We start from the raw sequence: 57671 nt of genomic DNA, 5'->3' as shown, positions 1-57671 counted from the left end.
ACAATTTATCCCAATAGATAGGAGCAAACCCCTTCTGCTTCTCGTCATAGAAAGCAAAGGTTTGGTTATCTACTAAAGGTTTGAATGGGATAATATTGAGTTGAATCTGCTGCATAAGTTTTACATTGTCGTTCTTAAATCAGGTGTCTTACTTTGATTTTCTTGTATTTTTTGCCCATTCCCAAAGCAATTGCTGTAGGATTTTTTATGATGAGCTCACCTTTTTGCAAACCTGCAATAGCTTGTTTGATTTCCTGAAATTCGTTGCCTGAAACGCCAAACAAATCTTTTATTACTCCATCATTAATAGACTGCTGTTTCATGATTAGGGGATATTGAGCATTCGCATAGAAATCAAAATACTCACTCTTGTAACTATCCATGTTTTGCGTTGCCAGAATAATGCTCAAACCTTTGTTTCTGCCTACTGCAATTAGATCACGAAGTGGTTTGTTGTCAAAACCAAGCATGTAGTGCGCTTCATCAATAATGGTAAAATGTCTCAATTCAACACAGTCTTCATCAACAGCCTGCTTTGCCAGCTTTTCATAAATTGTATTGAGTTTAGATACAATGAAGTACACGATTGCCTTTGCAATGGGACCGTCTTTTGGAAAAGAATCCATCTTTACGATATAGCTATCTTTAATCAGGTCTATCCTGTCTTCTGTGGCAAACAAGTTGTTACGTATCAACTGTTTTAGCACCGACTTTACACTATCATCTTTTTGCCTGTCCTTCTCAACCTGTAGTGCCGTGTATTCCTTTAAAATAATTTCAAATGTTACGGGCAAGTTAGAAGTACGCTTATATGAATTAATGATGGCTTCAGAAAGCCGGTTACTCATATTGGCACTAATGGATGCTCTGTCAATTGCACAAAGTGCATTTGCCAATTCAGTTGAGTAAAGGTTAATTTCATTCTGTGCTTTACTCGTGAAGTCTTTAAAGGGGGTAAATGGCAAAGGCGATAGAATAGGATCGAGTATGGCAGTTCTATCAGCTTCAAAAAGGGAAAGCCATGAGTTGTTTGCCGGGTCTGAAAATTCGCCTTTATAATCAAACAACAGGAAATTTACAGGATACGCACTTTCAATGGAAAGTGTCCTAATCTCGTTTAGAAGCACGGCCAATAAATTGGACTTTCCGGAACCTGTTGTACCTGCAACCAATATTTGCGTATTCGGAATATCTCTGCCATTCAGATTTATGGTTGCCGGAATGTCATCTTCGTAAGTGCCAATATTCAAATTGAGGAAAGGAATGGCACCTGCCTTGCCGCCTCTTGCTGATGTTGTGGCGTTTAGTAACCAATCTTCCAAAACATCATCTTTCAGTAAAACATCTTTTCCTCTCTGTATCTCAGCATTAATGATTTTACTCTTCAGAACTACATTTTCCCAATCAACCGGCAATCCATGATATCGCATTTTCAATAAGGCTGAATAAGCATTCCCAAGGTTATGTAGTGTAAAAAGGGTTTCAAAAATCCTATTGCTTGTCTTTGAGAGCTGAATTTGTTCAATCGAATTTAATTCCCGTTGCTCTTTATTGGAAAGACCAGCTAATAAGCAAATACGCATAATCTTATTTCCGTTCAGAGAAACCGGCTTTTGAGTTTTGGAGTATTTTTCAAGGTTTATCCGCTGTTCAATTTTGTTACGGATTTCGTGGAGTTCCTCCAATAAACCCTCTGCCTGTCTTATATTCTGTAAGTTTATTACACTCATTTCTTAATCTTTTAATGTTATACCAAAATAACCATCTGTAACATCTGTCAACTGCCTTTCTCTATCACGTTGTAAAGTGAACGACTTGGAAATGAAGGGTTCTATTTTTTCAAGGTCTTTGCCAATGCGTATCTCACTGTCAGAACTCAACAGTATGGTTTGCTGCGATAAATCAGGGAAATAATTTTCCAGGACAATAGCACGACTTGTTTCGTCCAATACACCCATTACAGTATCAATCATTACTGGTGGGTCGTAATCGCCAAACTCATGCAGAGATTTCAGGAGAACTTGAATAACCACTTGCTTTGATGCTGTATTTAATTGGCTTAGATAAATTTCATTACCTGCTTTATGAAATATTTTGAATGTTAAATCTTTCAGATTTTCTGATAGTTCAACTCTATCAATGACATCCCTGTAGGCTGCCAGGTTGATATTCAAATCTTGCTTCATCTTTAGCTCTATCTGCTGCTTTTTCACCTTCAGCAAACGGTTGGCTACATCTTCAAAAAACAATTTCAGCTTACCGAGTGCTTCATATTTGGGGTCAGGTTCCTGACTTGTTTGAATATCGAATTGATGTAACCTTTTTTCTATTTTAACTATTTCTGCTTTTGTATCAGCAATAGCTATTTCCAGTTTCTTGATGTTGTTTTCATTATCCTCGTATGCCTTCAGTAACACATAATCTCTGCCCGTAATTTGAGCCTTCATGTTCTCAATTTGTGTTTCGAGCATAGGAATTTGATTCAGGGAAACATTCAATTCAACCTGCTGCTGATTTAATGATGGGAACACATTACTGGTCTTGGTATTCAATAAGCCTTCTAAAGCCTTTACTTCCGAAAATTCCAAAAACGCATATTGGTCATTGGTTTGCACTTTGGTTGAGGAGGCCATTACATAATCCACCAATTCAGGTACTGTTATTTCCTTGAGTAATAAATTGTTTTCCTTCAAATACTGAACAATAGTTTTACTGATGGCTTCAATTTGCTCTGGCAGAATATTGCTGTTCTGCTTTTGTTCCTGTTCACTTTTAACTTTAAGGATGAGGTTAATTTCTGATTTGACTGCCTCAATCAATTTTGGAAGGCAAACATTTAACTCCATCTCTTTCACAAACTCATCTAACTCATCCCGGTAAATACCCTCTTTTTTATGGATGTTTTCAATCTGTAACTTGGTTTGCTCAATTTTATTCTTAATGGTGATTTCCTGGTTTAAGCCACTTTTAAGATTATCGTATAGTTCTTTGTTTGATACAGCGTATTGCAAGGCATCCTGCAATTGCGTTTCATAATTTGCCAGAGTTTCCTGATGCTTTTTCTTTTCGTCCACCAACTGCAAATATTCCAGCTTCTCCTTTTCGACATTTAACCGCTGAGCAGTATATGCCTGAAAAAGCGACTCGGCACTTTTACTCATTTGCATATACTTATTGAATCCCATAACATTCTCAATGTTCTCTTTAATAACCCTGTTCAACTGGTCTTCCTTCAACAGGTTTCCTGCCTCCATTGCATCAAAAAGAAAATAGCGACTTAGCTCCTGAGGGAGATTGGCCTTGATTATTTTGTTTACCTGTGCTTCCTGCTCTGCACGCTGGGCAGGTGGGGTGGCAGTGCCATATACAAAGATGGTTCCGTTCATGTTGAGCTTTACACTTTCAACCGGATTACCTGAAGGATTCAACATGTAAGTTCGGGTCAATACATATTGCTGTTCCTCATTCAATACTTTACCTGTAAAATGAAGCTCTAATAAAATCTTTTCTTCTTCCTTTCCTAAGGCACCTGCATTCAACAATTCATTGAATTGTTTTGCTGTATTGATGTGTAAGCCATACAAAGCACCATAAATAGCTTCAAACAAAGTGGTTTTGCCGCCACCATTTGCACCGCCAATTAAAATGATAGGCCTATCCTGCTCAACCGATATATCTAAATCGAGGTTAAGATAGGTTTTGAAATTTTTTGCTTTTATCCGTTTTATCAGCATAGCAGTTATTTTATTTTAAGCAGTGCTTTATCAATTATCTTTTCAATGGCTTTCTCATCCATTTCCTGGTTGCGGATTTTCTTTTCGTGAAACTCCTTTAGCAGGTCTTCTTTTACCCAATCAAAGTCGAGTTTGTGTTCGGTACAAAGCACTTCAATTAAGTCCATGTCTTCCTTACGGATGCCATAGTGAACGAATGTGGTGTCTAATCCTTTTTTTGCCATGATTTATACAGTTTTATTTACCAATGCAGGATCGAAGGAAATCCATCCTGTTGTATCCCTTGCACTGGTTATTTTGTTATCGCAGTACTTCCAAACGCCTTCACCCTTTGGCACAATGATACCCCCCAATAAATTTTTGCCTATTGTGCTTTGTGTTGAAATGTATTGGTGCAATGCATTGTGCTTATTACAAAACTCAGGATCTGAATCCAGTGTCTTGGTATCAAATAATGCAACGGGGCCATTCTTTAGTTTAATAACAAAATCAACATAAAAGCCCCGGGTAACCATTTCTCTGTCTTCATAAGTAACAGCAAAATCCTCTTTATTCTTATCTCCGTTTTTATACCACCATTCAATGTGCTGTTTATGATTTTCAAGAAATGCCACAAATTGTTTTTCAGGAGTACTTGCTGATTTGTATTCGTAAAAAGGCTCTAAAGCATGTGTTGCGGCAGCCTTTTCAGTATAGTTATCATTGTAAATCTTTTCTGGCGGCACATCCCATTCATTTTCTTCAATTTGCTTGGTTGCTTGGGCTGCCTTTTGCTGTAACAGTGCTTCGTGTTTTTCCAATGCCCGGTCTATCACCTCAATGAAACGTGGTTTGTTTTGCTCAAACAAATTTATTTTAACTGCGGCAAATTCGTTCATGGATAAGTATTCTTCAAAGAACATCTTCAGGGCTAATTCCAAAACAGGAGTAGAGTCAATCTTTGCATAACTGCCCGTATTGTTACGGCAGAACTGCCGGAACAGAATGTCCAATTCTGACTGTGTTTTGGCAAACTTTTCCATGTCGTGAACCTGAGTAGCTCCCACCTCCACAACCAATTGCACATCTTTAGGTATTTTGATTTCGATATTGTTTACATCCAATTCAATAAACATCGATTTCAGCTTATTTGCATTGTAGTGATATAAACCTTCTGCACCTGATTTTTCAATATCAAGGGTTACCCCAAAAAACTCTTCAGCAGCCTCGTACAAACATTTGCGGAACTTAGACCCTAAACGATTACGGGTAAGACGGGTGTTGATGTAGTAGGATTTTAAAGCTACTGGATTGTAATGCTGAATACGAATGGCTTTGTTCTGCACAATGTAATCCATATCGTCCTGCACAATAATGATCTGGTCTTTACTCAAATCTGTGTACACATATCCGTAATTGAGTGCAGCATCAGGATAATGCTTTTGCTCTGGCATACGCAGAATGCGACCTACGGTTTGAATAGTGAAGGTTTCCTGCTGTATTTCACGGAATATTAACAGCACTGCTGCACGGGGACAATCCCACCCTAATGAAATGGCTTGCTTAAACAACAGCACATCTACCATGCTATCGGGCTTTTCAATGTCCTCCAGATTGGTTTTTTCATTGCTAAGCCAAACTGCCAATCGGTTATTCTTGGTTGTAATGCCTTTTACATCAAGCCAGGTGGTTACTTCTTCTTTGATTTGAATATCTCGTACACTTTCTGTTTTGGAGTCATTGGGCAATTGAATCAGCAAAAGAGGCTTGATATTTAACCCCAGCTTTTTATAAGCTGCTGCAAGCTCCTCTTTCTTTTTCAGCGCCAATTCCATGAGCACTTGTTCCAAAGAACGGCCTTGCTGGTTATGAGCATCCAGTTTGGGATTCAGAACAACACCTTGCTTAATCATTTCTGCTTCCACCACATCGCCACGCTTAATGGTGTAGCCATAATCGGAAGTGTAAAGTGGTGTGGCAGAAACATCAATTTCTATTTTAGCATAAATCTTTTGCAGTAATTCCTGAGCAGACTTGCCTTTTGAAGCAAATAAATGTGCCTCATCCAAAATCACAATGACTTCTGTATCGTGCAGCCTTGCCTGGTTAATATAGCTTACCAGCGTTTTATCACTTTCATTTTCCTTGATGTATAAATTGCCTTCCTTGTTAACTGACTGCCAGTTGAGAAACAATACTTCATTGGGCTTGATGCGGCCATCGGTAATATCTTCAAATTGGATAGGCTTAATGCTTCTCAATTCTGCAAAGTAGTTTTTCAACGCATTAAAACTTTGCAGATGCAATTGGTTCGGTGCAATCCAAATAAAAGCTACCTGCCGTTGCGGTATATCCAACTTGTCGGGCAATTCTTCGCATAGGCGATTAAGGTAAGCAGCCATTGATACCGTTTTACCGGCACCTGTTGGTGCTTTGAAAACCATTTTCTGCCGGGCACCCGGTGCTTTCAGTAATTTGAAGGTATCTTTAACCAAACCCTCAACGGCTTCCTGTTGGTATGGCTTTAATGTAATCATGCTATTTATCGGACTTGGTTGAATAAATTAGGGTTAGGAGCATACTGTAAGCTGGTTTCAACATCCTCAGCTGTTGGTTCTTCCAGTTCGGGCACTTGCTGGCGCTGCCGTTTGGGCAGTACATTCTGGTATGCCTTGTATATGGCATCAGGCAAGGCACAAAGTGTTATGTAAGGCAACACTTCTTCAAACTCCTCGGTGTAGGGATACTGGCCATTGCTGAATACATATACTTTAAAATGAATGTTGCGGTCGGTATCGGCAGTAACCACACTTTGTATTACTTCTACCATTTGCTCTATTAAATCCTCATCGTAAATAACCAGCAGGTATAATTGACCTTGCTGAAAACAGCGAACGTAAGTGGCGTTTAACTGGTAACCACCTATTTGCTTTTGCTCACTATAAATATCCTCTTTAATGCAGAGTAGTTCGGTAGCCAGGCGGGTAATTTCTTTCTTGTTCTTGAGGGAGGGCTCCCTATTTAAAAAAGAACAATTAAAATATCGGAAATTTGCCTTTTGCAGCCCCTCTATTACATCGCCATTTGATGAAGTGTAACCACTTATTAATTTTGAAATTCTCGGATATGTAACTTTTCGACATATCCCTTCTATTTCATATTCTGGCGTCCCTTTCACAATACCTCGCTTAGCCAATTTTTTTTCTGATTTTTCATCAACCTCGTTATTCGTGACAATTATCCCTTGCCGATATTTTCCATCCCTATTCAGCTCAAGAATAGCATGTAATGTTGTTCCTGAACCAGCAAAAAAGTCTAATATGACTTTAGGACTTGGATGAATTGATGAAATCAGATACTTTGCAACTTCTACAGGCTTTGCATATGGAAATTCTAATCCGATAGAGGTAAAAAAGGAATCATCACTTGCACCATAATTAAATATTGACGGGGTATTTTCCAACATGTTATTTCTTAACAAGTATTTTCTTCTCGGTTGATTATTTTCCCCTTTCTTATTTATAGTAAAGGTTATTTCTCCTTTTATAACCATACCACCAGGTAGGATGACTGCTTCTTTATCGCCTAAAAGGTTTTTCATAGTAGCGGAAGGATTTCTCCAACCTCTTTCTGGTATAGGACAAGGCAGGTTATTAATTGGATGGATAAGAGGAATGAAATAATCAGCAGGAGCTTCTTCCTTATTAGGCCACGCCATTGATACGGTTTGAAACACTTCACCGTTTTCATCAATGAATTTATATGCTTTTTCACCTTCTGAGAAGTCCGCCTGTCTATCAATCCAAGACTGGAACTCTTTATTTATAAGTTGAAGATCATATTCTACCTCAAAGTCTTTTAAGATTTCATTTGAATAATTAAATGGCTTGATGACCTCTTTAACTTCATCTGGAATAGACTTCTTTCCTAGTTTGTTAAAAAGTGTTTTTGCCTTTTTTAATATCTCAAGTGCATTTGGCTTTTGTCTTTTTAACGTGTTCTCAAGAGTTAAAAATTCCGTTTTATTCTTCGCAAAACAAAAAATGTATTCATGCATTGTGGCTATTTCCTTTGCATCACCTTTTGGATTCTTTTTATTCCAGACTATATAACCTAAACAGTCTCTCTCAGTAAATATCTCGGTTTCCAGAAGTAGCGACAAAACATCAAATTCATTTTCATCAATATGAATAATTGCAACTCCTTTATCTGATAACAGTCGCTTCATTATTTGAAGTCTTTTACTCATAAATGATAGCCACTTACTATGTCTGAAACTATCCTCTTTATCAACGTAACTGTCATTGTATTTAAAATCATTTTCCCCTGTGTTGTAAGGCGGATCTATATATATCACATCAACCTTACCTTCATGTGTAAACGTAAGTGCGGTTAGGGCATGCAGGTTATCTCCTTCTATCAAAATATGGTTGGGGTGTTCTTCTCCATTAATGATAGCCCGTTCCTTCACCTCTTTTAACACGGGCAGGTTTTCACGCAGTTGTTCTTCCATATCCTCGGGTTTATCTTCCCAAACAAGGCCGTATTTCTTTTTGGTGTTTACCAAATTAATGAGGTAGGCCCTTTCTTCATCAGAAATGCCTTGTAGCTGTTTAAGTTTATGTATGAGATCAGTTTTTTTCATTTCATGCAATTTGTTTAGGGAGTACTTTTTTATAACTCCAAACTTTAAAATCGTTTACCAATCCTTTCGGTGTTTTAGGCAATTCATCTTTCGACTTTTCGGCCTTTTTCTTTTTCTTCAAATTCCAGCGTAGTTGAAAAAATGGAAGGTGCTCCTTTTGCTCACTTTTGATAAAAGCAAAAAAATCAGGATGCAAACCAAGTGTTGCTTCATTATTCACATTAAACCAGGAAGTATTGGAGCTGCCCGATGGCGAAGGCAAATTGGTAATTAGCTTAGCTTTTACTTTAGTAATAGTTGTACCCATAATTATTTTAAAGGTTTCAAAGGCAGAGTTACAACCCGCACTACTAGTAAAGAGAATGAATTCTATCTTATCATTATTTGCCAGAATGTACTCTTTAAGCTTATGGTAGTAATCTTCATGTTCTAAAATTAAATCCGCATCATCTGCTGATTTTATATCTTTCCTTGAAACTGAAATTAATGTATCTGTTATACCTACATTATATTTCAATTGCCAAGCTTTCATTTGCACGATTAATTGCTTCCTAGTTCCGCTTTCAAAATCAAATTCAGAATAAATCTTGCCCAATATTTTCCATAAAGAACCTTTGTTTCCATAGAAGTAATCCGTCAATGATTTTTTGCCTTCCCTTACTTCTTTGTTAGGTGGAAATGTACCAATGATTAAATACTGCCAGGGCCTGGAAGTATCAAAGTGCTTTTCTATGTATGGATGTGGCTCTTTGGGCATATTTAGTTTTCAGTTTCATCGTCCATTAAATCGGCATCTGTAATTTCCGATAATATCAATTTTGCATCCGCTTCATTCAACGATTCCACACTGCGTAGTTTTCGTTGTATGGCTTTGGTTCGTTTACCCATCACATCGTCTAATTGATCGAGACCGGTTTGTATATTCTTTTGGGCTTTTTGCATTAAGCCGCCAAAATTTTCAAATTCCTTCTTCACCGCACCTAAAACCTGCCACACTTCGCTGCTTCGTTTTTGTATCGCCAATGTTTTAAAGCCCATTTGCAGGCTGTTGAGTATAGCGGCTAAAGTGGTAGGTCCGGTAACAATTATTTTATAGTTGCGTTGTAAATCTTCGAGTAAACTTGCTTTACGCACTACTTCTGCATAGATGCCTTCAAAGGGAAGGAACATGATACCAAAGTCGGTGGTATGAGGCGGGTCTAAATATTTATCACTAATGTCTTTTGCCATCTTTTTGATGGTGTTCTCCAGATTTTTTTGAGCCAGTTCAATTTGCGTTATATCGGCATTGTCGTAAGCTGTTTGCAGCTGCTCATAAACATCTTTAGGGAACTTGGCATCTACCGGTAACCAAACCTGCTTATCGTTATTATCTCTGCCAGGCAGCTTAATGGCAAACTCTACCAAATCGCTGCTGCTTGCTTTTGTTTTTACGTTTGCCTCATACTGGTCAGGTGCCAGTATTTGCTCCAGCAACATGGCCAGTTGCACTTCACCAATGCCACCACGCATTTTTACATTACTCAATACTTTTTTCAAACCACCCACATCCTGAGCAAGGGTTTGCATTTCACCAAGGCCCTTTTGTACTTCAATCAATTGCTTGCCTACTGTTTCAAAACTTTGACCCAGTCTTTCACTGAGGGTTTTCTCCAGTTTTTCTTCTACAGTTGCCCTGATAATATCCAGTTTTGTTTCAGTTCCTTTTACTAAATCATTCTGTTTTGTTTCCATCAATTGAAACTTCTCCTTTTGCAGGTCGTTGAATGATTTTACGTTTTTATCGAAGGTTTCCTGAAATCCTTTGAAGGCATTGACCAATGCTTCCCTCATTAAGTTATTATCGGTTTTGGCTTGTTCGTTCAGGGCTTTTAAGTTTTCCTCTACCTTCCTTTCAATTTTTTCAAGCTGAGTAGTATTACCATCTGTAAACGCTTTGAAACTTTTCTCATTCTTTTCAATGAGAGCCGATACTTTCTGCTCCAGAGTTTGATTCAGTTTCTCCAATGCCGTATTGTTTTGATCCGTCATGGTTTTCACGGCAGTCATAATCTCCGTTCTGAAATCGCCTATGGCTTTGTTCAATTCTTCCCGGTTTATTTTTGCGTTAGCTGTGTTTTCTTCCCTGTTTATTCTGAAATCTTCTTTGAGATTGGTTTCAATCTTGGAGAGACTGCTTTGCAATTCACCAACTTTGGCTTGCAGTTGTGGTAACTCGTTATTGCCTTTGTTACGGAATACAATGATTAATATTATTGCTATCAGAAGCAATACAGCAATGATTATGAGTAAGGTGGTTTCCATTATTTCCGTTTGCTCTTTTTAAATTTGATTTTTTCTTCTGTTACCTGAATGGCTTCATTGGCCAGTTTCTCATCCTTCACCACGGCATAAATTTGGTCGGAGAGCCAAAGTGTCAACAATTCATCTACATCGGCTTTGAGAATATGGGCAATGGCGGGTATCTGTTCCCGCTTCAGTTGCCGCAATCCTTTTTCGATTTTACTCAACTGAGCCGTATCCATTTCAAGCAATGGGGCTACCTGCCGCAAATACAAATGTTGCTGCTCTCTGAGTGCTCGTATTTTATCACCAAACTGGCTTTCCATTGTCTTAATGTTGACTTGTCAAATATTGGCTAATATAAACAAATAAGAGAAAGAGTGTACCAACTTATTTTGCAGGATTGCAAAGAATACAACAGCCCCCTCTAACTCCCCCAAAGGGGAGGATAGGAAAAACAAAAAAGCCCTTGTTGGAGGCTAAGGAGATGCAATGAAAAAAGGTATCAGGAACGGGCAAAGGCAAGGAGCATAGATATTTCAAGAAATAGTTTACCATTTATTTCAGTGGGAATTATACCAGGAATTCACTCGATACTATACCACTTCGTCGCAAAGTTTACTGGGAAGCATACATCAGGAGTCAGTTTTGTTATTAAAAGAGTCATCATGGATTGATGTTAAATTTCTTTCCAATACATCAAATAATTTAGCTTCAAGCCCAGGAAAGTCAGTCAGCGAAGAAAAGGGAATTTCAATTGCTCTTATTATTATAGTATCAGCTCCACTGAAACCTGAAATGATTTCAAATTTGTCTGGAGGATTTATATTTGCGGAAATATTGGGGTAAACCAAGAGTATGTCCGTGCAACCTCTTTTTAAAGCATAACTCACCATTTGATAAAGGTCAGTTTGTGAAACCCCTTTCTTGGGATCGGTTTTGAAATTAGCTTGACGAAGTTTGTATTTCGTATCAACGATAATTTTTCTTTTTTCTCCATGTCGTGAAGTGAGAAAAATGTCATGTTGCATGTTAAATACTTTCGGAACATTTGATAAATACTCGTCAGACTTTTGATACTCAACATTCCAGTCCTTAGAAAATTTATTTTCCAAAAAACCTGCAAGGAAATCTTCAAAAATATACTCCATAGGGAAAAGCAGGCACCATTGAGAAAGTTCGTATGGGTTATTAGAATATAGTTGCTGACTTAGAATAAGTTTGCAACTATGAAGTAATTTAGAATAATTATCAAAGAATGTATTAAGAGAGATTTTGTCTATGTCAGTATTAGTGCAATATAAGTCTTCAACTTCGTCTAAAATGAAAACCACTTCTTGTAGCATTCGCAAATTTTCCGAAAACTTTGTTTGCTTCATCAACAATCTTGTACAATATTTAATTACTCTGTTTACTGTATTGTCGAAAAGAAATTGCTCGTAATTACATTCTATAGCTTGATAATTACCGTATGATAAACTTTTAGCGATATATCTCTTAAAATTTATTGAACCTCTTGGTGTAACTAATGCTTCTTCCTGCTGCTGGTACATAGTCAATGGTTGTTTAGAAACAATTTCTAAAAATTGATTGGCTATTAAGTTTATGATTAGTTCTGGAAAATCTTCAATATCAAATGTATCAAGTGATGCTTGGCTAAAAGGGAAATTCCATTTTCGGCAGTAGCTAAACCAATAAAAAATATGGCGAAGCATTAACATCTTTTCACTTTCGGAAGGATTCTGAAAATGTTCTCGAAATACTTTTGGATATATCTCAATTATTTCATCACCATTTTGTATAAATCCTACAAAATTGTTTGCCCTTATTTGATAGTCATCAAATTGCAAGAATGGTTGATAATGATTATCTATTTGATCTTCTGTTAATTCAGAATCTATGGCAACAAAAAGGCGCTGCATCCAAATGTCTTTCAACATTTGATTTAATGCACTTTTGTTTTTAGTGCTTTCCCATTTGCCATATTCAAAGAGTAACGCCATTTTATATATTTAAAATATCCCAAGTGAAATTAGTTGTATTATAATTTACATGCAAAGTAGAGCCAGCAAATATTTTTTCAACAATGTCTGTCTTGCCTGAAAAATATTCCATCAATAGAGGAATGATTTTGTTTTGCAAAACTGTTGTAATCGTTTGACCGTTCATGAAGTAAGCATGCCCAATCAGATAATCAGCGGATTTTTTCTCCCTATATATTGCCTCATTAATTTTTCCAAGCAAATCAATTGCATCTGAATCATAGCCAGCATATTTCGGATAATAGGCTATAAATTCAAACCTTCTTCGCAAAGCAATATCAATCAATGCAATTGACTTGTCAGCTGTATTCATTGTGCCAATAATGTAAAGATTTGGCGGAACGCCAAATTCTTTCTCGCCATTTGGCAAAGTGATTTTTAATTCGTTTTCTTCACCCAACCTTTTATCATCCTCCAGTAAAGTAATTAACTCGCCAAATACTTTTGAAATATTTGCACGGTTGATTTCGTCAATTACTAAAACAAAATATTTTAATTGATTGTCTGCAGATTTTGGAAGTTCAAGTTTTTTTCCAAATTCTTTTAGATGTTCTACAAGTGGATTGTAATACACTCCTAAACCTTCTACACCATAATCTAATGTACCTTCATAAATTCCTTTTAGATTTTTTAAAAGCAGATCATGTCCAGTTCCCCCACTTTGCTTAGTAAATTTTATTCTCCCATCGTCAATGTCTATTGATGTTATTTTAAACTTATATCCCTTGCTCTTCATTGGTATTTCAACCTCTTTTACTTCTTCTTCAATTAATTTTGAAAAAAAAGTATTGAAAACATAGTTGAAGTCAATTGTTACTTCTATTTTATTAGTAGATGTAAGCCAATTTTGCTTTGCTCTTTCCGCTAACTGTTTGAATATCCCTTCTCGCTTATCAAAGCGCAACGTTCCTGATGTTACATCGGGAGAAATTCCCACAACAAAATCTTCATAGGAATAATTTTGATGGAAAGTAACAAATTCGATTAATCCAGATTTTCTGAGTTCGTCAAAAATGATTTTGTTGGCCACATGATTGTTGGGAATATATCTGTCAGGCGAAGCAATCTGAACTGCCTTATCAATGCTGTTATATGTTTTACCTGTACCAGGTGGTCCATACAAAATAATATTTTTCGATGTACTCATTATATTGGATTGATTATTAGATGTTAGTTCAGGATAATACTTTTTAATTAGGTTTAAAGCTTCCAAGTATTTACCGGTTGCGTTATATATTTCAGAGTCTAAGGAGTTTTTTGATAGAATTCCCTTTTTTTCATCTTTAATTTCAAAGTCATGAAGAATAGTCATTGCTAAAAAGCCGCCACCCCTTGCCGGAGTTTCTTTTTCAAGTATTTCTTCTTGAATTTTTCTGTGGCTCATTGATTTGACTAAATAAGCATGAGCCACTTTTACTTCGGTCGGTATATTTTTATTTAATGCTAATTCCAAAAGAGTTTTGTATTCATTTTTTGTTGCTTTAAAATTTGTTCCTTGATTGCCGATTTTTAAATCGGCTAAATCTTTATTACTTCTGATTTCTTCTAAAAGAATTGGATTGTCAATTAGGTTATGTGTAATTCTAATACCTGCTTTCAATAGATTCTTATCTTCTGTTTTCCATAAATGAGAATCTTTCGAATTGGAAATGATGTGTGGTTCACTTGTTATTTCTGCAAGAGAATAACAGCCAGGCTTTTTACCTGAAATCCATAAAATTATTTTATCCCCAATTTTAATTTTGTCTTTGTGGGCAGTAACAGTCCAGTCTTCCAGTATATTGTTTTTTATTGCTGTTTCAAAATCAAAATTATTCGGATTACCTTGAAAAATCCAATAATTTGCTTTTCTACTATTCCATAAATCAATTACCTTCTTACGAATTTCATTATTTTGAACTTTGCAAATACCTTGTTGTAATTGATTATAAAATGTTTCATCATGTTCAAGTTCATACCATTCTGCATATGCAAAATTTACCCAAGTATCATATTCAATTTGGTATTTTTCAAAAGATGCTTCTAGTCTTGTTTCAACAGTTACTGAATTTGGGCTCTCATTTATTCTAGCAATAGCTTTTACAAGGTGACCTTCAGTTACTACAATTAAATCTCCGACACTATATTTCTTGTCATCTACTCCAATTATAATTTCTTCATTTTTTATATAATTATAAAAACTAGGTTTGCCAGTACCCCAGTTACAACCAAGCTTCCAAATTGTTCCAGTTAGCTTCGTATCTTGAATTTTTTCGACTCTTTCTTTATTATCTAAAATTCTATATTTCTTTTCAAGTTGAAGTTTGGCAATTGTTCTTATACGTAACCATTTAAAGAGGCTTTTGGTTATTGATTCAAAGTCTGGATTGTTAAACTCCCCTTGTAGAATTGTTTTATCCTGATTAAACCCTAAATCAAACATTAATTTTTCAGAGTCTTGTTTTAACCCATCTTTTTTTGTACCTATAGTAATAAGCTTATTTTGCTTTAATTTAAAATTGCTATTGTCAATGATAAAATTACTTTTATCGATTGTGTATTGTATTAAAGAATTTGTTCCCTTTGGTCTGTTTAAATCCCTTAGATTTAAAAAAGATGCGTTTTCGTTATTGTAGTGAGAATCGTATAATCGAAAAATATAGTCTTTGCCTGAGAAACTAATTTTAAATCCATTCTTGGGTTCATCATCATCAATGCCTTGTAAAGTAATTCCTTCATAAGTAGGCTTAGAGTCAACTTTACTATTTAGAAATTTTAATAACGCCCTAATAAAGCTTTTGCTATTTCTTTGCATGAATGGCCTTTATTGTATTTTAATATGTTCTTATTAAGTTTAATCGCAAGCAATACAGTCTGTGACTCATCGATTATTATTGTTGATTGGGCTCATATTGGTAGGTCTGCAAATAAATAACTTCTCCATCCTCATTTTCTTTAATCACTACCCAGAAATCGTAGAGCCTAAATAAATCCATTCCCTTGTCTAATCCTTGAAGTGGATTTCCCTCGAGGCAAATTAGCTCTATTTGCTCCCGTTTAGATAGCGTATTGAATTCAGACAGATTCATTTATTAAATATGATTACAAATTTATTGGTCCAAAATTATGATTGTTGGTCGCCAGAAGTAAGTAAACTTTTTGTTAGTGAGTATATATCTTATTTAAGTTAGCGGATTTTTTAGTTTTTTAAATTAGAAATAAATATTTTTTAGTTTTTCAGTAATATGCAAGGCTAGTGGCATCGTAATATTCTGGGGCTTTTTCCTAGCACACCGCCGCAAGATTATAGACTTTCCCCTAAAATAGAGACACTATGTAATAGGATTAAAGTATTCCCATTAACCAGCTAATTGATCCAGTAATCATCAACCATTACCAACCGGCTTTTTGCCCTGGTAATCGCTGTATACCACCACCTGATCAATGACTCCTGCTCCATAGAGTACATGCTTTTATTGAGGTATAGAAACACAGTATCCCATTCCCCACCCTGAGCTTTGTGACAAGTAACCGCATAGCCAAAACTTGCTCTCAGGCTATTGAGGTAAGGATCCTTTAGCAGGTCGTTGTAATAGGCCGGGGATTTTGGCCGGATATCCCTTGACCGCATTCTCCTGCTGTAATCAATCAACAACAGCCGTTGCTGTTCTGAATTCAAATTAGGCCCGTTTCCATATAATACATCGAGGCTGATCAGCGTATCGTATTCCTTCTCATTGTGTAAGGCTTTTACGCTGCATTGCTGAAAATGCAGACCAGCCCTTGTCATTATGGGACCAATAGTTAACACTTCAACCATATCGCCATTGACTATTGGCACAAGGTGATTGTTCTGGTTAACCATTAAAATATCACCTATCTGAAGCTTGGAATTTGCTAAACCAAATCGCTTTTCCCGGATAAACCCGTTGATAACATGACAATTCTTATTGCTATTAGTGACCGCTATCGAACTGCCGAATCCGTTTTTTATCAAAAACTGAAGATGTTCCCTTTTCATAGTTTCAAGCGGCAGACAATGGACTCCACGAAGATTACTCGCTGGAATTTTGATCCAACGGTTCCGGAAGGTTTGTCCGATCATATTCCGGACTTGCGTAGCAAGTTGTATAATATCATTACCACCTGATTGCCGGAGAATTGTTGTTAAAGAGTAGGTCTCGACAGGTAATCCATATTGGCGGAACCAGTTTTCATTGAGGGCTGGACTTTCTATTTGGGATACCGGTGGTAATTGCGCAGGATCACCGCAAAAAATGACTTTATTATGTCCTATGACGGAGAAAAAGTCATTTAATATATATCCAGTGCCAAAATTGGCATAATCCCCATCCCCGGATGGCACATTACTTATCATGGATGCCTCGTCTACAATATAAAGCAGATGGGATTTTTCATCAGGAATGCGCAGGGAAAACGAAAGTTTCATCTGGCCAAACTGGTCAACTGCTGCATCATCCGGCAACTCTTCATGGTCTCCTTCAATATGCGAGAACTTATAAAGAGCTGCATGCACAGTATTGGCAGTAAATTCTGTCTTCGCCCGTAAAATAGAGGCTGCTCGACCCGTGCTGGCCAATAAAGAAAACACCCTTTTTTCTTGTGCTAATTCTTTACCAACCATTTGGAGCAGAAAGGTCTTTCCTGTGCCGGCATAACCTTTTAAAATGAAAACACCCTTGCCAGGCTTGCGGACAAACGCCAGGATACGGTTTTTGGCTTCTTCTTGTTCAGGGGTTAACCGGATATTCACTTGGCTATTCTTTTATATTCCAACTGTATTCTATCTTTCATAGGGAGAGTTTACATATGCATAAACCAATTGAATGAAACACTTAAATATTTGCGTAAATATTCAGTTGTCAAATGTTCAACCCTGCCAAAATCATTGACCCGCCTTTCAGGACTACCTGGAGATGGCAATGCAATAATTTCAACAGATTTACCATTCTTTACCAAAACATTTGCGATAAGATTAATATTGCGATTACTACCAGGTATTTCTTGTAGAATCTGATTGTGAAGTTCTTTAGAACGATCATATTCAAAAGAAAAACCATTCGGCATCAAAATCCTCTTCCTTAACCACCCCATCGCCCCTTGATCTGATTTACCGGTACATAGAATCCGCTCAATACCTCTTTCAATTCTTTTGGATAAGTTTGTATTCCAGGTTATATCCCTTAGGCGGTTATCCATAAAAGACTCGTCAATCCTTTTACATGAACTGATTACATCTGAAATTGCAATGCCATTCCTCTTCAAACTTGAAAGCAAAGATTCCGCCATCCGCGTTTCAACTCCAGAATCAATATACTCTTTATACCAGTCCCACCAATTATTTGAGCGGCTTCCATAAAAAAATGGCATATCACCCCTTGATTTTACCAATGCTTGTTTATGGTTTGTTTCGGGTAATGTTATTGAATAAACAGGAAAGGTTCCAACAATCATTCGGTGCCCGGTAATACTTTCCCCGCTATCCAAAAAGGGGTGTAATTCTAATTCATCAACAGGCATATCTAATCTATTTTTTGAATGTTTTATAGCAGTATCAAGTCCTCCAGCAAAGCATTTATTTGGTCGAATGGGTTCGCTTCTTCATTCATAAACAATTTAAAACTTTCATCAACCAAGGGGAAATAAGCCTGGAATTCAGCCGGGGTAACCCCTTCGCCATCATGGGCAATAGCATTCCGGATTGTATCAAGAAATCTAAAAGACTTATACATTTTACCCCTGAAAATAGATTGCGTTTCCTGTATGGCAATTAAAAAATGCGGCATATTCCCATTTTTTCTTTCACTTATTTTTTGGGCATAGAAAACCAGCAGCGGAAAACTGATTCCACCGGGCACTCTCCCAAAGCGTTCAAGCAATGAATCATTCTCATTTTCAATTAACCAGTCTTTCAGTTTTTCACTATAATTCCTATAATCGTCATAAATTTTAAATTCACTATTATTTTGAATATACCCATATACGAAACCTTCAATAAACTGATGAAAAGATAATATTGAACCTGAGTAATCGCCAATTTCGGCTTGTGCAGAACTTTTTGCAATCAGGTTACGGCAATGCCGAAAGGCCGTTGGTCCAAGTCCAACTTTTTTTAAACTCTCGTCATCAAAACTCTTTTTATGGTCTTTACTAATGGTATTAAAAACCGGGTGTTGCTTTATTGCTTTAGAAAAATTATTAAGGGAATATTTCCGTTCTATTTCCTGCCACATATTATGCCATCGTAATGCTGCGTAAGATAACGTCATGCTTAATGACGGATTGGTGGTATTACCCAGGAGATCAGATGCTGCAGCATAATTATAATGGTCAGCCAGAAACATTACGTTTGTTAACTGCTGTAATTGTTCTGAAGCCGTTTTCTTAATCAACTGAATCATTGTTCCGCCTGACTGGTCATCAATACCCTGGTATAAATACAAGCCTGTATGCCGAACTGAACTATGGCTATTGAAAGCTGGCTTAAAATAAAACTCGAGAACAGCTTTTAAAGCAGCTTTTTGCTGATAAGTACCTCCTGTATCATACATAATAAAGGCAGCCGTTTCATGTTCTTTCCTGATTTGTTTGATGGTATCTTTATACCATGGTATCAATTTCTCTTCACTGGTTGGTTGAATTCCCCGCATAGTGATTGCTTTTACATTACCCACGGAATTATTTTCCTTTAGCATTCTTTCTATAACCAAACCTTCGAAATGAGTATCCTGTTCAAAGACGGGCTCCTGCAAGGTGCAAAACATGTATAAGTAAGCAGCGGGATATTTCCCAAGAATAGCCGGCAGGATGCTTAAAGACAAATTCTTTTGTTCGCCCTCATTTTCCCATAAATATTTTGTCACTTCTAGAAATCGACTCTTTGGAATCTCATCATTTTCGAAACCTTGTCCGTGGTACTTAATGTTACGGTTGCCAATATTGACCAGGATTACATAATTATCCATACAAATAATATTAGGGTAAATGTGAAATGCAAGATATAAAAACAGCTTTGTCAATTTCAGCCAGCATTTTTTTCTTGTACAAGCTTGAAATAAACGCCACCTCAATACTATTACGAATCAATTGCAGTATTTCCATACGTGTAATTCCCGGGCAGAGGCTGGAGAGGAATAAAAAATTATCAGTAATGTTTGCAGCAGAAATACCAATGTTATCAGTGTTAACAGTAACAAGAACGCCTTGTTGCAGGTATTCGCGCAATGGATAAAAAACTTTCTCTTTGCCTGCCATCGGATAAAACCCCCTGATCTGGTAATTGGCATAAGGGCACATTTCAACGCCAATACCACGATTAGCAACACTTTTCAGAAGTTCAGGAGCTTCCAGAAGCCTAAGTCCATGGCCCAATCGCCTGACATTCAAATTGAATACAGCCTGCCAGATTCCTTCGGAATCGTCATTCTCACCTGCATGCGCAGTTACAGCTAATCCGCATCGGTGGACACCGACAAAATCAGTAACAAAATAACCGGCCCTGGTTTCCTCGCTTTCAAATCCGGCCAGATCTACCCCAACGACCTTACAATGGCCATCGTCAGTAAGTTTTTCCTGGTGTTGTGTAGCAGTAATTGCCAAAGCCAGGTGGCGACTGATACTGCTCCTGTCTCCGCCTTTTTTCCGGGTAGCAATCAGTAATAGATTAACATGACAGAAGCGTTCGCTGTCTTTATAGCGAGCCATGCAAGCCTGAAAAGAAATGATGATGTCCTGCAGCACCTGCCAACTGCTTTTTTCTGCAGTCTTATAGTTATCAGGACTGCAGCGCACTTCCGCATAACGTATTCCCTGACTGATGAAATGATCATATAATAATTCCACTTGAGCATCCAGGCAACCGGAATCCTTTAACAGTGCAGAGCCAGTAGCATTTCCGAGTTGCATATATACATCGAGCGGGAGGGGAATATTGGGGTATGGCCACCCTTTAGGTATTAGCGGCTCAGGTAAATCAATTTTGGGAAGTGGATCCCGGGCCCGGCTTCGAACAGCTTTCAAAAGTTCGCCGGAACTGGCAAATCCACCAAGGTGACAATGAAGGTCAAGTTTGGGCAATGAACAGATCCACGCTCGGTCTGTATAAATCTGTAATTCCTCTTGTAACCATTGCATACGATCACCCGGCAATAGATTTAAACTCGAGAAAGGCAAATCAACCGAAGCATCCAGGTGAACAAGTTTTTGTATTCTTTTAATTGCAGACTGAATCGCCTGAAGAAAATCCTGATGTACAGGTTGCCATAGGTAATACATTGAATTGCTGCCATCAATTGATATAAGCTTTGCGGGGTAGGACTTACCAACAGAACGAAAGGCCGGCCATCCAGGCTCTGATCCCATATCAAGGGTAATTATCTTATTTTCTGCAATCGCGTTTTCAATCTCTATTATGCTTGCCGGTTGGCCTTCTGCGATTGTATGAAACACCTTTTCAGCGCCCAGCCATTGAGCAACTTTTTGGAAAGCTGCTGACATACTCTTGATCCCCCCTGATATACAAACTAAAGGAAGGTCATTAGCTGCATAGTGAAGATACCACCTAAGAAGACACTCTTCAAAAACCAAGTGGTCGTATACGCTTTTAAGTTCTCCATAGTCTTTAATGATCGTGATTGTATAATCAATTGAATGCTTGCTAAAAAATTCATCGAGTGCCTGGTAATTTGTACGTGGGTTATCGGTACCAAGTATATGAATACTACTGATTTGAGAGTGGAACAAATAGTAGGCCTGGATAGCTACTGCATGATTGGCACCTAAGGAAAGGAGCAGGGGAGGCTTGTTCATTATGAAAGGTTTCGAATAAGAATATCAGAGAAGTGAAATACAATGCATTATTTACTGGTGGCAAATATCTAATTAATATGAAAATAGCAGAAAATATAACGCGAAGCAAATATTACCAATTGCAATTAATGAATTCAATTGTTATGTTTTCGTTTTCGCTTTATTATTTAGTATAAATACCCCATAATAGTTGGGATATACTGATGCTCATGTATAAGTGCAATTGCATAAAACATTTAGTGTGTCAAGCCTTGTTTTAGTGGATCATAAATTCTGGGGCTGTACTCGATTAAGCACTCCCAGAGTAAGAGTATTCTCAATCCTTGTTTTACTGGATCATAAATTCTGGGCAAGTACATCTACAACCTGAAGGCCAACTCACAGGAGGTCTCAATCCTTGTTTTACTGGATCATAAATTCTGGGGCGGTTCGCGACGTAACAAAGTACGCAAAGCAGGATGTGTCTCAATCCTTGTTTTATTGGATCATAAATTCTGGGATGTTTGACTTTAAAGGTACAGTAAGACAGCAAGGCGTCTCAATCCTTGTTTTACTGGATCATAAATTCTGGGAAGCCATCCCCGCTGTTATCAATAAGCAGATTGAGATGTCTCAATCCTTGTTTTACTGGATCATAAATTCTGGGTGCCTCCTAATAGGGATGTGAGTAGGTTAGACTAAAAAGTCTCAATCCTTGTTTTACTGGATCATAAATTCTGGGACTAATTTATGAAAGCGATAGAATTCATAAACGAAGGTCTCAATCCTTGTTTTACTGGATCATAAATTCTGGGCTATCATCGCTTCCGTTTGGAATACCAAACAGGAGTCTCAATCCTTGTTTTACTGGATCATAAATTCTGGGTCCGTTAACGTTGATGTTATCGCTGGTTACTCTCGTAGTCTCAATCCTTGTTTTACTGGATCATAAATTCTGGGTCCGCAGCGAGCCTTTTGACCAGCAGGAGCTAAGCTCAGTCTCAATCCTTGTTTTATTGGATCATAAATTCTGGGGATGTACCAGAACTCTCAATGAATGCCATGGTTGCTACGTCTCAATCCTTGTTTTACTGGATCATAAATTCTGGGGGCGAGGCGATATACGAAACCGCCGGAGTGCTTGGGTCTCAATCCTTGTTTTACTGGATCATAAATTCTGGGAAGCTGATCTATAACCTCAAGGCGAACAGCCAGGAGTCTCAATCCTTGTTTTACTGGATCATAAATTCTGGGCCGAAAGTAAAAAGGGTAAGAAATTTTGCTATGAGTCTCAATCCTTGTTTTACTGGATCATAAATTCTGGGGGATTTCAGGAAATCTCCTCTATACTGTTATCTGGTAGTCTCAATCCTTGTTTTACTGGATCATAAATTCTGGGGTACGTTAAAAAGTACCAAATGACCGTGGTTAACAAGTCTCAATCCTTGTTTTACTGGATCATAAATTCTGGGAGTCACAGTCAACGGGGTTGAGTTGTCCGAAAATCAGTCTCAATCCTTGTTTTACTGGATCATAAATTCTGGGTTGTTGCACAGGAAACTGCAGCACTGGCTAAGACCTATGTCTCAATCCTTGTTTTACTGGATCATAAATTCTGGGCTAACTTCTCTTCACCTCATGAATTTACCTTTTCTGAGTCTCAATCCTTGTTTTACTGGATCATAAATTCTGGGTTCGGTATAAATCCAGTTATAAGTGATTCCTTCCTTTGTCTCAATCCTTGTTTTACTGGATCATAAATTCTGGGACTAATTTATGAAAGCGATAGAATTCATAAACGAAGGTCTCAATCCTTGTTTTACTGGATCATAAATTCTGGGCTATCATCGCTTCCGTTTGGAATACCAAACAGGAGTCTCAATCCTTGTTTTACTGGATCATAAATTCTGGGATGGCACCTTGATCACTGTCGATCCGGCCAGCATCAGTCTCAATCCTTGTTTTACTGGATCATAAATTCTGGGGCCGCAGCAGCTCGTCGCAAGTAACGCAGAGGATCGGTCTCAATCCTTGTTTTACTGGATCATAAATTCTGGGCTGTCAGCTTCCTGTCTATCGGTGCCCGCGAGATCGGTCTCAATCCTTGTTTTACTGGATCATAAATTCTGGGGATAGTGAATGACACTACCCGGAATTGCCAGCGTGTCTCAATCCTTGTTTTACTGGATCATAAATTCTGGGGAATTAAAGGAGAAGATACATACTTGGACTATTTTGTCTCAATCCTTGTTTTACTGGATCATAAATTCTGGGGGAAACAATTCAGGGGAAAGCAAAGAAAAGCATTGGTCTCAATCCTTGTTTTACTGGATCATAAATTCTGGGGCGTTGCAGCTTTCGATAGCTCAGACGCGATGTTTCAGTCTCAATCCTTGTTTTACTGGATCATAAATTCTGGGAGGTTCTTCGTTCCCGAAGACCTTAGAAAGGAGATGTCTCAATCCTTGTTTTACTGGATCATAAATTCTGGGGTCTTTGTGATCTCTGAACTCAGGGAAAAGATTAAGGTCTCAATCCTTGTTTTACTGGATCATAAATTCTGGGAGAAGTAGACAACATTGAGCTAACCGCTGAAGGGGACAGTCTCAATCCTTGTTTTACTGGATCATAAATTCTGGGTGAAATCAGCGACGTTACCGGGAGTCATAACTTTTGTCTCAATCCTTGTTTTACTGGATCATAAATTCTGGGTCTCGTAGACGGTACTGCGTACGAGCAGCGCGAGGAGTCTCAATCCTTGTTTTACTGGATCATAAATTCTGGGAAGAGCTCGTAGGCTCAACCATCACTTTGAAAGACCAGTCTCAATCCTTGTTTTACTGGATCATAAATTCTGGGGATAACAACGGGATATTTAAAGGAACAAAGAAGTTGTCTCAATCCTTGTTTTACTGGATCATAAATTCTGGGCGGGCCAGAAAGCTTATTTCGACAAGCTGATCTAGTCTCAATCCTTGTTTTACTGGATCATAAATTCTGGGAAGTTAACAGTGTACGATACCGTCGAAGTGTGGGTGTCTCAATCCTTGTTTTACTGGATCATAAATTCTGGGAAGCAGCAGCAGCTTTACTCAATGCTGCACAGCCCGGTCTCAATCCTTGTTTTACTGGATCATAAATTCTGGGGGTGCTGGGAGTGGAGTATAGTGAGAAAGGTGTGCAGTCTCAATCCTTGTTTTACTGGATCATAAATTCTGGGTTATGAAAATCGTTATGATTGCGACACTTGCAGTGTGTCTCAATCCTTGTTTTACTGGATCATAAATTCTGGGGATCACTGATCCTGATGAAACCTGGACAAGGCACACGTCTCAATCCTTGTTTTACTGGATCATAAATTCTGGGCTAACTTCTCTTCCCCTCATGAATTTGTATTCAGGTCTCAATCCTTGTTTTACTGGATCATAAATTCTGGGTGAGCGTATTTAAAGAAGCAATGCATTTAGTAGGTAGTCTCAATCCTTGTTTTACTGGATCATAAATTCTGGGGCCTTCCCTTTACAAATACTTTGACAGCCAATAATATAATAAGGCATATGTACCGTATTTATGCTAAACTTAACCAAATGAATTCAATTTTTATCGCAAAATTCGGATTGCAAAATTAATACTATTCAGATAAATAATACATTCTTTGATCCCATCATCACCTGAAACTCAATATTCTTACCTATTAACCTTAACTTACTAATATCATCGCTACTTACGGGCAAAAATACTATACTATCCTTGTTCTCGTACAAATCATTAATCTCTTTCAAGGCCTGGTGAACATCTTCATGGATCTTACGATTGGTATTTCCGAAAAATATGCTCTTCTGAATCCGCACATAACCTAAACGCTCCAGGTATTTAGCAATATGATTCCTTACTTTATTGTCTTCAATATCATACATGATAAAACCCAGGGTATTATGTGCAGGAGTCATAGATGCTTTTTTTAACAGTGAAATGATCTTCTCTACCCTTTCGGATAATGGCAATAATTCATCTTTATCAGTTAAAATTTTTTTCTCTGACAATGCAGCGGAACGATTCATTCCGGCCTTTTTCAAAGCCAGTAATAACTCATGGTAAGTCTTAGGTTTGGCCATAAAATTATTTACCTTATCACCTCTATTGATGATCATCCGGATGCATTCCATAATCCACCGCAGCGGGGCGATTCAACACTTCCCATATCAAAAATTCAAGTTGTTCGCCCAACTTTTGATCTGAATTGGCCTTAGGACTTCTAATCACAGTAAAACCGCGTTTACCATAAAATATATTAACCTCTGCCCATAAAAAACCTGATGCAATCACTATCTTTTTGCCATAGTTTATGTCTTTGATATCCTTAAGCTGGAATCCTTTCAAAATAATTGCTGCCTGAACCTGAACCGCCAATTGCTCCAGAATCTCCGGAACAAATACCTGTTTAGGCGTTTTTCGGTGTGCCTTTGGATTCAGCCTTTCCACAACAGCCTTATAAACCTCCGCAGGCAATTCTTTCGATGGATTACTTTTTTCTTTGAATTGTGCTTTTTCCCCATTTCCCTGTAAGACCTCTTTACCAGGTCCCCCATTCTGGCCAGATAACGCCTCCGCATGCAGTTGAGGCAGGAATAACTGCCACTGCACAGGATCTACAGAAGAATTCATATAACATTCCGGATCATACGATAAAAAACTAACACGAGTGGCATCACAAGTCTTTTGGTCGATATAATTCCCTAAGCCGTTTTTTTCGGAAAAATGAAGGGCGTAGTTTCGGAAAAATTGGCGGTAATCCTCCATTAAGGTAATCGGACTGTCGAGCATGAACAATACCTTAAAGCCTTTCCTTGAGGGTGAAATAAAAGCAAGCGCAACTTGATTATCAGCGATGATTGCGGGCCTGCCATTCCGGATATTTCCATCAAACGTTCCGCAACAAACATATGGCAACCTTGTTTTATGCCGGATATATGCTGACTTGTCCATTCGCAAAATGGTTGCCAATTGGGCGCAAAGTTCTTTCAGGCCTGCATCACCCAGCTTTATTTGACTGGCAATTTCGTTAATAGAAATTGGTTGTAAAATCTCCTTGTGACTTTGGTGGATATCTATTCCTTTGTATAAAGTTACCAGATCGGTCATGGGATCAGATTTAATTAAGGAATATTATTGCACCTGATTGTCTAAAGACTCTTCAAAATTTTTCAGGCTTGTTGCAAACTTCTGGCAATACAAATCCAAATGGGTTTCCCTGCTCCTGGATAAACACTCCCAATCAACCAACTCGTCAAGATAATCCTTCAAAGACTGTATAAGAATACGCTTCCCCGGGTCGGACAACAACCACTCGTCACCTTCCACCCGGAACATATCCGGAAAAATTACCTGCTGCATACAGAGGTTTGTAACTACAAAATCAGCCCAATACCTGAATACTTCAATAATATCGTAGGACAACACCGGTTTATTGTATTCATTCCTGTGCATAATACCAATAAAAGGATCTATACCGGCTTTAATCAGGGCTCCTTCGATCTTGCCATATAACATACCATATGCATAGTTCAGGAGTGCATTGAACATATCCCTGGCCGGGTGCTGGCTCCGCTTTTCAAACCTGTAAATGTCGGGCAAATGGCAGTTTATACAGGCGAAGTATTTCTTTCCGCATGCGCCTTCCCAGCCACGCCACTTATCTGATAATTCACCCAGGGTGCCGTCTTTCCAGGCTGCAATTTTTTCTTTGTACTTTTCTAAAAATGCAACTGATTCATCAATCAGTTCATCAGTACTTCGATCAACCCGATAAAGAGTAATCAGCAAAGCCTGCTGGTTGCTGAGTTTCTTCCTCAACACTTCCTGCACCCAGGTTTTTGCTGCTTCACTTTGGACAAATGCAAATTGATTCTTTCGGATTGTACTAATACTACCAAATTTACTGTTCCACAGGCGCCCAATAGCCTTTCCCCTACCCGTGACGAACAACACATCAATACCCTCTTCCATGGCCAGAATCAGGGCATCTGTGCTCACCAGGCAACCTTTTGATAAATGCAGGCTTGTTATTTTTGAAATAGGGATTTTGTGCTCATCATCTTCATGAGAAATCAGGAGCATGCCATTTATCAGGCTGATTTTAGCGCCACGTTTTTGAACGATAATTTCCAACTTGGCAGATTTAGCATTAACATAACGATCAAGTGACCGTTATATTACTTTTAGCTTTACATAACCGGGTAGAAAAAACCGAAGGCCTATATCATCTTTTTGAAAGCCAAGTTTCCTGGTTTTATATTCAACAGGACCTCTTCCACGATGTATTTCCACTGCATTAATATGGCTGTCAGAAAATTTCCAATCACCGGTTATGCTATGCCAGCCAACATTTCCGCCAATTCTTATAATGCAGGAGTTTTCGTCTGCTTCATTTTGTTCTAACAACCACTCCAATTCCTGGAAAAATGAGTCATCCAGCCTTTCATTTCTGTAAGCCTCAAAAAAATCCAATTCCCTTTCTAAAAAATTTGCTGAATGCTTCTTAATAGTTTTTATCAGCCAATTAACCCCACCGACCTCTTCGAATAGGTTGATGTTTGGCACACTATTATTATTCCTCCGTATATATTCCGCTCCGCCCCAGTTGATCCGAAAACTTCCCTTGGTGGCATGGCCACTCATTTCATCAGGGAGCATTTCAAAATAAGTTACAAAGCCATCTTGTGAAAAGTTCTCAGCATGGCCCCCATTTCTATTATGTTTCCAGGCGCCATAATTTTCTCTGCTGCCCCTATCATGATCTGCCGAAAATATTTTCACCGGGAAGATCATAGGTTGCGTGTCAATCATACAGTCTGTCACCTGCAAAAACCGCATCAGGTTATTATCAATATTCCCCATTAAAGTATTTAACTGTATATCAGCTGTTCTTCCTTCCCATAAATGGCTGGCCAATATTCCACGTATAACCCCTTTTATAGACGATCCGGGAATCAAATATTTTCCCGCGCCATTCCTGAATGTAGTACGGACCTCATTTGTATTTCCATACTCAGAATAACTGGAATATAGTATGCTTGCTCCTTCCAATAGCCTTTTCCTTTCCAGGAAAGTTGTGAACCCATCAAAGTCCCCACCCGATAAGAAGCTGCTTACACTTGCAAGGTCTTTTTGCTCCAGTTGCTCAAGAATCTTTCCTGAGTTAAAAACATAAAAATTTCTGCCCTTGTAAATAAAATCCAACCCCTTTATGAGTGTTTTTTCAGTCCCCATTCCTACATGAACGGGCGTTAAAACCTCCAATTCTACCTGGTGTGTCATGATGTTTTAATTATTGTTTACATGGCAAAAAAAGCGTTCGCCCATTACGCCAAACAGGATGGCCCACTGGTGGATGAACCTCATTAGGACGAACATCAACCTGTTTGCCCAATATTACAGGCGTATAAGCATCATTTGATTTAATAGCCAGGCAACTTCCTTCCCTGATCATATATATACTTCTTTTACGCAAGGTCCCATAGGGTTCGCTTAACCAGCCGCCCCGTTTTACCCAATCATAACCTACTGATGGGCCCTCGAGTGCAAGCGATAACTCTCCTGCATTTTCCGGGCAATATAAGCCCAGGTTTACCTGATAGGCTGTTGACTCAGGAACCTTTACGGTAAAGTTCTCCTGCTTGTCCCAACTGAATTTTCCATTACCCACATTTCGATCTGTCCCCAATCCTTCCTCAGCCAGTAAATTTAAGGCTGCTTGTATCCGGTCTTTCCAAATTAGTTCTGACGAATGAAACAGGAAGAACAAGCCGGAATCGGCCCTAAAGAAAAAACGTTCCGTATAGAAAATGGCAGTATCTTCCTCGCCTGTCCTGCTTACTCTTGACCGAGGCACTACCTGGCTAGTAAGGATTTGTTTCTGCCCCATCGGGCAAGCAGACTGAAACTGACCATTCAAATGTTCGTCAATAACATCACCCGGCTGTTGATTTAAAAGTCCTTCCAGTATTGACAGGTCTACCCATTTTACTTTCTTAATTCGTTTTCTTAAACTGGTTGACAAAGGATTTCCTTCCTGGTCAACTTTTACTAATGGACGAGGGAAAAAATAAACCGTCTTTTGTTTTTCGCTACCAGCAAAAGGGAATAAACTACTGATGGCGAAGGGTATCGCTTCAGTTGTATTCCCAGGTATCCATTCCGGATGTCCCAACCTTGCCCAGGCAAAATAAATAGCCGCCATTAAGGCGTCATTGGACAAAAATGCACTGCCACTCGCATAATCGGAACGTTCATTCCCTATATGCAAAGGTGTATGGAAAAGCAGGCGAAAGCAAGAAAATTTTAACTCAGCCATTGATGTAAGATTCAGCTGTTTTATTAATAGGATCCTGAAATGAAAACTTTACCTGGCCATAGCCGCGGCTGCCACTTCCACCCAGATAATCATCTTCTAAAAGCCGGATACCAGCATAGAACATATCCATGTATTGTTTCTCTAACCGGGCAGCGTCTTCAGGTTGATTGGCTATAACGTTGATCACAAATTCTACATTGAACTTAGCGCCAGCAGGTACCCTTTCAAACTGACGGGGATGATCTGCCTTACCAGAAATACGGTTAATAGTATTCTCGAATTTTACCTCGGTGTACGGCATATCAGTAAACTCACTGTTACCCAGGCTTTCTGCACTTTCTTTCATCAAATAAGCATCCCGAACAATTAGGCGACTTGGCCGGCCATCTTCCTGGTTATTTATTCCCAGAGAACCAAAAAGTTGTCCAATCGGATGCTGTGGATTTTTAGTAGTATCTGATTGCCCATGGGAAATGTCCAGTAAAGACCGCATCTTGCCCTTTATAGAACTGCCTGGTATATATGGTTGATTGTTGTCTTTTCTCCTGACTACAGGACTATCCACCCCGCCTATATCCACGTTTTCTTTACTGTCGCCGATGTGTAAGCCGGTGATCAATTCTAATTCACCAGTAATGATGATCTTCTTATAGAGTTGCATATTTGATATTTTCTTTATTATTTATTATTTACCGCCATATACTTTATGGTAGGCTACGATGGACTCACATACGTGTACAAAATGGGAATATCGCATTTTATCCATCCGTATACTTCTAATTAGAGGGCTGACCATTTTATAGAATTCCCCAATCGCAGCTGACCTTTGTCCTGCATCTCTACTTGCACGGCCAACTGCATAGGCAATTTTTGGATCTAACAAAAGCACATCTTTAGCATTGTTTTCAAAGTCTGCCTGGATACGTTTTATCTCGCCAAAAAAACGACGGATCTGGCTTGTACTCATCTCTAACCTGCCTGGGGTCCTCTCAGCAAGGAATCGCCCCCAATCTTCCAATTGTTTAAGTATATTTTCATCAATACCTGTATCCAGGACTGATGCATTGATCATTGTTGGCATAGTTTTTATGATTTTGATTTTTTAATTAATAATTCAGCCCAGCGGCAGGCTACTATAATTGCTTCAAATGAAATTCCTTTGTACTGGTTCCTGTAATTACCTGTAAAGACCAGTTTTTTCAACCAGTCGAATACCTGGCGGTGCTCCATATCATCTCTTTGCTTTTCATAGCGTGATAAGGCATATGCAGCCTGCCATCTCCATTGAATTTTATTTTGTTTATATTGTTCATAATACTCAAAGAATTTCATCAATAGACCTTTGGAAACATAATTCTTTTCCCTGATCCAATAAACCAGGTCATCCCTAAACGCCAGCACAAATGGTAATTCCTGCGTACAATTAAGAGATGTTCCGAAAAGGTTTATACTATCTTTCTCAAAAGTGATATCCCCGGTTTTTATCACGTGCATTTTGGCGGCATCTTCTGCTTCACCGGCCAGTTCAGCTGCTTTGGCAATGGGAAACTTAGGTCTCACTATAGCAATGCCTCCTGATATGGTCAGGTCATCCCTACCGGCAACATATCGCCGGAACGCATTCCTGGTTTCAATAGCAAAATCCAATATAAGATTCCAATGTCCAACAGCAAACACATCGTCCCCCCCGGAATAAATGATATTAACGTTGTCCCGGTATTTCTCCATGTTACGGATTACGTTGAGATGACCACTGAAAAAGAGTTCCAGAGCGGCAGATAATGTCGCCAGGGCGGCAAAACTTCTTCGCTCAGGAGGAAACCCCGACATAAATAATTGGCCCAGGTTATCAACGTCCATACGCAGCACGCCCAAACGATCCTGCTGTTCACCAATGGTGGCCAATTCTTCAAACGTCTTTAGTTCATCCCTTTTAATCCCCTTAACTGTTGCAGACCTTATGCCACCATATAAACGAAAACCATAGCCAATATTATTACTGCTATTGTTGCCCGGAAGAAAATCTAGCTTATCATTGAAATCTATTGAATATGATATGCAACCCTTAGCATCGTCAGGGGAATTATACATATTTTCACTGATAAACCAATTATTTGTCAGCCCCGGCTTAAAACCCTTCCCTAACTGCTCTTTAGCAATAGCTATAGATCTTGCACCAACCAACTGACGGCCCAATTTAATCTGCTCATCCACCATCCGTGAAATGAAAGTTGTAGCCTCATCTGAACTTTGTACTTCCGGCTCATCTAATATCACCGCCTCGGATCCTTCCAGTTCCTGACCAGTTATAGCGCATATCCTGGTATTGCCGCCAGTCCCATGCGCTTCAAACAGGCTTTCATACTGGTTGATCATCAACTTGCGATAACGTTGACGTTTAGCCAGACTGGTCTTTTCTGCAAGTTCTTTCCACAAATCACCTACAGTTAAAATTTCGCCAGGTTTATCATTTGACACCAGGCCAGCACCATTAAAAGTAAAGGCGATATGAGCAATATTCACTGATAAGCGGCCTTCAAATTGCGCCCACAAACGTTCTTCTATTTTTTCCTGGTATGCTGCCAGTGCATCTTTTACACCAGTGGTGTTGGCCAACAGCAGGTAAAATTTACCGCCTGCGGTATACACTATAGAATAGATATTCGCGCCGCATGTTGTCATTAGCTCACGGGCAATTGTATCCGCCAATAACTGAATATAAAAAGAGCGGCCCTTTAAACTTTTTGCAGCACTCTTATTGGCGATATTATAAAGGAAAGCCTGTATTCCGGAAATATCACCACATACCAGAAGGAATGGGTAAAAATCGGCCTTAAGCTTCCAACTTTGGGCAGGATCAGGTTCCAAAATTTCCGGGTGGGCACCATAATAAGTAATTAGCGAATGCGCCAATGAAGCGGTTATCTTTGATGCTTCGAATGAACTTATTTCAGTATTTCCAGCTGGCAATGCAGGCAGGAAAGAGGTATATTTTTTCAGCAAATGAAACAGGCTAAATACGGCTGCTTCAGGATCGCTGGAATTAATCCACTTCAATTCTGACAAAAAACCCTGCCACAATTCCTTATAGTTACTGGCACGAATAGCTTCCTCTTGCGTACAAGGAAAAACAGCATCACCAATAGATAAAGGCCGGGCCGGGTAAAAGGCATCCCCCTTACCTTCTCCAACAGAGGTTTTTAACCTGGCAAATACACTCGTCAATTGGGGTATGCCCGACCTAGTAACCTGAACAGATCCAATAGCCCATTGCCTTGCCATGGCCAATAAGGCCTGTTCTGGTTTTTCTGAAGAAGCAGATGATGAAACAAGATCCTTTAGCGTTAAGCCTGCGGTAAGCTGCGACGGAAAGCCCCAACGAACGAAGAGGTCTTTGTTTTCTTCAACAAATTTTTGCGTCCATTGCAGGCAGTCTTCCGGAACATATGCAGCCGGACCTTTTTCTGCCAACTGGTATAACTTGCCCAGGTCAGAAAGAAGACCGGCGAGACCTGCAATACTTGGGTTAAGAATGCTCATAAGATATTGTCCTTATAGGTTTAATTACTCCGAATCCACGACTGCTTCCCTTTCCCAGGCCGATAAAAGCAGGAAGGAAGACATTCGTCGTAAATTCCAGGTCAAAATTCAGCATGCGGTTTTCCTTGTAGGGTACCATTCGCTGGTTATCGATCTTCCTGATATGTACTTTAATAGGCTTGTCAACAGTCCATTCTACTCCTTTTGCAAATGACAGGATATTGCCGATCAGTATCCTTTCAAGGAAAGACAACTTATCTGACTCGTTTGTCATGCTGTTAAATTGTTTCAGGTTGTTGCTATTCAATCCGATCCATGAACGGATGGTATAGGTAAATTCCTTCTCCCAAACATTTAGCGTGAAACTGTTCAGGTCCAGTTTCTCAATTTTGAGATCCATCGTCTCTTCCCCGATTTCAATTGTCCAGCTTTGCTTCTGGAAGAACTTATGAATCTCTTCTACCCCATCTCCAAGACATACAATAGCGGGTTGGTTTTGGATAGTTTTATATTGAATGAGGGGATACCGATACAATAATTCCTCATCAGAAACATGATGCGAAAATGCTACATGTTTCCTGCCCACTTTTTCAATAATCGCAGCCCTGAAGGCGGGTGTCTGCCAGACTTCCATCCGCTGGTCAAACCGCACCACTAAAACCCGAAGTTTTTTTACATTCATTACAATTATATTTCAGGAGTAAAAAATCTCAATATTAAAATTGAATCCTGCAATCTATTTGCAGAGTACCAGGGACCCATAAACGAAAAACTGCTTATCAATTTATCAAATGTTTAGCTATTATCAATAGATAAAGCTTTCCAACCCCAAATTCTTTTTTTGAGGTTATAATTAATAATGGCTTTGCCACTGATCATTTTTCCTCCCTGGCCAACCAGTCCACTTTTTGCCAAGACCCGGCTGTCGACAAATATATCATCAACAAATCCAATCGCCTGGCCTTCAATCAACCGCAAAGGGCCTTTGAAAGATTTAAAAACGTTGGCATCTGGTTGTTCTTCGGACAAAGCCCAATTTCTAACTTCAACTTCCCTTCCATTACCTTTTTGTCTGATTGATAAAACCAATCTGACTATATCACCTTCAACCAAGGGTACCATATTGCCAGAAAAGCTGATAAGACCATCCAGGTTTTTATCAATAATAAAATGCGCAAGCCCTTTTTGGTGGTTTACATTATCAATAACCCCTATATTTTTCGGGAAAACATCCCAAAAATCGCCTTCATTCCTTTTTTCAATTATAAAAACCCGCCACTTCCCTTCATGAAGTTCAGCTTTCAAATTAATAGGACTACCTTCTTTCAACCTGCCTAATAACCTGAATGCGCTACCCTTTACACTTACCTGCTGGAGCTTCCCGCTATTGATAAAATGTAATTGCGTTTTAGAAATTGGCGGGGCATCTTTCATATTATAGGTTTCCCCAACGCAGCCCTTGCTCCAGGGAAGATCCTGAAACAATATTTCCTCGGCCCTAATCTTGTTTTCATTATAAAATTTGCGGTTATGCTCAAGTGGTTTCGCATTTTTGTACCAATCTTGTAATTGCCATTGGCTAACCCCAACCGGTATAGCCGAGCCATTTAGATTTTTCTCGGCCAGGTACAGGTTTAGCTCAGTACAGGCCTCGTTAAATATTCCCTTAGCTTGTAACAAGCCTGCCAGTGCATACCTGATGTTTAATAAGAACTTACCCTCTGCAGGGCAAAGTAGCGCTTTGCAATAAAAAGAAATGGCTAGGTCCGGATTATGTTCTTTATAAATATCCCCCATTAATGCCCAGGACCAAAAATCTGATTTTTTACTCTTGATCACAGGCTTCAGGAATTCAATGGCAGCGGGGGCCTGTCCTATTTTATACAAGAGTTTTGCTTTATAATAATTCATCCAAACATTATCACTGAAACGAGCAAGGGCAGCATCCAGCGCTGGCAGGTATTGCCTGATCTCATTCTCGGCTCCCTGGTGGAGTACCTGTTTACCCGCAGCCTGTATGGCTGATTCAACCAATGAAGGATATTCCTTACCCTCCCTTTCAAACCTATTCCAATCCTCTTCTGTAAAATTCCCGAAACCATGCCACTCGAAAAACCGAAGGAACGAAAAGCCAGGTTCATCTATTCGCTTAAGGGCCAAACGCAGCATACTGCTCGATAAAGGTGAAGGTCGGGAAATATTGAGTTGTTTATACTCTTCTAATAATCCTTGCATAGATTGTTTACTGGTGTTTTCATTTTCCATCAAATATTTGAGGTAATGAAAAAGGCACCAGCCGTAAGAATTCGAAAACGTAGCATTATTTATAAAAAATTGCCCAATTGATCTTAATAACTGAAGCGACTCTTTAAACTTTCCTTCATCAGCCAATTTTCGGGCTTTGTGCCAAACTTGATGTTCATTATCTGCCTGTTCAATCATGGCCTTTACCCTTTGAATTAACACTTCATCTTCGGCAGGCAAGTTTAATGACTGTAATTCTCTAACATAGCCACTTACCACTTCCTGATTTTCCTCACTTAATGCCTTTTTCAAAAGGTCATACAAAACCCAGGCAATTGCCCGAATTACCCATGGATCTTCAGGTGAGGCCTGATAAGCAACCCGGGCTTTAGTATAAGCTTCTTCCAGATGGCCTGCCTTTCTTAACTGAAATATTTCTTTTGTATCCGCCATAAATTAAGATATTGATTTCAGGTCAGTTAAAACTGATTCAATAGTGTCTAAAAGGTCATTGGAATTACAATGTTGAAGATTAGGTTCAGCCTTGGTAAAACAAAATCCACTGTTATAATAAAACTGGATCATTGCTTTCTCCAGACCCCTTTTAAAGGTGTATTTTTCCTGATATGGAAAATGGTTTACAGCTATAATAGAAATGTTTAATGCTGATAACAACTCTTTCATTTCCTGATATAAGTTTTTAAGTTGGGTACTTTCAGGCGGGAATGAATTTTCAAAATCATTGACATCCCCTTCATTTTCAGTTGGGAAGTTTATTGATTCATCTGTAATATGGATATCAACAGGTTCATTAAATAAACTTTCCAGCTCAAGGTATAAGCCATCGTTACCACCCGGACTTATTTGTTTGCCAAACCTGGTAAACTTTTCTTTCCCATTATACCAAAAGGAAACGGATGCTAAAGTTTCATTCCTTTTAAAAAAATAAACCTCCTGGTAATTAAATGGTTTCCGGTCAACAACCTCAATGTCTGTCCTGGATAACCTGGCCAAAATCTCCTTAAACTTTACAACCTGGAATGAAGATGCATTAACAAGGCCAAACTGAATAAGCAATTGGTCGTAATTAGAAGGAAGATAGAAAGTAATTTGCCTTTTCTGACTTTCTTCCAAATGCTTCCTAACGTAGGTCATTTTACCAAATTGGCCCAAATCACCAACGTTAAAAACAAATAGATGATCTGTAGCACGGGTGATAGCAGTATACACCCAACGCAGAAAATCAATACTTGACTTTCCCATATTCAGGTCCAGGTTGACAATGACATTCTTCCATTCCCCGCCCTGCGCCTTATGGCAGGTAACAGCGTAGCCATACTTCACCCTTATGGCATTGAAATAGGGATCCTTTCTTAATGCATCTGAAAACTCTTTTGATTTTGGCTTAAGCTGTGGATGGCGTAATTTAAAATCAAGGTACAGTGCAATATTTTCGGAATAATCTAAAGATGGGTTTGGACTTGATAAAAAATTATCCAAAATCATACAGCCTACCTCTTTGTATCCTTCTTTATCGGGAACATCAATAATAATGCGACGGAAAACATGCGAAACCTCGCATTCTTTACCATCAGCATCGTAAGACATCATACCAGACTTCACTTCAGTAACAGCATTTACCTGCTTAACCTTGACGAACATTCCGTTAAGGATCTCCACGTCATAGTTATAGTTATTCTGGTGAATTATCAGGATATCATCAACCATGACATTTGTCTTACCTGGAAATAACTTATCCCGGATCATAGTATTATAATCAAGGGCACTTTTGTTGCTATGGTTGATGATTACTGCACTTGTTACATCAATTGCAGGGTTTTTTTGGATATAGGTATCAACTACCTTTTCATTGGATAATAGTGTTACATCCTTAAAATTTGTCAAAACCTTATACGGCAGTCTTTGCTTATTATTGATTAGCTCCCTTATACTGAAAGCATTAGCCAGGATACCACTCTCTGCTCCTTGTCTAACCACATGCGTTAATTCATATTCGGAAACTTCAATCTTAAACTTTTCATTAAAATATTCAGCTGACAAGGCTGGGGAAATATTACTCCCAACGGGGGGGAGCTGTGCATTATCACCAATAAAAACCAACTTATCAACTCTTCCCTGGTTATTCAGAGCAATTAACGACATCATATCTGTCAGCAAATGCCCTGAACCAAAAATAAAAAAGTCGTCTTCAGTAAAATTATCCGATACCATGGATGCTTCATCCACCAAGTAAATATTAGCAGTATTTGATTCAATATGCTTAAGGGAATACCTGAACTTATATTTCTTCTTGTTTGCTTTACCAGGTTTTGGAGACTCAAATTCAACTTCATCAACTTCATTCAGGTTATAAATAGCCCTGTGAATAGTTGTTGATTCAAGACCTGTCCGTTCCTGAAGAATTCTGGCAGCCCGGCCGGTTGGGGCCATAAGCAAGACTTGCCTCTTTTGTTCCTTGAAATAATCAGACAGGCATTTCGTAATAAAGGTCTTACCGGTGCCAGCATAGCCTTTTAAAAGGAAACATTTTTCACTTCCTGCAAAAAATGATTCAAGCTGCCGTAAAGCTTCAAGCTGATCGCTGGTAGGGTTGTACTTTGAATTTACGAAGGCAACTAAACTTTCAGGCATAGAGTAAGAATGATTTGTTTTTGATTTTACGCATAGGCACCTTTATTGAATAAAATTTTCCACCCTGCTTATTGCATCGAGCTGGGGCCTGATTACTTCATTTTCATATTTATTAAGCAGCGCACTACGCCTGATCCTCAAGCTTTGCATATCAAGCTTACATTCCTTAAAGGAAATATTATTCCCTTTGAAACAATCATACAGCAGGAAATTATACAGCAGAATATCTTCTGCAATAATGGGTTCGGTTTTGAGTCTTTCAAAATCAAAATACTTTGCCAATAGAATTATTAATTTTTTGTCGGTCCAACGAGAACTGCTGCCTACCTTATCCCGAATGGCCTGCTGATCATTTTCATTCAGGTAATTAAATACTGTGACCAATAGTATCAATCTGATGGGCATTCTTTTATTTGACTTTCTTCTACGCATAGATGATATTCTAAGCTTTACGCTCGCTTTTTTTTGGGTCTAAAACCCGGCTGCCCTAGTTGTTCAATATAATTAGCCACAGTAAGTATGACATCAAGGCTTACGTAGGGCAGTTCCCTATTTTTACTAATATAACTTGACAAATACTCCTCAGATGTAGTTTGAAGATTCATTCTCTTGCAAACCAAATAGGAAATTGATTCCGCTTCGATTTCCTTTGAACTATGATCCAGACTTCGAAATTGCCACCAGCTACCCTTGATTGCCCCTAAATGGCCTGCATAAATATGAGCCAACTCATGAACCAACGTTGAAAATTTTATATTCTGAGTGTATGCGGCATTGACAACAATTTTATAGTTACTCTTTTTATAAACAAATTGGGCATATCCAGCTGAATCCTTATGCATGTTTTCTTCCTGGTAATAAATCTCATCATAAACACAATTCTTTATTGTGCGTTCAAGAACTCCAACTTTTAACTCACCATTTGTATTGAATGGATTTATCAATGCCTCAGGAATAGGTGCCCCTTCTGTATCAGCAATATCATATACAAACTCTATTGGTCCAAAAGGCACAAGAATAAGCATTGGCCTTGCATCATATTTAATTGTCCTTCCAAGTTGTCTCCAGCGTTTATATGATAAAACAATTTCTACACCCCGGTTTTGCATATGAATCAAAAAAGCATTATAAGGTGACAACAAAGGAAACTTTTTGATAAACTTTATTAATTCAAAAAAGTTTTCGCTATTTCGATAGCTAGCACTAGATTTAAACAATTCATCAAGTGCTTTTATTTTTTCCTCAGAGTTTTCCAATTCTTGCTTTTTTGTATTATTATATTAACAGCTTTTGCTTAACTATAATTTCTTCTTATATACCTTCCCAATCCTTATATAATAGCAACCATTTCGCCTGGTAAATCTCATAGCCAGTAATTAACCTACGCGCATTTTTATTATACCCATTAATGAATTTAATTATGTCAAGTATATCCACCACCCTGATTTCACGGATCACACTATTGGGCTCGCCCAGGTTAAGAGCGGTTTCAATTCGGTCATATAGTGTGGTAGCGGGTGATGTATTCATTCGGTAACGGGTAAGGATGATAAATAGGGTTCATAGGCAGCCGCGCCATTCCGGTACAGGGCTGCCATCTGGTTGCAGAGTAATTCGGGCGCTTCCACTTTTACCTGCGGACCGTTGCCCAGTATCAGCGAGCGCAGTTCGTAGTTATTCACCACATCCAGGGTGAAGCGCGCACTGCCATCGGGCAATTGTTCGGTTAGCTGCTGGCTGCTGTGCAGGGGCTTGGTTATAATATAAGGCACTTTGTCGCGGTCCACCAGCAGCGTGATGCGTTCCTGTACGGCTCCCTTTGGCAGGGTAACCCCTACCATATTATTGTAATAGGTATCGGGATCGAAACTTGTGTTCTCCTTGAATTTTGCAGATGAGTTGGCGATCTTGCTGATCCGGTCCAGCGCCAGGGTAGTGATGTCATCCTGGCCATCGGCCTGGCCGATCAGGAACCAGCGGTTTCGGTATTCCTTTAATAAATAAGGATGGAATGTGTAATCGATTACACCCTTGAAAAAAGGCTGGTACCTGATGCGCAGCACTGCTTTTTCCTTTACGGCTGCAAATAGTCCATCCAGCAAATCTGAACCGGCAACTTTAGCGTTCTGTTCAAACTGGATCACAGTATAACGGTCCTGTACATTGGTAGTTATTGTGTTTTCCAGTTTTCGCACGATGGCTTCCAGGTCTTCCATGATAGAATATCCACTCACCTGCCGGATAATATCGATGGCATCTTTCAGTAAGGCCACTTCATCCTGTTTGATCGGCAGGTTTTTGATGGAGAAATTCGGATCGAGGTAACGGTAATGGACCATGCGGCCTTCGGTGACTTTTTCCACCGGGGCATCCAGGTCGTATTGCAGGTATTTAAGGTCGTTGTATAAAGTGCGGATTGAAACCTTCTTGTTGAATTCAGCGATGAGCTTCCCATTCAGGGTTTCCAGCAGGGCCTCCACCGTCCATTTCTTCTGGCGGCGACGCAGGCATTCATCAAGTATATCAATGCGACGAGAGAAATCTTTCGTAGATGGCATGCAGGAATAAGGTTTAGGAGTATGGCATTACAAGTTAACTAAACTTTGCAAACGTTTGCAAATGTTTAAGTTACATATTTATTAATCGAATGTTTTGGTGGTAGTTTTGATATTATTCGCGGTTAAGACTCATCTTCAAAACATTTGTCACTGTTTTTAAAAGTTTCTTTTTGCCACCACAAAATAAAACTTTTGTCATGTAGACTATTTAATTCGATCTCCTTTCTTATTGATTTGAAACTCTTGTTGATATTTAACAACATAAGCACTGCCATTTACAAAATTAGATCCACTTTCATACACAGGCGCAATAGCTATCTGTCCAATAGAATTCAAATAACCATATAATCCTTCCCTTTTGCTTTTATACAAAATTAATCCATCACTAAAATGGCCAATTTCACCAATATCACTTGCCAGTGAACTAGGAATAATACCTTGAATATTTCCATTTTTGTTTATAACATAGCCATTACCTTCAGGAAAAGTTTTGCCCTTTATGTATTCTCGTTTAAAAACAATGGCCTTGCCGTCTGAAAACTGCATTACTTGAGAGTATTTCAATGGAATGATACATTTACCAGTTTTATTATAGAATCCCCAGAGGCCAGTTTTATCTTTTACACCAATTTCAGCTTTCAGAATACCTGTATATACATCATGCCATAATTGTACTTCAGTAAATCTATAACCAAGATCCTTTTTTTGCTTTAAATTCAGAAATGACCAAGCACCATCATTATATCCATAGGGAAATTTAACGAGCGCTATACTATCATTTAATATTTCCATTTTTTCGAATTTGGCATCCAGTAAAAGTTTATATTGCCTATTCAATAAACCATAATTCCCATGATATTTAATTATTACATATTTTATGTCTGGGTCAATTAGGTCACTGGTATTTATTTCATCAAAGGCAGGTTCATAAATAATTTCGCCAGTGGATAAACCAATACCAAACAACTCTCTACCTCCTTCTGTAAATACTTGGAGTAAAAAATAATCAACATCTTTTTGCCTTTCCAAGAATGTAATATTTCCATACTTTTGAGCTAGGATAATGTTACCCAAAGAATCAATAATTCCTTCTCTATTCAAGTTATACAAATCACATCCCCTTGTATAATAATAATATATTCTTTCATTATTTTCATCAAGATTTTTATATTCTGACATATCGCATACATTATCTTTTGAATTCTCGGTTGAATTAATAATATGCTTTACGAGTTTGCCATTGAAATTATATATGAAAAATTCTTTCGGATTTATAATAAAATTATCAATGCTGCAATCAAAATACCCTGCTCCCCCACTTACATTTTTTTCAAACTTCAAATTTGGTTTTACATAACAAATATTTCCGCTTCCAAATATTTTGTAAATAAACATATTTTCATATAATATAACCCCATTGGCATTAATACAAAATGGGTCTTCGATGATTTTAGTTGAACTCACCTCGCCTCTATCTGATACAATGTAAATCGCACCGTAAATATTGTATCCAACTGTGTCTCCATTATCAGGATTAATGATAGTCTTATAATACCTATAAATTTCCTTTTCATCCGATTCAACACCAGGATACCTTTCTTCTAAGTATTTAATAATGTCAAATGAATTTTTCTTGTGGTAATTTTTGTTATTCCCTCTTGCTATATTAGGAGTAATGATTTGAATTACAAGAGTAAATAATAATAAATAATTGATATTCTTCATAATCTGTTATTTAATTATAAATAAGACTAAATAATGTGCATTGTATATTTATTATCTCGCCAAAATAAATATGAAGTGTATGTCGTCAAATGAAATGTGGTTTACAGTAAACCATTAAAATCTGGTATATGTTTAATGCTTAATAACATTTCAAAACATATTTTAATTGGAATGCTAACTAAACAATTCTGAATGATTAAATATTTCGAGAATAGCATGGTAGTAATAAATCATAATTAAGGTTACATTTTTTTATTATACTGTTTAACTAAAATCCATTTCTTCAAATTGGAGTCAAATTTATAATTCTTATGAGAAATTGTATTTGAGTTTAATGGCACAGTCATATCGATTGACTTTTCTTTTAGATTGATTGAAGGAAGAAACATTATTTGATTTGATAAAAAATCATCTTTCGCAAATTTGCCTTCTTTATCTTGTGTGAAGAAAGTATAATTTGCAGGTAAATTCATACCGACGTTATTGATAATAGCTATGTCTTCTAAATTATCAAAATTGAAATCTCTAATTACTAGTGTAGGTTTTATTTCTGAGTCGTGAAGTAATTCTAATCTATAAGATGTTATATAAGATACCGCATTATGGCAATCGGATAATTGGTCTTCATAAACGTAACCAATATCACCAAAATTAATTTTCTGAATTAAGGTATTATCTAATTTTCTTACGACAAGTAATTCTATTGACTCAGTTCTTTCTTGATTGAGATCTATATCCTTTTTCTTAATTAGTTTTAGTTTGTAATTGTATTTATTAGATAAATCTTGAAAATTACATTCTTGTGCATACAAGGAAATAAAACAAATTATCATAGCAATTAAAAAAAATAATTTTTTCATAATAAATTATTTGAAGAATTTAGGATTGAAGTATTTTTTGTGTCGCCCTATTAACTGGAAATTTCTGAAATTGATAATGCCTGGTTAAAAATTTTGAGATTTTTTATTACTGTGGCTCTTCCAAATTGAATTGTTGCATACTTAGTATTTTGTTTACATCTTAAAGTCGAAGATTTCCATATCGATAATTGGAAAAACCACCTCTTACATAATGCGCCTTTTCATCAGCATAATAATCAGAAAGATTATAAGTCGTCAGTTTCTGTTCGTAATGTTCGATACTAACCAAAAAAATTAGTGGCTGGCTAAATATTGAACTTCCTGATCAGTAACGGTCCTGTTATAAATCCTTATTTCATCGATTGTCCCAGTGAAATAATCCAAATAAGTTCCAAGAGTGCTAAACTGATATCCAATAGTTATAGGCCTGGAATTTGCAATCGTATTATATTCAATTGATTTTGACATAATGAGGTTTCCATTGAGATAATAATTAAGTTTCTTATTTGGTAAACTATAAGATACAATGAAATTATACCATGTGTTAGTCGTCACTATTCCGGAATTAGGAGGATTGGTATTGGTATTATATGGATCGTTAGCATAAAAAAATACTACCTGGGAAGTCAAGTTATGGTTAGGATTCAATATTCCATAAGCCCAGCCATCATTTCCAAAATCTCCATCATGCTTCGACAAAAGCATTGACGCATTATAAGTTGTAGCAAGTGCATCTGCCTTAAACCAGGATGAAATTGTAAAACTTGAAGTCAAATTCAATTCACTGCTGGGATTGTATATTTTGATGGTTTTATTTGCACCGAACAGAAAGGCAGAATTTGCTTTTCCAAACCTGTCGGATGTTAGTATAGCTCCTTCAACCGTACCATTATTACCATTACCACTGCTATCACCTGAATTTCCATTAAATGGGAAATATGCCAGTAACCCGATATTAATGGTGCAGGACTGCGATTTCAGGTCGTTCAGCATTACCAGTAATTGCTGGTACTGTTGGTTAAGCACTATTAATTGCTGGTGTAAACTGACCAGGTCGGCATTTACCTGGAACAGGTCCTGGTTTATCTTTTCAATTTTTACCAGTACGGTATCCAGCTTTTTGTTAACGGAATCCAGGGCGACCTGCAGCTTTACCTGTTGCTGCTGGCTTGTTTTCAGGGCATTGGAAATAGAGTCTGTCCGGGTTTGTAATTGCAGGATCAGGATACGGAGGCTGTCATTTTGTTCCTGGATCCGGAGCAGTTCACTACTGTTCCCCGAATCTTTCTGGCAGGCCACCAGTATTCTTAAACAAAAGAACAACCCAATTGATAAGCGAATGCATGTTTTCATAGTAAAAAATTATTTAGCCCTAAAAATATCCGGCCCTCATAAAAACCTTTAACAATCAGTGATCAAATCAGTGAAAAGAATGGTGAAATACACATCACTAACCTGATCACCTACCCGCAAACCGATTTTTTCAGTAATATTATCCCGCTATGCGTTTTGTATTATTGATATTATTAATCCTTGAAGGAACTTACGGCATGGGGCAGGGCAAAGGACCTTTTCCACCCATCATCCGGAAACTTGCTTCCGTGCACGGCCCGGTGAATACGATCAGTTTCACCAATGATCCTTTTATCCATGGACTGCCCTATCCTCATGAAAATACCGGGGCCACTTTTTTGAAAACAAAGGCTGAACTGCTGGCACTGGTTAATGGTACCGGCCGGGTATATGCGCTGGACTCTTTATCAGGCGAATACAACTGGCGGCGGCTGGATTCCACCTATTTTAGCGGGTACAATATCGATTGCCTTACTTTCTATGCCGACAGTACTGTATGGAGTTTTGGCGGGTATGGACTGTGGAACAATAACGGAAACCTGCGGTACTATGCAAAAAACAAATTTGAATGGGAGATCAAACCATTGAACCTGGAGATCCCGCATATTTTTGACAACTCAGATCTATACTGGCTGGATACCGCCAATGCCCGGCTCTACATGCTGGGCACCCGTTTCGTCAACGACGGCCTTAAAGACAATAGCATCCAGGAAAAAGAGATCGGGCACAAAACCTGGTGCCTTGATATCCGGAATGGTAACTGGGAAGCCCTGGGTGAAAGTCCGGATACCGCACTGCGCGTCGTAGCCTACAGTCCCTGGGGAATGCTTGCATTCAGGAATGGTATCCCTACAATTGCTGACTTTGCCCATAACCGGTACCTGGCCGCTAATGCAACAGGAGATAAAAAGTTCAGCGCGTATTCCTCGAGTACAAAGCATAAGAACCTGGCCTTCTTTGTGGATTCCACGCTATATTTCGGCGACTTCGACCAGTATATTGATTCCATGACCATTTCCCGGGCCGATTTCACAGACAGTGGGGTGGCTATTTACACGCCCTTCCTTTCCGGAAATTCGAGGACGCTTTGGTTCCTTGCAGTACTTCCCCTGATGGCTGCAGGGGTACTGGTGTATTACAAACGGAAAAAACCTGTTGTGGCCATGGCTGCTGAAATCGTTGAACAGGATCCACTTGCCCTACTGGATGAACGGGACCGGTCGCTGTTACAGTCCATTTACCATGCCACCCGCAATAACCGGACGAGTGATATTGATACCATCAATTCGATCCTGGGGGTTAGTAACAAATCATCGGAGATCCAGAAACGGCAGCGGAGCGATGCGCTGAATGCCATCAACCATAAAATTGCAAAGGTCCTCCAGACAAATGCCGAAGTGATTATCCGTACCCGGTCGGAGCAGGACGGGCGGACCTATTATTATACGGTGAATCCCGATTTGCTGGAGCCCCTGGGAAGCCTGCTGAACAAGCAGAAATAATCCCTGTTATTTACGGTTTAGATTCATCATCAAAATATTTGTCCCCGGTATTAAAGTCTTTATTATCCAGTTTGGTATAAAACTTTTCCCGCGCGGACCTTTCCTTCACCATCATCGATTTCAGGGAAAGCCCATTGTTTTCATAGCGCGCGTGGTTAACGATATTCATCCGGGCGGCTTCTTTGGCCACATCCTGGTTGGTACCTATATAGGTAAACACCCAGTTTTGGTTTTGCAGCTCTTTGATGATATTAGCGATGGTGGTGGCGGTAAACTCTTTCGATGCATTCTCGGCGCCATCGGTTAGTATGGTCACTAATACGATATAACCGGTTTCGCCTTCCAGCGCATAGCGCAGTTTACCGGTGGCATGGCCAATGGCGTCAAAAAGCGGGGTCATGCTATCGGGCCGGTAGTTGTTTTCATTGAGCTGCATCAGCTCCGATACTTTCTGCAGCGGGATCTGTTCTTTGATGCCGTTGCCGTTGAAGCTGTAGAACTGGATCCACTGCTCGCGCTCCCCGGCTTTGGCTGCATCGGCGGAGATGGACTGGATCAGTTCGTTGAAGGTGCTCATGGTGGCTTGCTGCAGGGAGGCCATGGAGCCGCTTTCGTCGAGGATGATGAGGTTGCAGACTTTTTTTACTAGTGACATGGTGTAAGGGTTAATGGTGAATGGTGAATAGTGAATGGTGAATAGTGAATGGTAAATGGTGAATGGTTAGAAGGGCATGTCGTCGTCGTTGATGAAGATGCGGTGCTGTTTTTGGGGCACGATGTCGTTGTGGCCCATGCTGGCACATTCGAAGAGGTCGGTTACTTTGCCGTCTTTTACTTCAATGATCAGGACCAGGTAATGTGGGGAGCTGTCGCCTACAAAACAACGGCCCTGGAGACCTGGCTTGCCACCATGGCAGGATGGTTCCTTGCAGAAACCGGGGAAGGGCAGCAGCTGGGTGTTGCCGTTTTCCCTGAATTCGGCAAAGGCTTTTGCGAGCTTTTGGAGGAAGACGAGCTTCGGCATGTCCTGGTAGGTAAGGTTGTCATCCAGCAGCAGGTGGAGCATAACGAGGTCCATTTGCTGGAAATGGTGGATGAGCAGGTCAAGTTGGGTTTGCGTACTGGGGGTCATGAATCAAACTTAGGAACCATGATTGCAACCTATTTGCAGAGTACTGTCTTATTTATTTATTGCCCATCTTCATTTTTCTCTTCCTCTATTGGTGATGGCGGGAATTTATCATCAAACCCTACGACATATCCCTTAACTTCTTTCAATACCTTTAAAATATCTTCAGATGAAGGTCGATTTTCTGACCAGATTAAGTCTGCCAAGCCATTTTGATACGCATCAGTAAGACTCCCCCAGGTTGTATCAAGTTCAGTAAATAATGGTGAAGCTGAAATTAATTGCCCTCTCCATTTACCGTTCATGGTGCGGTTTGCTTCATCATCTTTTCTAACATTAGACATAACCTGGTAATACTCTGGCGTTAATATTTTCCCCTTTAATTCCGTTTCTGTATGTAGTTGGTGAATATCATAAAAGTGTCTAATCTTTTCCTGTAATGCAGGTATGCCCTCATAAGAAAGTCTGTTTACAGAAAGCACTTTTTCAAAGTATGTCCTTTCCAAAGACAAAACCTGCACCTCAATTGGCTGTAATTCAAATTCTTCAATCGTCTCCTGATCGGCTGTTTCTGACAGAAATTGTGCAATGTAAGTTTGAATAGTTTTTACATGATGTGGAATAGGGTCGGTTCTAATGCATGCCCGTTTAATGGTTTTAATCCTGTGGTGATGCTATGAGTAATATTCTTTAACAGGGTTTTTAACTGGCTACCATTGTAATCAGCCGGGGAAACAATTGATAAGTCAATATCTTCTGAAAAGCGTTGTATACATCCATATGCCTTAGATAACGATGTCCCGCCCTTGAATACTACTTTATCTGCATATTCAGATTTCGAAAGGTTTTTCAACACATAGCACACCCAGTAATCCTTTTCAATAAAAAGTGGACGCATTTTTAAATGCTGTGCCGCTGCTTCAATTGCGTCTCTGAAAGCACTTGGTGATTCATGTAGTTTCATTCTATGTTCCAATTTGAAAGATTTGGCAAACCCTCTTGTGAAATGCCTATTTTATACTTAGTAACAGGATTTAAAGTTTTCCTTAGTTCTGATACGTTCACTGATGGGCTATTACATTCAAGTATAGCACCTAAAACTGCCCTTGTAGCCGGGTTATATTGCAAACTCAATTTTATTAACCGCTTTAGTTCATCTTCAGAAAGCGTTGAAAGTTTTTGCTTTAATACTGTTACTGATTTATTGACGGTAGTATCAGGTATGTCTTTAATATTTCTTATTACATCTAATAATTGTAAAAGCGGGATGTCTTTCTGAGAAAACCTGATCTGACGTGTAATGAACTTTATCTTGTAGCCATTCACCTGTTTTACGGGCAACCTTCCATTTCTTGCTATAACCAATACATTAGAAACCTGAGTTGTAAGACCCAACTTATTATACAAAGTAATCCCTGTGATGTAACCAATCGTTTGACTTCCTTTTTCTGTAACCATCTTCACTACTTCATTTTCAGAAGGTCGTAATGTGCCAAACCTTGTTTGACGGGGCTTATAGTATTTCCCTTTCTCTACACGAACTATCTCACCAGTTTGCACAAGCCTGCTCAAAGCCTTTACTACTGCTTGTTCATTTACCCTCGTAACGGCAAACCGATTAAAGTCAAATACCTGACCTTCTGGTATGGAGGAAACAATACGTTTAATATTGTTTGTAACTGACATGGTCTTCATCATCTTTTTTTCTAAAGCAAAAGTAAGTAAATTGATTGCATTGTCATGTTTTTTGTGTAAAAATCCTGACAATTTAATAATTTACTTATTGATAATCAACCAGATGTGACCAGTCATTTATGACATTACACAAATTGACCCGACTGCCTATCCCTAAATCTCATAAGCCGTTATCGCATCTTTCACCAGTTTCGCCAGGTCTGTAAAGTCGATCGGGTTCAACTCTTTCAGGTTCTGCCAGCTCACGATATACTGCCTGCCCGCGGCTACGGGATCTTTCAGTATACTGATCTCTGAGAAAACACTTGGACCGGCTGTTCCCAGGGGGCCAACGCCCAGTTTGTTGTGGGTGAACTTGCCGGTTAAAATACCAGGCGGACGGGCCAGCCAGGGCGTATCAACAGTCACACCATTACCGATCACCGCACGGTGCAAAAGGTCGAGCTGTTCGTCGCAGGCAGCAGTGTCTAATAACTTTTTGGAAAAGAGCAGGGCAACCAAAGCGGCCATGCTGCGCGCAGTGCCACCCTGGGCTGTTGTGCCATCATTCACGCAGGGGATCCGCACATAGGGATAGATGGTGCCTTTGGAATAATCACCACCCATCCACAAGCCATTGAGGTTGGTGAGATCCAGGCAGTTGGCCGCAGCCAGCGCGCCATTCAGGTAACCATACCCGATACCCCGCACAGAGGCGCCGGCCTGGTTGTTGTCACTGACGATGATCATGTCTTCCAGCGAGGTCATGTAGCTGGACTTAAATGCAATTTTCAGCTTGCCGGCCACCAGGGTGCTATCAAAACAGGCTGCGTAATTGGGCAAACGATTCGTGTCGGAAATATTGGTTGCAGTTTCCACTTTCTTCACCGCTTTTTTGATCCAGGGATTTACCTGCAACTTCAACTGCTTGATCAATTCGGTCATGGTAGTGATACCGGTTTGGTCAGCAAACCGCTGCACCATATCGCGCAGCGCAAAAGCGCCATACATCACGGATACCTTTGCCTCACTTGCTATATAATCTTCTACCGTCTCTTTAAAGAAAGCTGCTTTAAAAGGTGGTGTGCCGCCGGTAATGTCCGCCAGCGTAAACCGTACCGGGAAGGTACCCGCTGCCAGGCCTTTAGTGGTTTCCAGTGCGTTTACTGCTGCCTGTAAGGCGTTCTGGAATTTTGTATTGGCGGTTAAAGGATCTGCCGGCATGGCCCGGAACAAATCAACCGGTGAAGGGGGCACCACTACGGGTCCCCCGCCTTCACCCCCCTGGGCAGCTTTGAAATGTACGATCTGGATAAAGAGGTCACCCGGATTGTCGGTTACCATCTGCTCATAGGCTTTCAAGAATTTGTCAAATGGCTCGGTCAATTCCGTACCGGTGGCCGGATCAATAAAGATGAAGTTGGTGCCACTACCATCGGCACTACCGGTGCCGGTTATGCTGGTCACTACGCGGGCATGCGGTGAGAACTGCCCGGTTGCTGCAGATGAATCTGTTGTGATCCATAACGGGCCATACTGTTTTAACCAATCAATATATTGCTGCACGGTATAACTGGCCGGCGGTTCGCCTTCCATGCCAAGCGCTTCAATAAAGGCTTCTTTTTCAGCGGAAGGCAGGCCTTCCTTGTTCTGGAATTTGGCCAGGTATTGTGCCCCGGCTTTCTGCAGCACTTCTTCCACCGAAAGTTTTTTACCTTCTTTCCAGCTGACCATCATCGTTGCCACAGTGGCCCAGCAACTCATATTATTGTCTTGCTTAAGCTTAGGCACCGAACCCGATACAGCGGCGAGGGACTGGTCGGAAGGACCTGAAGAGATATCAATGGATTCCGTGTTACCGGTATTCGCATCTGTTTTCTGTGCCTTCACATTCTTGCCCTGGTCAACGGCTTTTACAGCGGCATCAGACAAGGATGGTTTGGCTGCCTTTTCTTTTTCCGCATCGGCCTTGTCCTGCTCGCCGCCATCAATCTGTTTGCGGATATGTTCCTTCACCAGTTTGCTGTAGTCGTCCTGCGAAATGGCGCCATCCTGTTTGGCCGATTTGAGCGTGTCCATGATCTTGTCGGAATTGCTCGTGTTATGTCCCTGCATTTGCATTTCCTTGGCCATCTCCGCAAAGGCTTTTGCGTTTTCCTGGTTGGAGAGATAGGTCTTCAGTACATTCTGCTGGTTGGCATCAAGCCCGGTGATATCGTTGAAGATGCCGGCCTTGCCCAACAACTCGCCCAGGCCTGCAAGTCCGGCCCCTGGTGCCGGCAATGTAGGTGCATTCTGGATATTGACTATCGGCGGCGCGAAATCCTTGAAGGCCGCTTTCCAATCGGTAATAGTAGGAACCGGTGGTGTCAGTGGCGAGATCGGCGTAGGTTCATCGGCTGTGAATTTGGTCCAGTCCTGCGAAGTATTGTCTTTCACTTTTTCACAGGCATCACAGGCCCCTTGTACGGCTTCCAGGAATACGCCACGGGATGGCACACTGATCCGGAAAGGTGGGGCCGGCGTCAGTGGGCGGTAATGGTCAAAGAGGGAGATATCCACCGGTTTGCCTTCCCGGTTGTGTTCAATAATATGGCTCTGGCCAACGCGGTAGCCGGCTGCAACGGGAAATACCATCGAGTTACCTGTAACCGTGATCAGTTCATTTTTCACCACGGATGCAAGGCTGCGATAGGCAACGGGCAAACCAAATTCATCATAGACCTGGATATTAAAACCGTCGAGCAACATATACCGCCGGTCGGCATCCAGTTTGTACCAGAGTGCTTTGTTATAATGTTCGAGATGGCTGTTCAGGTGCTCGGTCAGTTTGTTAACAAGGAAGACGTCTTCTTTTTTGGGATTGCGCTGTTCATCATAGTTCATGGGTGTTGGCAGCGTTACCCCGTCGAGCAGGTCATTCCCCACATAGCTGTTATAGATGCGGCCATTGTAATGGGCAGTTGAATAATTGATATTGAGACTTTCCACGATCAGTTTTACATTCTGGTCGAGCGTTGCCCTATGCGCGGCCGATACGCCTGCACTAAAGAAATATTGCAGTTTGACTTCCGTAATTGCGGCACGGTTAAAACTGCTTTTTGCCTGAAAATTATACCGCAGCAATTGTTCCCTGCTGGTGTAGTCATTCAGCGAGGTAATATCGAGGCCACTGAAGGGGGTCATTACTACAGCGGACTGGTTCACGAATGCTTTTGCCAGTTGCGAAGAGACTTCATTATAAAAGATCCGGTCCCAGTCGGCCACTACATTGTTGGAAAATTTATCGAAGAGGTCCATCGTCGTAATGCCTAACATGGCAGCATAGGCATCCCAGAGTTTTTTATCATCGGGCATGTCGTGGAAAAAATTGATGGTAACAGGAGATCCGTTTACAAAGATTACCTGTTCCTGGAAACTGTGCACCCTTATACATTGGGCAGGGGGTACTGTTTCGAAATTTTCATCCAGGGTCATGAAGAGATCAAAGATCTTGCCCGGCGTAATTACATCGTGTGAAACGGTTTCATATTTCACGGAGGGGCCACCGCCAAAGAGTAAGGATAGTCCGCCCGTAGCAGCCGCAATTGCAGAACTCTTGATATTATCGCGGATGGTGCCGCCTACATCCACACCACCCTGGGTGGTCACCGTTTTGCGTATGATCGGCAGCGATAGTATACGATCGAATTTAGTTTTGGGCCTGGGCAGGGAAATGCGGATGGAGAAGTTTCCGTTCACAGCGGTAATGGCATCATCACAATACCGTGCAGCCGGGAAATCCACATGGGCATAGTTTGTCTTGATTCTTTCGTTGGCATCAAATGCACGCAGGAGCGGATGCTGGCGGATCCAGCTAAAGGGCCGCAGGTAAGTATTAGAAGGAACAGGCAAAAGGGAGACGGCCAGTACATCGGACCATTTGCTGATATTCTCCATGGTGAAATTGGTCATGATCAGTGGAACAAAAACACATTCTTCCACCTGCACCAGTTCCTGGAAGATGGCGAAATGCCGGAGCACTTCGAAATACATCATGGTGAGTGAATGGCAGTGGTTATGGTTGGCAACGACTTCAGTGGTCGCTGCATAGTGCTGCCCTTCCTGGACGGTGGTTACCACAGAGGCATTCAACTGGCGATAGCTGTCGGCATTCTGCATGATTGCCTGGCGAAGTTTTTCCCCAAAAAACTGGGAAGTATTCCTGCTGCTGTTCTGCGAAGCCGAGCTGTTTGAATTCGCATAGCCACCGGCGACGCCAAGTGCACCCGATACCACGCCGAGGTTGGCCGCTACACCCAGGCCCGCACTGATGCCACTGGTTGTAGCCGAGCTTCGGCCCTGCAGGGCTTCACCGAGCGAACCACTCAGCTGATCAGCTAATTCCCTTTCATCCACTATTCCGGCGGCGAGTCTTTCGCCCTGGGAAATATTTTGTGATTCAGCAGCCTGCAGGGAATGGCTGGAATCAAATACGACGATCTGCTTTTTTTGTCCGGGTGCAAGCGGCAATGAGTACAACAGGTTGCCCAGTGAATAGCCATCGGCGCGGAACTCAGATTTGTAATGGAGGATATGGCCGGTGGCAACGGTAACGGATTGGTAAAAAGAGAGATAGTCGAAATCATCGGGGGTATCCTGCCAGCGGATGGGATTGTCGAGGTCAACCGGTTTACGTTTTATTTTTTCGGCACCGCCTTCGAGTTCAAAACCGGAGACCGTTTCCCCCTGCAGAGTAGTGAGGAATTTTTTCTTAAGGGTATAGTTGGCAACATCGGGATCAGAGGTACGCACAATACCGGTATAGTTGTATTCACTGATGGTGCGGTTGGGTGTGGAGAGGTTCACACAAGCGCCGCCAATGTCCTGCGTATATTCATCGGAGTTAATAAGGTCTTCCTGGCTGGGCAGGCGACCCGCCTTTTTGGGCGCATGACAATCGCAGTCATCCTCGCCCTTTGTGGGATCAGGCTCTTCGCAAACAGGATCGGTAACGAGGAGGTAGAGAAAATCGGAAGAGATGGTTTCGTTTTCCTGGTTGGGTATGATGGTTATATTGACCGGATTATTGGGTGTGAGCGACAGGAGTGCCTGTGCGGCAATATAATTGCCATAGGGATAGGCCATGGAGAAATTTCCATTGCCGTCTGCAGTAGTCGCAGCCACTACACGCCAGGGAGATTCAGCATCTGTTTTTGCCTGCACCAGAACGGTCGCATCTTTAAAGGGACATTCTTTGGTAAGTCCCACCAATTTGCCACGAAGTCTTTTTGTTTCTGCAGGTGGTGTGGCCGGATCGGCAGTGAGCACTGCGGGCTGGTATTCGGTCACCACGATTACAAGATCCTGCAGGTCAGGATCGTCGGTGAAAAAGTCTTTACTCCACAATTCAGCACCGTCATATCCTTTAACCTTGATGGTGATGATATTCTGCAGCCCTTCACTCAGCAACCTGCCCTCGTGTGTGAGTAAGAACGCGATTTTGTTGTTAACCGGAACATCCGGGTTCCAGTTCCAGTCGTAATGAATTGAATGGAAAACAGTATTGCCGGCGGCATTGGTAATGCGATAGTCCGCCAGGATATTATAAAAAAAGAGGTCGTTTTTTTTGAGTGGCCGGTCGTCTGCTGTATTTACCTGGAAGTGGCCGCCGATTTCAATTTCATGCAGGGCTTCTATGGAAATCGGGAAATCGAAGAGACTGAAGAAGTACTTTTTCAGGAATTCAACAAAGTTGGGAATATTATCCTGGTGAAAGCGATTAATGATGGCAGTTAGCCGGTCGTTGATCACTTTTTCAGGTAAGAAAGGCCCCTGGGAACCAAGGTCATTTTCTTCCACCAAAATTTTCAGGAAAGCAAGCAGGCTGATATTGGCACGCTGGTTCATGATTTGTTGAAAGGCCGGCAGCACAGTATCGTAAACCTGTTTATTCACCAGGAAAATGCTTTCTGCAAGCGGTGCTTCAGTAAATCCGTCGGTGTTGAGACCCTTTATAAAGTACAGTGCGGAAAAGGGATGGCTATAATTAAATTCCTGCACCCCAAACCGGAGCAGCAGATCAACAGGAAAGGCAAGCGCAGCAACCGACAGCTCACCACCGTGAAAAGCCTGGGCTGTAAAGCGGAGGAAATTAGTTTGGGAATTATCCTTCCCAAGCAACCATGTAGCGGGCAGGTCAACCCTGTAATTCGTATTTTTCAACAGAAAATTTTCCTTTTCAGAAAAGCTGCCTGTTTGTTGTCGTTGGTAAACAGGACCAGCGGCCATACCTGCAATATTGGCGGAATAGGAAAATACAGGTAACCGGAAAACAATTTGAAATTGCGGAAAAGATGAATTATCTGGGTTGCCTTCGTAACCAAAGGATTGCTGGAGGTAGATCATGGCAAATTTTTTAAAGGTGAATACGGCCCGGGCAGGAGTGTTGTATCAAATGTAGGTCCTGACAAAACTTGACCTATCCCGTATTTTTCCCGGGTCAGGAGGGTGAAAAGGGCCGCAAAAAAAATTTCAGGCAGGCGTTTATTGGTTGAGCTTTCTGGTTTCGCGGACAGTTTGCAGCTGATCGGCAATCATTCCGGTAAGCGGCATGGGATCGTTGTTTTACCCACAGGGACGGGATACCAAACCCGGCTAGTATATTATCCAGTGTGGCTTTTCCCCGAACTGGCAGTCAATTTATTTAAGCTTTCCGTCTTCATCCAACGGAATCAAAACGATAACCTCATGATTGCCTGGGGTGCTGGTGTTGTCGTAAGTGCGATGGCCGGCCGAAACGGTGCCGCCTTTTCGTAAAGGCCTGATCGCAACAGGCATACTGTTTGAGCAGCAGCTATAGCCGCCTTGCACGGCTTGCCTTCCATCGGCATGGGCGGTCCACAACTCAGCCCCATCCACTGTCATCTTGTTCAGGAATATCTCAAATCCATTTCCATACCCGGTCATTAAATTGACCATGTTGCCGTCACTCGTGGCAACTACAGAATGTACTGCCTGCGGCGCCAGTTTGCGATCCAGGAATTCCCCTGAATTTGAAAAGAATAATAACCCGGTGAGCGCCTGGTTGGTTACGACGTAATTTCCATTAGTAAGTTTGGTGGTGCGGGTATCCCACATGTTAAAATTATTAAGTCCCCAGGTCATCGCATTTTTCCATATCATGTTTCCATCATTACCCAGTTTCACAATTAAAGCAGAATCACAATCAAAGCAGGCCCTGTTTTCACCCGGCTTATTACCGGAAATCACAATACCATCCTGTTCAATAACGGCACCAGCGGCATTGACCATGTTTTCCTGGTCAAATAGTTTTTCCCACTGCTGTGTACCATTATTATCGGTCTTTATGACAACTGTTTTATTAACCGGGTTCCCATAAGCATCGGGAACCGGCCGGGAACCAATCACCAAATATCCCCCATCGGATGTAGGGGCAATAAAGTTGTAGGCATCGTTCTCCTGCAGTTTTTTATTCCATAGCAGGCTGCCATCCGGCTTTATCTTAATGATTTCATTTGATATATAAATGTTCCGGGTTGATCCTGTTAAAATATAATTGCCATCGGTAGCAGGTTTCATAGCGCTGAACCAGTATCCGGCAGGGAAAGTCACCATACCCTTTTTCCTTAACATACTATCCAGTTGAAAGAAATAGGCCTTGTTCGTATTCCAGTCCCTTGCCATAACCACAAATTCATTTGCAGGTGTTTCTTCAATAGCAATTGGAACCAGGCTAATATCGTCGCCCAGGTCGATATGCCGTTGGCCTGAAATCACTTTAACTGTTTGCACAGTGGTTGCCTGTACACTGTTGTGGCTGGTAACGGTTAATGAAACAGCATACACACCACGGGTGGCATAAATATGTTTGGGATTTTTTTCTGAAGAACTTGCACCATCACCAAAATCCCAGTGGTAGGTGATCTTGTCGCCGGAATCAGAACAGTTGCGGAAATAATAATAAAAGTCCCGGTAAGCAGAAGTATCGGGCCAGCCATAATTATTAAAAGGATCCGACACGATGGCCGAGAAGCAGGCAGTGGGCTGGGTTACATTTATTGTTTCGGTCTTTTTGCAGGAAGTAATTGCAGCAAACACCAGGGCAATTATGAAGATAGGCCTGCTAACCGGAAGCATATTTTTCATATAGGTTACAGTTCAATTTTTTCAACAAGCAAATAAGCGTACTGTTGGTTTGGATTTGACATCCCGGCGGAGACTAGTGTATTCCCATTGCGGAAAATCTTAAAAGGAACGAATGTAGCCGGATACTCTTTAACCTTATTAAGGGCGGGATATGCTATTGCATCAATGCGCATATCAGTTGGTTTTGCTGAATAAATGAGCGTCCCATCACCATTAAAAGCAAAGTCTGCATAATTGCCATAATAATCAAGATACCGGTCGAATACCAGGGACTTATCGAAGATGGAACCTGAAGGCCCGGTGATCATTTTACTGCCATCGGGAAAAGACCTTACAATACTTGCGTCCATCGGGTGATCACCATGGTAAGTATCATTTTTCGCTTCCAATACTGCGCCTTCAGGACTGAAATGGTAATAGGAAAGATCAACCGGCATTAAGTTTATGGTGAGGTCGATCAATT

At 40.2% G+C, this 57671-nt stretch carries 42 protein-coding genes and 1 CRISPR repeat array (2 of these 43 running past the window's edge); of the genes, 1 reads left to right on the top strand and 41 read right to left on the bottom strand.

Annotated features, from left to right (window positions below; all coding sequences use genetic code 11):
* The 33 genes from LAQ65_RS10715 to LAQ65_RS10550 form a co-directional block, all read right to left on the bottom strand.
* Window positions 1-115: the 5' portion of a hypothetical protein gene (locus LAQ65_RS10715; RefSeq protein WP_224116961.1), read on the bottom strand. Its footprint begins 83 nt before the window's first position; 115 of the gene's 198 nt are visible here — the first part of the coding sequence; the start codon lies at window positions 113-115; the stop codon falls past the left edge of the window.
* 19 nt (window positions 116-134) lie between these two features.
* Window positions 135-1730 carry an ATP-binding protein gene (locus LAQ65_RS10710; RefSeq protein WP_224116960.1) on the bottom strand — a complete coding sequence of 532 codons (1596 nt, stop codon included), beginning with the start codon at window positions 1728-1730 and terminating at the stop codon, window positions 135-137.
* A 3-nt stretch (window positions 1731-1733) separates the two neighbouring features.
* Window positions 1734-3734: an AAA family ATPase gene (locus LAQ65_RS10705; protein ID WP_224116959.1), complete on the bottom strand. Its 2001-nt coding sequence runs from the start codon at window positions 3732-3734 to the stop codon at window positions 1734-1736.
* Window positions 3735-3739: 5 nt separating this feature from the next.
* Entirely contained in the window at window positions 3740-3958 is a 219-nt protein-coding gene (locus LAQ65_RS10700; RefSeq protein WP_224116958.1) for a DNA modification system-associated small protein, read from the bottom strand.
* 3 nt (window positions 3959-3961) lie between these two features.
* A complete protein-coding gene (locus LAQ65_RS10695) occupies window positions 3962-6250 on the bottom strand; it encodes a DEAD/DEAH box helicase (RefSeq protein ID WP_224116957.1) in 2289 nt (762 codons plus the stop codon).
* Window positions 6251-6255: 5 nt separating this feature from the next.
* Entirely contained in the window at window positions 6256-8358 is a 2103-nt protein-coding gene (locus tag LAQ65_RS10690) for a site-specific DNA-methyltransferase (protein WP_224116956.1), read from the bottom strand.
* A 1-nt stretch (window position 8359) separates the two neighbouring features.
* Window positions 8360-9115, bottom strand: coding sequence for a hypothetical protein (locus LAQ65_RS10685; RefSeq protein ID WP_224116955.1), 756 nt, complete (start codon window positions 9113-9115; stop codon window positions 8360-8362).
* A gap of 2 nt (window positions 9116-9117) precedes the next feature.
* Entirely contained in the window at window positions 9118-10662 is a 1545-nt protein-coding gene (rmuC, locus tag LAQ65_RS10680) for a DNA recombination protein RmuC (protein ID WP_224116954.1), read from the bottom strand.
* Complete coding sequence (locus tag LAQ65_RS10675; RefSeq protein ID WP_224116953.1) at window positions 10662-10967, bottom strand: helix-turn-helix domain-containing protein; 306 nt, start codon at window positions 10965-10967, stop codon at window positions 10662-10664. The genes rmuC and LAQ65_RS10675 overlap by 1 nt, the downstream gene beginning before the upstream one ends.
* A 309-nt stretch (window positions 10968-11276) precedes the next feature.
* Window positions 11277-12644 carry an McrC family protein gene (locus tag LAQ65_RS10670; RefSeq protein ID WP_224116952.1) on the bottom strand — a complete coding sequence of 456 codons (1368 nt, stop codon included), beginning with the start codon at window positions 12642-12644 and terminating at the stop codon, window positions 11277-11279.
* A gap of 1 nt (window position 12645) precedes the next feature.
* Window positions 12646-15477 carry an AAA family ATPase gene (locus tag LAQ65_RS21115; protein ID WP_317196996.1) on the bottom strand — a complete coding sequence of 944 codons (2832 nt, stop codon included), beginning with the start codon at window positions 15475-15477 and terminating at the stop codon, window positions 12646-12648.
* A gap of 552 nt (window positions 15478-16029) precedes the next feature.
* Window positions 16030-17436: an ATP-dependent DNA helicase gene (locus LAQ65_RS21110; RefSeq protein ID WP_224116951.1), complete on the bottom strand. Its 1407-nt coding sequence runs from the start codon at window positions 17434-17436 to the stop codon at window positions 16030-16032.
* A 50-nt stretch (window positions 17437-17486) separates the two neighbouring features.
* Window positions 17487-18203 carry a uracil-DNA glycosylase family protein gene (locus tag LAQ65_RS10650; RefSeq protein ID WP_224116950.1) on the bottom strand — a complete coding sequence of 239 codons (717 nt, stop codon included), beginning with the start codon at window positions 18201-18203 and terminating at the stop codon, window positions 17487-17489.
* Window positions 18204-18226: 23 nt separating this feature from the next.
* Window positions 18227-19648, bottom strand: coding sequence for a hypothetical protein (locus LAQ65_RS10645; protein WP_224116949.1), 1422 nt, complete (start codon window positions 19646-19648; stop codon window positions 18227-18229).
* A gap of 10 nt (window positions 19649-19658) precedes the next feature.
* Window positions 19659-21491, bottom strand: a complete 1833-nt coding sequence (locus LAQ65_RS10640; RefSeq protein WP_224116948.1) for a hypothetical protein — start codon at window positions 21489-21491, stop codon at window positions 19659-19661.
* A gap of 241 nt (window positions 21492-21732) precedes the next feature.
* Window positions 21733-24980: direct repeats of the CRISPR family, unit length 37 nt; unit sequence GTCTCAATCCTTGTTTTACTGGATCATAAATTCTGGG.
* A gap of 125 nt (window positions 24981-25105) precedes the next feature.
* Window positions 25106-25585 carry a CRISPR-associated endonuclease Cas2 gene (gene cas2, locus LAQ65_RS10635; protein ID WP_224116947.1) on the bottom strand — a complete coding sequence of 160 codons (480 nt, stop codon included), beginning with the start codon at window positions 25583-25585 and terminating at the stop codon, window positions 25106-25108.
* 22 nt (window positions 25586-25607) lie between these two features.
* Entirely contained in the window at window positions 25608-26612 is a 1005-nt protein-coding gene (locus tag LAQ65_RS10630) for a BT4734/BF3469 family protein (protein WP_224116946.1), read from the bottom strand.
* Window positions 26613-26636: 24 nt separating this feature from the next.
* Entirely contained in the window at window positions 26637-27638 is a 1002-nt protein-coding gene (gene cas1 / locus LAQ65_RS10625; protein ID WP_224116945.1) for a CRISPR-associated endonuclease Cas1, read from the bottom strand.
* Between the two features lie 39 nt (window positions 27639-27677).
* Window positions 27678-28787 (bottom strand): type III-A CRISPR-associated RAMP protein Csm5, encoded by a 1110-nt coding sequence (gene csm5, locus LAQ65_RS10620; protein WP_224116944.1) that lies wholly within the window; start codon window positions 28785-28787, stop codon window positions 27678-27680.
* A gap of 10 nt (window positions 28788-28797) precedes the next feature.
* Entirely contained in the window at window positions 28798-29823 is a 1026-nt protein-coding gene (gene csm4 / locus LAQ65_RS10615; RefSeq protein ID WP_224116943.1) for a type III-A CRISPR-associated RAMP protein Csm4, read from the bottom strand.
* Window positions 29816-30484, bottom strand: coding sequence for a type III-A CRISPR-associated RAMP protein Csm3 (gene csm3 / locus LAQ65_RS10610; RefSeq protein WP_224116942.1), 669 nt, complete (start codon window positions 30482-30484; stop codon window positions 29816-29818). The genes csm4 and csm3 overlap by 8 nt, the downstream gene beginning before the upstream one ends.
* A gap of 24 nt (window positions 30485-30508) precedes the next feature.
* Window positions 30509-30904, bottom strand: a complete 396-nt coding sequence (gene csm2, locus LAQ65_RS10605; RefSeq protein ID WP_224116941.1) for a type III-A CRISPR-associated protein Csm2 — start codon at window positions 30902-30904, stop codon at window positions 30509-30511.
* 5 nt (window positions 30905-30909) lie between these two features.
* The gene (gene cas10 / locus LAQ65_RS10600) at window positions 30910-33363 is read right to left on the bottom strand and encodes a type III-A CRISPR-associated protein Cas10/Csm1 (protein WP_224116940.1); all 2454 of its coding nucleotides are present in this window, start codon (window positions 33361-33363) and stop codon (window positions 30910-30912) included.
* Window positions 33350-34045, bottom strand: coding sequence for a CRISPR-associated endonuclease Cas6 (locus LAQ65_RS10595; RefSeq protein WP_224116939.1), 696 nt, complete (start codon window positions 34043-34045; stop codon window positions 33350-33352). The genes cas10 and LAQ65_RS10595 overlap by 14 nt, the downstream gene beginning before the upstream one ends.
* A 113-nt stretch (window positions 34046-34158) precedes the next feature.
* Window positions 34159-36060 (bottom strand): tetratricopeptide repeat protein, encoded by a 1902-nt coding sequence (locus LAQ65_RS10590; RefSeq protein WP_224116938.1) that lies wholly within the window; start codon window positions 36058-36060, stop codon window positions 34159-34161.
* Between the two features lie 3 nt (window positions 36061-36063).
* Window positions 36064-38259, bottom strand: coding sequence for an ATP-dependent DNA helicase (locus LAQ65_RS10585; RefSeq protein ID WP_224116937.1), 2196 nt, complete (start codon window positions 38257-38259; stop codon window positions 36064-36066).
* 42 nt (window positions 38260-38301) lie between these two features.
* Window positions 38302-38664, bottom strand: a complete 363-nt coding sequence (locus tag LAQ65_RS10580) for a hypothetical protein (RefSeq protein WP_224116936.1) — start codon at window positions 38662-38664, stop codon at window positions 38302-38304.
* A gap of 44 nt (window positions 38665-38708) precedes the next feature.
* Window positions 38709-39515, bottom strand: coding sequence for a hypothetical protein (locus LAQ65_RS10575; protein ID WP_224116935.1), 807 nt, complete (start codon window positions 39513-39515; stop codon window positions 38709-38711).
* A 55-nt stretch (window positions 39516-39570) separates the two neighbouring features.
* Window positions 39571-39789, bottom strand: a complete 219-nt coding sequence (locus tag LAQ65_RS10570) for a hypothetical protein (RefSeq protein WP_224116934.1) — start codon at window positions 39787-39789, stop codon at window positions 39571-39573.
* Window positions 39786-40817, bottom strand: coding sequence for a helix-turn-helix transcriptional regulator (locus tag LAQ65_RS10565; protein ID WP_224116933.1), 1032 nt, complete (start codon window positions 40815-40817; stop codon window positions 39786-39788). Before LAQ65_RS10565 ends, LAQ65_RS10570 begins: the two co-directional genes overlap by 4 nt.
* Before the next feature lie 204 nt (window positions 40818-41021).
* Complete coding sequence (locus LAQ65_RS10560) at window positions 41022-42542, bottom strand: WG repeat-containing protein (RefSeq protein WP_224116932.1); 1521 nt, start codon at window positions 42540-42542, stop codon at window positions 41022-41024.
* Window positions 42543-42784: 242 nt separating this feature from the next.
* A complete protein-coding gene (locus LAQ65_RS10555; RefSeq protein ID WP_224116931.1) occupies window positions 42785-43402 on the bottom strand; it encodes an XAC2610-related protein in 618 nt (205 codons plus the stop codon).
* 294 nt (window positions 43403-43696) lie between these two features.
* Window positions 43697-44755 (bottom strand): LamG domain-containing protein, encoded by a 1059-nt coding sequence (locus LAQ65_RS10550; protein ID WP_224116930.1) that lies wholly within the window; start codon window positions 44753-44755, stop codon window positions 43697-43699.
* Between the two features lie 149 nt (window positions 44756-44904).
* On the opposite strand from LAQ65_RS10550, the gene LAQ65_RS10545 reads away from it, so the two are divergent.
* On the top strand, window positions 44905-46257 hold the full coding sequence (locus LAQ65_RS10545; protein WP_224116929.1) for a hypothetical protein: 1353 nt from the start codon (window positions 44905-44907) through the stop codon (window positions 46255-46257).
* A gap of 10 nt (window positions 46258-46267) precedes the next feature.
* Here LAQ65_RS10545 and LAQ65_RS10540 read toward each other — a convergent pair whose 3' ends face one another.
* The 8 genes from LAQ65_RS10540 to LAQ65_RS10505 all read right to left on the bottom strand — a co-directional run.
* Window positions 46268-46912 carry a vWA domain-containing protein gene (locus LAQ65_RS10540; protein ID WP_224116928.1) on the bottom strand — a complete coding sequence of 215 codons (645 nt, stop codon included), beginning with the start codon at window positions 46910-46912 and terminating at the stop codon, window positions 46268-46270.
* A 66-nt stretch (window positions 46913-46978) separates the two neighbouring features.
* Window positions 46979-47389 carry a hypothetical protein gene (locus tag LAQ65_RS10535; RefSeq protein WP_224116927.1) on the bottom strand — a complete coding sequence of 137 codons (411 nt, stop codon included), beginning with the start codon at window positions 47387-47389 and terminating at the stop codon, window positions 46979-46981.
* A gap of 56 nt (window positions 47390-47445) precedes the next feature.
* Window positions 47446-47964 carry a nucleotidyl transferase AbiEii/AbiGii toxin family protein gene (locus tag LAQ65_RS10530; protein ID WP_224117732.1) on the bottom strand — a complete coding sequence of 173 codons (519 nt, stop codon included), beginning with the start codon at window positions 47962-47964 and terminating at the stop codon, window positions 47446-47448.
* Window positions 47965-47993: 29 nt separating this feature from the next.
* Entirely contained in the window at window positions 47994-48350 is a 357-nt protein-coding gene (locus LAQ65_RS10525; protein ID WP_224116926.1) for a nucleotidyl transferase AbiEii/AbiGii toxin family protein, read from the bottom strand.
* On the bottom strand, window positions 48347-49153 hold the full coding sequence (locus tag LAQ65_RS10520; RefSeq protein ID WP_224116925.1) for a DUF6088 family protein: 807 nt from the start codon (window positions 49151-49153) through the stop codon (window positions 48347-48349). The genes LAQ65_RS10525 and LAQ65_RS10520 overlap by 4 nt, the downstream gene beginning before the upstream one ends.
* Before the next feature lie 81 nt (window positions 49154-49234).
* Window positions 49235-55447, bottom strand: coding sequence for a papain-like cysteine protease family protein (locus tag LAQ65_RS10515; protein WP_224116924.1), 6213 nt, complete (start codon window positions 55445-55447; stop codon window positions 49235-49237).
* Window positions 55448-55741: 294 nt separating this feature from the next.
* Window positions 55742-57208 (bottom strand): PKD domain-containing protein, encoded by a 1467-nt coding sequence (locus tag LAQ65_RS10510; RefSeq protein ID WP_224116923.1) that lies wholly within the window; start codon window positions 57206-57208, stop codon window positions 55742-55744.
* A gap of 5 nt (window positions 57209-57213) precedes the next feature.
* Window positions 57214-57671, bottom strand: the end of a protein-coding gene (locus LAQ65_RS10505; RefSeq protein ID WP_224116922.1) for a hypothetical protein. Its footprint extends 958 nt past the window's final position; the window shows 458 of its 1416 coding nt (coding positions 959-1416); its start codon lies off the right edge, out of view; the stop codon is at window positions 57214-57216.

The sequence above is a fragment of the Flavihumibacter profundi genome (assembly GCF_020076305.1).
Taxonomy (GTDB): Bacteria; Bacteroidota; Bacteroidia; order Chitinophagales; family Chitinophagaceae; genus Flavihumibacter; species Flavihumibacter profundi.
Note: the sequence above shows the minus strand (reverse complement) of the source record. Positions and strands in the feature narration are given on the sequence as shown.

Excerpts from the sequence above, each read along its gene's own strand:
- LAQ65_RS10700 (WP_224116958.1), bottom strand. The coding sequence starts at position 3,958 with ATGGCAAAAAAAGGATTAGACACCACATTCGTTCACTATGGCATCCGT.
- csm3 (WP_224116942.1), bottom strand. The coding sequence starts at position 30,484 with ATGCAACTCTATAAGAAGATCATCATTACTGGTGAATTAGAATTGATC.
- LAQ65_RS10685 (WP_224116955.1), bottom strand. The coding sequence starts at position 9,115 with ATGCCCAAAGAGCCACATCCATACATAGAAAAGCACTTTGATACTTCC.
- LAQ65_RS10675 (WP_224116953.1), bottom strand. The coding sequence starts at position 10,967 with ATGGAAAGCCAGTTTGGTGATAAAATACGAGCACTCAGAGAGCAGCAA.
- LAQ65_RS10710 (WP_224116960.1), bottom strand. The coding sequence starts at position 1,730 with ATGAGTGTAATAAACTTACAGAATATAAGACAGGCAGAGGGTTTATTG.
- LAQ65_RS10570 (WP_224116934.1), bottom strand. The coding sequence starts at position 39,789 with ATGAATACATCACCCGCTACCACACTATATGACCGAATTGAAACCGCT.
- LAQ65_RS10555 (WP_224116931.1), bottom strand. The coding sequence starts at position 43,402 with ATGAAAAAATTATTTTTTTTAATTGCTATGATAATTTGTTTTATTTCC.
- LAQ65_RS10540 (WP_224116928.1), bottom strand. The coding sequence starts at position 46,912 with ATGTCACTAGTAAAAAAAGTCTGCAACCTCATCATCCTCGACGAAAGC.
- LAQ65_RS10585 (WP_224116937.1), bottom strand. The coding sequence starts at position 38,259 with ATGCCTGAAAGTTTAGTTGCCTTCGTAAATTCAAAGTACAACCCTACC.
- csm2 (WP_224116941.1), bottom strand. The coding sequence starts at position 30,904 with ATGCCAACAATGATCAATGCATCAGTCCTGGATACAGGTATTGATGAA.
- LAQ65_RS10560 (WP_224116932.1), bottom strand. The coding sequence starts at position 42,542 with ATGAAGAATATCAATTATTTATTATTATTTACTCTTGTAATTCAAATC.
- csm5 (WP_224116944.1), bottom strand. The coding sequence starts at position 28,787 with ATGACACACCAGGTAGAATTGGAGGTTTTAACGCCCGTTCATGTAGGA.
- LAQ65_RS10515 (WP_224116924.1), bottom strand. The coding sequence starts at position 55,447 with ATGATCTACCTCCAGCAATCCTTTGGTTACGAAGGCAACCCAGATAAT.
- LAQ65_RS10670 (WP_224116952.1), bottom strand. The coding sequence starts at position 12,644 with ATGGCGTTACTCTTTGAATATGGCAAATGGGAAAGCACTAAAAACAAA.
- LAQ65_RS10550 (WP_224116930.1), bottom strand. The coding sequence starts at position 44,755 with ATGAAAACATGCATTCGCTTATCAATTGGGTTGTTCTTTTGTTTAAGA.
- LAQ65_RS10595 (WP_224116939.1), bottom strand. The coding sequence starts at position 34,045 with ATGAATGTAAAAAAACTTCGGGTTTTAGTGGTGCGGTTTGACCAGCGG.
- LAQ65_RS10650 (WP_224116950.1), bottom strand. The coding sequence starts at position 18,203 with ATGCCTGTTGATGAATTAGAATTACACCCCTTTTTGGATAGCGGGGAA.
- LAQ65_RS10645 (WP_224116949.1), bottom strand. The coding sequence starts at position 19,648 with ATGGATAATTATGTAATCCTGGTCAATATTGGCAACCGTAACATTAAG.
- LAQ65_RS10640 (WP_224116948.1), bottom strand. The coding sequence starts at position 21,491 with ATGAACAAGCCTCCCCTGCTCCTTTCCTTAGGTGCCAATCATGCAGTA.
- LAQ65_RS10535 (WP_224116927.1), bottom strand. The coding sequence starts at position 47,389 with ATGACCCCCAGTACGCAAACCCAACTTGACCTGCTCATCCACCATTTC.
- LAQ65_RS21115 (WP_317196996.1), bottom strand. The coding sequence starts at position 15,477 with ATGCAAAGAAATAGCAAAAGCTTTATTAGGGCGTTATTAAAATTTCTA.
- LAQ65_RS10565 (WP_224116933.1), bottom strand. The coding sequence starts at position 40,817 with ATGCCATCTACGAAAGATTTCTCTCGTCGCATTGATATACTTGATGAA.
- LAQ65_RS10590 (WP_224116938.1), bottom strand. The coding sequence starts at position 36,060 with ATGGCGGATACAAAAGAAATATTTCAGTTAAGAAAGGCAGGCCATCTG.
- LAQ65_RS10695 (WP_224116957.1), bottom strand. The coding sequence starts at position 6,250 with ATGATTACATTAAAGCCATACCAACAGGAAGCCGTTGAGGGTTTGGTT.
- LAQ65_RS10630 (WP_224116946.1), bottom strand. The coding sequence starts at position 26,612 with ATGACCGATCTGGTAACTTTATACAAAGGAATAGATATCCACCAAAGT.
- LAQ65_RS10525 (WP_224116926.1), bottom strand. The coding sequence starts at position 48,350 with ATGAAACTACATGAATCACCAAGTGCTTTCAGAGACGCAATTGAAGCA.
- LAQ65_RS10690 (WP_224116956.1), bottom strand. The coding sequence starts at position 8,358 with ATGAAAAAAACTGATCTCATACATAAACTTAAACAGCTACAAGGCATT.
- LAQ65_RS10510 (WP_224116923.1), bottom strand. The coding sequence starts at position 57,208 with ATGAAAAATATGCTTCCGGTTAGCAGGCCTATCTTCATAATTGCCCTG.
- csm4 (WP_224116943.1), bottom strand. The coding sequence starts at position 29,823 with ATGGCTGAGTTAAAATTTTCTTGCTTTCGCCTGCTTTTCCATACACCT.
- rmuC (WP_224116954.1), bottom strand. The coding sequence starts at position 10,662 with ATGGAAACCACCTTACTCATAATCATTGCTGTATTGCTTCTGATAGCA.
- cas2 (WP_224116947.1), bottom strand. The coding sequence starts at position 25,585 with ATGGCCAAACCTAAGACTTACCATGAGTTATTACTGGCTTTGAAAAAG.
- LAQ65_RS10705 (WP_224116959.1), bottom strand. The coding sequence starts at position 3,734 with ATGCTGATAAAACGGATAAAAGCAAAAAATTTCAAAACCTATCTTAAC.
- cas10 (WP_224116940.1), bottom strand. The coding sequence starts at position 33,363 with ATGAGCATTCTTAACCCAAGTATTGCAGGTCTCGCCGGTCTTCTTTCT.
- LAQ65_RS10545 (WP_224116929.1), top strand. The coding sequence starts at position 44,905 with ATGCGTTTTGTATTATTGATATTATTAATCCTTGAAGGAACTTACGGC.
- LAQ65_RS10580 (WP_224116936.1), bottom strand. The coding sequence starts at position 38,664 with ATGCCCATCAGATTGATACTATTGGTCACAGTATTTAATTACCTGAAT.